This window comes from Deltaproteobacteria bacterium HGW-Deltaproteobacteria-18 (genome assembly GCA_002841885.1).
Classification (GTDB): Bacteria; Desulfobacterota; Desulfovibrionia; order Desulfovibrionales; family Desulfomicrobiaceae; genus Desulfomicrobium.
The window spans coordinates 1-57671 of the sequence record PHBE01000003.1; the positions used below are offsets into that span (position 1 = coordinate 1).

General features: G+C 61.3%; 54 protein-coding genes (1 of these 54 running past the window's edge). 27 read left to right on the forward strand and 27 right to left on the reverse strand.

The annotated features are described in order from the left end of the window. Positions 1 to 228: aldehyde ferredoxin oxidoreductase (locus tag CVU60_03365; protein PKN42843.1), on the reverse strand; the 228-nt coding region annotated here is incomplete at its 3' end. Between the two features lie 199 nt (positions 229 to 427). Here CVU60_03365 and CVU60_03370 point away from each other — a divergent pair. Both CVU60_03370 and CVU60_03375 read left to right on the forward strand, forming a co-directional pair. Then, positions 428 to 943 (forward strand): hypothetical protein, encoded by a 516-nt coding sequence (locus CVU60_03370; protein ID PKN42844.1) that lies wholly within the window; start codon positions 428 to 430, stop codon positions 941 to 943. Further along, positions 940 to 1716, forward strand: coding sequence for a septal ring lytic transglycosylase RlpA family lipoprotein (locus tag CVU60_03375; GenBank protein ID PKN42845.1), 777 nt, complete (start codon positions 940 to 942; stop codon positions 1714 to 1716). Before CVU60_03370 ends, CVU60_03375 begins: the two co-directional genes overlap by 4 nt. Here CVU60_03375 and CVU60_03380 read toward each other — a convergent pair. Continuing rightward, complete coding sequence (locus tag CVU60_03380) at positions 1703 to 1996, reverse strand: integration host factor subunit alpha (protein PKN42846.1); 294 nt, start codon at positions 1994 to 1996, stop codon at positions 1703 to 1705. The genes CVU60_03375 and CVU60_03380 overlap by 14 nt on opposite strands. Before the next feature lie 179 nt (positions 1997 to 2175). Between CVU60_03380 and CVU60_03385 the strand changes: the two genes are divergently transcribed. The 6 genes from CVU60_03385 to malQ all read left to right on the forward strand — a co-directional run bounded on the left by CVU60_03385 (position 2176) and on the right by malQ (position 11459). Next, positions 2176 to 3213 (forward strand): radical SAM protein, encoded by a 1038-nt coding sequence (locus CVU60_03385; GenBank protein PKN42847.1) that lies wholly within the window; start codon positions 2176 to 2178, stop codon positions 3211 to 3213. Further along, positions 3210 to 4535 (forward strand): 30S ribosomal protein S12 methylthiotransferase RimO, encoded by a 1326-nt coding sequence (gene rimO / locus CVU60_03390; protein PKN42848.1) that lies wholly within the window; start codon positions 3210 to 3212, stop codon positions 4533 to 4535. The genes CVU60_03385 and rimO overlap by 4 nt, the downstream gene beginning before the upstream one ends. 159 nt (positions 4536 to 4694) lie before the next feature. After that, positions 4695 to 6476, forward strand: coding sequence for a 30S ribosomal protein S1 (locus tag CVU60_03395; protein ID PKN42849.1), 1782 nt, complete (start codon positions 4695 to 4697; stop codon positions 6474 to 6476). Positions 6477 to 6565: 89 nt separating this feature from the next. Then, positions 6566 to 7648: an aminofutalosine synthase MqnE gene (locus CVU60_03400; protein ID PKN42850.1), complete on the forward strand. Its 1083-nt coding sequence runs from the start codon at positions 6566 to 6568 to the stop codon at positions 7646 to 7648. 404 nt (positions 7649 to 8052) lie between these two features. Then, positions 8053 to 9954 (forward strand): 1,4-alpha-glucan branching enzyme, encoded by a 1902-nt coding sequence (locus tag CVU60_03405; protein ID PKN42851.1) that lies wholly within the window; start codon positions 8053 to 8055, stop codon positions 9952 to 9954. Then, positions 9951 to 11459: a 4-alpha-glucanotransferase gene (malQ, locus tag CVU60_03410; GenBank protein PKN42852.1), complete on the forward strand. Its 1509-nt coding sequence runs from the start codon at positions 9951 to 9953 to the stop codon at positions 11457 to 11459. Before CVU60_03405 ends, malQ begins: the two co-directional genes overlap by 4 nt. A gap of 79 nt (positions 11460 to 11538) precedes the next feature. Here malQ and CVU60_03415 read toward each other — a convergent pair whose 3' ends face one another. The 4 genes from CVU60_03415 to CVU60_03430 form a co-directional block, all read right to left on the reverse strand. Next, positions 11539 to 11856: a sulfite reductase gene (locus CVU60_03415; protein ID PKN42853.1), complete on the reverse strand. Its 318-nt coding sequence runs from the start codon at positions 11854 to 11856 to the stop codon at positions 11539 to 11541. Between the two features lie 399 nt (positions 11857 to 12255). Then, on the reverse strand, positions 12256 to 12474 hold the full coding sequence (locus CVU60_03420) for a hypothetical protein (protein PKN42854.1): 219 nt from the start codon (positions 12472 to 12474) through the stop codon (positions 12256 to 12258). Positions 12475 to 12610: 136 nt separating this feature from the next. Then, positions 12611 to 14041, reverse strand: coding sequence for a cardiolipin synthase (locus CVU60_03425; GenBank protein ID PKN42855.1), 1431 nt, complete (start codon positions 14039 to 14041; stop codon positions 12611 to 12613). A gap of 42 nt (positions 14042 to 14083) precedes the next feature. Continuing rightward, a complete protein-coding gene (locus tag CVU60_03430; protein ID PKN42856.1) occupies positions 14084 to 15622 on the reverse strand; it encodes a histidine kinase in 1539 nt (512 codons plus the stop codon). Positions 15623 to 15831: 209 nt separating this feature from the next. On the opposite strand from CVU60_03430, the gene CVU60_03435 reads away from it, so the two are divergent. From CVU60_03435 to CVU60_03460, 6 genes are all read left to right on the forward strand, one after another. Next, positions 15832 to 16326, forward strand: coding sequence for a hypothetical protein (locus CVU60_03435; GenBank protein PKN42857.1), 495 nt, complete (start codon positions 15832 to 15834; stop codon positions 16324 to 16326). A gap of 43 nt (positions 16327 to 16369) precedes the next feature. Then, positions 16370 to 16939, forward strand: coding sequence for an NADH dehydrogenase FAD-containing subunit (locus CVU60_03440; protein PKN42858.1), 570 nt, complete (start codon positions 16370 to 16372; stop codon positions 16937 to 16939). A gap of 21 nt (positions 16940 to 16960) precedes the next feature. Then, complete coding sequence (locus CVU60_03445) at positions 16961 to 17200, forward strand: response regulator SirA (GenBank protein PKN42859.1); 240 nt, start codon at positions 16961 to 16963, stop codon at positions 17198 to 17200. A gap of 77 nt (positions 17201 to 17277) precedes the next feature. Next, a complete protein-coding gene (locus CVU60_03450; protein PKN42860.1) occupies positions 17278 to 17985 on the forward strand; it encodes a hypothetical protein in 708 nt (235 codons plus the stop codon). A 2-nt stretch (positions 17986 to 17987) separates the two neighbouring features. Next, complete coding sequence (locus tag CVU60_03455) at positions 17988 to 19256, forward strand: hypothetical protein (GenBank protein ID PKN42861.1); 1269 nt, start codon at positions 17988 to 17990, stop codon at positions 19254 to 19256. 33 nt (positions 19257 to 19289) lie between these two features. Next, positions 19290 to 20489, forward strand: a complete 1200-nt coding sequence (locus CVU60_03460) for an aromatic hydrocarbon degradation protein (protein ID PKN42862.1) — start codon at positions 19290 to 19292, stop codon at positions 20487 to 20489. 112 nt (positions 20490 to 20601) lie between these two features. On the opposite strand, the gene CVU60_03465 is transcribed toward CVU60_03460, so the two are convergent. Both CVU60_03465 and CVU60_03470 read right to left on the reverse strand, forming a co-directional pair. After that, positions 20602 to 21750 (reverse strand): rhodanese, encoded by a 1149-nt coding sequence (locus CVU60_03465; protein PKN42863.1) that lies wholly within the window; start codon positions 21748 to 21750, stop codon positions 20602 to 20604. A gap of 103 nt (positions 21751 to 21853) precedes the next feature. Next, complete coding sequence (locus CVU60_03470; protein PKN42864.1) at positions 21854 to 22366, reverse strand: lipocalin; 513 nt, start codon at positions 22364 to 22366, stop codon at positions 21854 to 21856. 266 nt (positions 22367 to 22632) lie between these two features. On the opposite strand from CVU60_03470, the gene CVU60_03475 reads away from it, so the two are divergent. From CVU60_03475 to CVU60_03490, 4 genes are read left to right on the forward strand one after another with little or no spacing between them, the layout of a single operon-like run. Next, positions 22633 to 23757 carry an efflux transporter periplasmic adaptor subunit gene (locus CVU60_03475; GenBank protein ID PKN42865.1) on the forward strand — a complete coding sequence of 375 codons (1125 nt, stop codon included), beginning with the start codon at positions 22633 to 22635 and terminating at the stop codon, positions 23755 to 23757. A gap of 40 nt (positions 23758 to 23797) precedes the next feature. After that, complete coding sequence (locus CVU60_03480; protein ID PKN42866.1) at positions 23798 to 26911, forward strand: multidrug efflux protein; 3114 nt, start codon at positions 23798 to 23800, stop codon at positions 26909 to 26911. Beyond that, positions 26908 to 27528, forward strand: coding sequence for a hypothetical protein (locus tag CVU60_03485; protein PKN42867.1), 621 nt, complete (start codon positions 26908 to 26910; stop codon positions 27526 to 27528). Before CVU60_03480 ends, CVU60_03485 begins: the two co-directional genes overlap by 4 nt. Next, entirely contained in the window at positions 27525 to 28553 is a 1029-nt protein-coding gene (locus CVU60_03490; GenBank protein ID PKN42868.1) for a hypothetical protein, read from the forward strand. Before CVU60_03485 ends, CVU60_03490 begins: the two co-directional genes overlap by 4 nt. On the opposite strand, the gene CVU60_03495 is transcribed toward CVU60_03490, so the two are convergent. The 4 genes from CVU60_03495 to CVU60_03510 form a co-directional block, all read right to left on the reverse strand. Beyond that, positions 28525 to 29622, reverse strand: a complete 1098-nt coding sequence (locus CVU60_03495; protein PKN42869.1) for a (Fe-S)-binding protein — start codon at positions 29620 to 29622, stop codon at positions 28525 to 28527. The two genes, CVU60_03490 and CVU60_03495, sit on opposite strands and share 29 nt — an antisense overlap. Before the next feature lie 4 nt (positions 29623 to 29626). Next, entirely contained in the window at positions 29627 to 30220 is a 594-nt protein-coding gene (locus tag CVU60_03500) for a hypothetical protein (protein PKN42870.1), read from the reverse strand. Positions 30221 to 30341: 121 nt separating this feature from the next. After that, on the reverse strand, positions 30342 to 31238 hold the full coding sequence (locus CVU60_03505) for an EamA/RhaT family transporter (protein ID PKN42871.1): 897 nt from the start codon (positions 31236 to 31238) through the stop codon (positions 30342 to 30344). Continuing rightward, entirely contained in the window at positions 31235 to 32374 is a 1140-nt protein-coding gene (locus CVU60_03510; GenBank protein PKN43028.1) for an MFS transporter, read from the reverse strand. Before CVU60_03510 ends, CVU60_03505 begins: the two co-directional genes overlap by 4 nt. 152 nt (positions 32375 to 32526) lie before the next feature. On the opposite strand from CVU60_03510, the gene CVU60_03515 reads away from it, so the two are divergent. Next, positions 32527 to 32937, forward strand: a complete 411-nt coding sequence (locus CVU60_03515; protein ID PKN42872.1) for a hypothetical protein — start codon at positions 32527 to 32529, stop codon at positions 32935 to 32937. Between the two features lie 17 nt (positions 32938 to 32954). On the opposite strand, the gene CVU60_03520 is transcribed toward CVU60_03515, so the two are convergent. The 5 genes from CVU60_03520 to CVU60_03540 form a co-directional block, all read right to left on the reverse strand. Beyond that, a complete protein-coding gene (locus CVU60_03520) occupies positions 32955 to 34223 on the reverse strand; it encodes a cytosine deaminase (protein ID PKN43029.1) in 1269 nt (422 codons plus the stop codon). A 128-nt stretch (positions 34224 to 34351) separates the two neighbouring features. Continuing rightward, on the reverse strand, positions 34352 to 35293 hold the full coding sequence (locus CVU60_03525; protein PKN42873.1) for an ABC transporter permease: 942 nt from the start codon (positions 35291 to 35293) through the stop codon (positions 34352 to 34354). 1 nt (position 35294) lies between these two features. After that, positions 35295 to 36344 (reverse strand): ABC transporter permease, encoded by a 1050-nt coding sequence (locus tag CVU60_03530; protein ID PKN42874.1) that lies wholly within the window; start codon positions 36342 to 36344, stop codon positions 35295 to 35297. After that, positions 36341 to 37870, reverse strand: a complete 1530-nt coding sequence (locus CVU60_03535) for a sugar ABC transporter ATP-binding protein (protein PKN42875.1) — start codon at positions 37868 to 37870, stop codon at positions 36341 to 36343. The genes CVU60_03530 and CVU60_03535 overlap by 4 nt, the downstream gene beginning before the upstream one ends. A 46-nt stretch (positions 37871 to 37916) precedes the next feature. Beyond that, complete coding sequence (locus CVU60_03540; GenBank protein ID PKN42876.1) at positions 37917 to 38900, reverse strand: BMP family ABC transporter substrate-binding protein; 984 nt, start codon at positions 38898 to 38900, stop codon at positions 37917 to 37919. A gap of 712 nt (positions 38901 to 39612) precedes the next feature. Between CVU60_03540 and CVU60_03545 the strand changes: the two genes are divergently transcribed. From CVU60_03545 to CVU60_03570, 6 genes are all read left to right on the forward strand, one after another. Further along, the gene (locus CVU60_03545; protein ID PKN42877.1) at positions 39613 to 40668 is read left to right on the forward strand and encodes a C4-dicarboxylate ABC transporter; all 1056 of its coding nucleotides are present in this window, start codon (positions 39613 to 39615) and stop codon (positions 40666 to 40668) included. Positions 40669 to 40822: 154 nt separating this feature from the next. After that, a complete protein-coding gene (locus CVU60_03550; GenBank protein PKN42878.1) occupies positions 40823 to 41359 on the forward strand; it encodes a C4-dicarboxylate ABC transporter permease in 537 nt (178 codons plus the stop codon). After that, positions 41356 to 42681: a C4-dicarboxylate ABC transporter gene (locus tag CVU60_03555; GenBank protein PKN42879.1), complete on the forward strand. Its 1326-nt coding sequence runs from the start codon at positions 41356 to 41358 to the stop codon at positions 42679 to 42681. The genes CVU60_03550 and CVU60_03555 overlap by 4 nt, the downstream gene beginning before the upstream one ends. Positions 42682 to 42854: 173 nt before the next feature. Further along, positions 42855 to 43982 carry a glycoside hydrolase family 3 gene (locus CVU60_03560; protein ID PKN42880.1) on the forward strand — a complete coding sequence of 376 codons (1128 nt, stop codon included), beginning with the start codon at positions 42855 to 42857 and terminating at the stop codon, positions 43980 to 43982. 71 nt (positions 43983 to 44053) lie between these two features. Beyond that, the gene (locus CVU60_03565; GenBank protein ID PKN42881.1) at positions 44054 to 45412 is read left to right on the forward strand and encodes an ethanolamine ammonia lyase large subunit; all 1359 of its coding nucleotides are present in this window, start codon (positions 44054 to 44056) and stop codon (positions 45410 to 45412) included. After that, a complete protein-coding gene (locus CVU60_03570; protein ID PKN42882.1) occupies positions 45409 to 46224 on the forward strand; it encodes an ethanolamine ammonia-lyase in 816 nt (271 codons plus the stop codon). The genes CVU60_03565 and CVU60_03570 overlap by 4 nt, the downstream gene beginning before the upstream one ends. A gap of 15 nt (positions 46225 to 46239) precedes the next feature. Here the strand turns inward: CVU60_03570 and higA are convergent, their stop codons facing one another. The 8 genes from higA to CVU60_03610 all read right to left on the reverse strand — a co-directional run bounded on the left by higA (position 46240) and on the right by CVU60_03610 (position 53294). Further along, positions 46240 to 46539, reverse strand: coding sequence for an addiction module antidote protein, HigA family (gene higA / locus CVU60_03575; GenBank protein ID PKN42883.1), 300 nt, complete (start codon positions 46537 to 46539; stop codon positions 46240 to 46242). 16 nt (positions 46540 to 46555) lie between these two features. Then, the gene (locus CVU60_03580) at positions 46556 to 46834 is read right to left on the reverse strand and encodes an excinuclease ABC subunit A (GenBank protein ID PKN42884.1); all 279 of its coding nucleotides are present in this window, start codon (positions 46832 to 46834) and stop codon (positions 46556 to 46558) included. Positions 46835 to 47040: 206 nt separating this feature from the next. Next, positions 47041 to 47952, reverse strand: coding sequence for a hypothetical protein (locus tag CVU60_03585; GenBank protein PKN42885.1), 912 nt, complete (start codon positions 47950 to 47952; stop codon positions 47041 to 47043). Beyond that, positions 47862 to 48845 carry an oligopeptide ABC transporter ATP-binding protein gene (locus CVU60_03590; GenBank protein PKN42886.1) on the reverse strand — a complete coding sequence of 328 codons (984 nt, stop codon included), beginning with the start codon at positions 48843 to 48845 and terminating at the stop codon, positions 47862 to 47864. Before CVU60_03590 ends, CVU60_03585 begins: the two co-directional genes overlap by 91 nt. Then, the gene (locus tag CVU60_03595) at positions 48842 to 49825 is read right to left on the reverse strand and encodes a methionine ABC transporter ATP-binding protein (GenBank protein ID PKN42887.1); all 984 of its coding nucleotides are present in this window, start codon (positions 49823 to 49825) and stop codon (positions 48842 to 48844) included. Before CVU60_03595 ends, CVU60_03590 begins: the two co-directional genes overlap by 4 nt. Then, positions 49822 to 50679: a D-ala-D-ala transporter subunit gene (locus tag CVU60_03600; GenBank protein ID PKN42888.1), complete on the reverse strand. Its 858-nt coding sequence runs from the start codon at positions 50677 to 50679 to the stop codon at positions 49822 to 49824. Before CVU60_03600 ends, CVU60_03595 begins: the two co-directional genes overlap by 4 nt. An 8-nt stretch (positions 50680 to 50687) precedes the next feature. Beyond that, a complete protein-coding gene (locus CVU60_03605) occupies positions 50688 to 51698 on the reverse strand; it encodes a peptide ABC transporter permease (protein PKN42889.1) in 1011 nt (336 codons plus the stop codon). A 54-nt stretch (positions 51699 to 51752) separates the two neighbouring features. Beyond that, positions 51753 to 53294 (reverse strand): peptide ABC transporter substrate-binding protein, encoded by a 1542-nt coding sequence (locus tag CVU60_03610; protein ID PKN42890.1) that lies wholly within the window; start codon positions 53292 to 53294, stop codon positions 51753 to 51755. 216 nt (positions 53295 to 53510) lie between these two features. On the opposite strand from CVU60_03610, the gene CVU60_03615 reads away from it, so the two are divergent. After that, a complete protein-coding gene (locus CVU60_03615) occupies positions 53511 to 53933 on the forward strand; it encodes an HIT family protein (GenBank protein PKN42891.1) in 423 nt (140 codons plus the stop codon). 81 nt (positions 53934 to 54014) lie between these two features. Beyond that, positions 54015 to 54860 carry a hypothetical protein gene (locus CVU60_03620; protein ID PKN43030.1) on the forward strand — a complete coding sequence of 282 codons (846 nt, stop codon included), beginning with the start codon at positions 54015 to 54017 and terminating at the stop codon, positions 54858 to 54860. 147 nt (positions 54861 to 55007) lie between these two features. Here the strand turns inward: CVU60_03620 and CVU60_03625 are convergent, their stop codons facing one another. Continuing rightward, a complete protein-coding gene (locus CVU60_03625) occupies positions 55008 to 56960 on the reverse strand; it encodes an alpha-amylase (GenBank protein ID PKN42892.1) in 1953 nt (650 codons plus the stop codon). Positions 56961 to 56971: 11 nt separating this feature from the next. Further along, positions 56972 to 57671 carry the 3' portion of a haloacid dehalogenase gene (locus tag CVU60_03630; GenBank protein PKN42893.1) on the reverse strand. Its footprint extends 134 nt past the window's final position, so 700 of the gene's 834 nt are visible here — the last part of the coding sequence; its start codon lies off the right edge, out of view — the gene reads right to left on this strand; it ends in the stop codon at positions 56972 to 56974.

Here is a 57671-nt window from a genome sequence, read left to right on the forward strand (position 1 = left end):
GGGCGACTTGGCACCGACGGAGATGCGGCCGGAGTTGGCAGCATTGGTCGGGGCGAGCACGCCGGCCGCGAAAATCAGCTTGTTTTCGGCGGAAAGCGGGTGACAGTTTGCCGGGACTTCCTTATTGACCACTCTTGAGGTCAGGGCGCGACCTCCCAGACCGGCCAACTCGCCGAGTTCCTCAAACTTGAAGCTCTTGGTCCTGGTATTGATGCGTAGGATTTTCATGAAGACTCCTTGAAGGTTGAGCGCATTTGCGCGTGTTGAACTTGCTTTTATAGGCATGATAGCAGACAGTCTTCATGGAAAGTCAAGAAAAAAGGGGGTTTGTGTCATGGAAGGCATAACTTGTGCTGCATCGAATCGACTGGTTCTTACAATTCCTGAAACTTCCGCCAGGATCTGGCACGGCTTGCTGAGACGAGGTGTGGGCGTATTTCTGGAACAGGCGGTCAGTGTGCGTGATTTCATGACCGAGATTCTCGGCATGGATTTGCAGTATGCGACCAACAGCGTGCCGGGGCTTTTTCTGAACAACGCGCCCGTTGATGAATGGCGCGAGGAGCTTGTCGGCGACGGTGACGAATTGGGCATGAGCGGGACCATGCCGGGCCTTTGCGGTATCGCCCTGCGCCGGTCGAGTCCCATCCGGGCCTTTCGCCCCGATCTGGTCAGCCGACATGACGATGAGAAAAGCAAGGGTGGCGTGGCCGTGGTCAAGATGTTCAATTTCGTGGCGCTGGACTGCTTCAAGCCGGTCCTGAAGCGCGGGGTTGTGGTCTCTGCCCAGTCTGTGCTCCAATACGTGGACGATCAGGAGATCGACCTTGGCGAGTGCAATTGCGAATGGAACGAATCCTCCGCCACTCCCTCCGAGGTTCGTGAAATTCTGGCCGGAGCCTGCGAAGATATTACCCTTGTCGTAAGGATGAACGCTGAATGATCCCGGGTATGTTGAGGGGACACAGTATTTGCGGATGGCTGGGCGCGTTGCTGGTCATCGCGCTATTGTGTGCAGGCCTGAGCGGATGCGGTTCGAAGTATGTCCCCGGAATCAGCATTCCCCCGGCCCCGTCAAAGAAGACCCCGCCACCCGCGTCCACGGGCAAGGGGGGAACATACAAGCCCTACACGGTGCTCGGGCAGACCTATTATCCGCTGGGATCCGCAGACGGATACTCCGAGACAGGGGTCGCCTCCTGGTACGGTTCGGATTTTCACGGCAAGAAAACCGCCAACGGCGAGCGCTACGACATGTACCAGATGACGGCCGCGCATCGTATCCTGCCCATGCATACGCGTCTGGTGGTCAGGAACCTGGACAACGGGCGCACGACCGAAGTGCGGGTAAACGACCGCGGGCCGTTCGTGGGCAACCGCATCATCGATCTGTCCTATGCGGCGGCGAGCGTGCTGGGCGTTGTCGGTCCGGGCACGGCGCGGGTCAGTTTGCAGACCATTGCCGGGCAGCGCATTCAGTACGTCGGGCCTTTTTATGTGCAGTATGGGGCGTTCGTGGTCGAGGAAAATGCGCGCAGACTCAAATCACGTCTTGTTTCCCGTGGTTATGCGGGCACCAGGGTTGCGAAAGGCGAGTTGCACGGCACTACGTTCTGGCGGGTGCAGGTCGGGGCTTTCTCCAGCCTGGGCGAAGCGGAATCGATGCGGCTGCGCTTGACCAAAGAAAGCCCGGGGTGCTTTATTATTGCGGATTAAGCTCGGCTCGCAGCTTGCGCGAAATGCGGAAGACGACAACCTTGCGCTCGGACAGGATTATGGATTCACTGGTCTGGGGGTTGCGGCCCTTGCGCGCATCTTTTTCGTAGGCTTCGAACTTGCCGAATCCGCTGATGAGAAGGGAGTGGTCTTTTTTGACCGCTTCCTTCATAATGTCGAGCATGGTTTCAACCTGCGCCTTGACCTCGGCACGGTTTCGCTCCGACTTTTCGTAAATGTTGTCGACAATTTCTGCTTTTGTCAGCGTACTGTTGCTCATCAGTCCTCCTGGTCCGGGAAACTCCCGGATGACGGTATGTCTATCTTCCTGAAATAAAAGCGTTTTTTGGAAGAATGGTCGTAAGTTGCCGCTTGAAATGATTATTCTTAAATGTGCAATATCCAACGTGGGTTTTTTTTTCAAGCCTAACAGCTTGTTTTTTTTTCTTTTTGGCCAATATGACAAAAATTTTGAGGCATCGTTTTTCCCACCCCGAACCGCTGCAAGAAAGGCTCAGGCTTCTCCCGGTTTTTCTGCCTTTTGCCGGTTGTCCCAGTCGTTGCGTTTTCTGCGATCAGCATGCCCAGACCGGACTTGAGAATATCCGCCTTGAAGATGCCCTGGGGGATTTGCGCGAGCGCCTGGCCCGGGAAGAGGGGCGCTCTTTCGGGCTGGGTTTTTTCGGAGGCACTTTCACGGGCCTTGGGCGTGTCTGGCAGGAACGTTTTCTGGGGCTCGCGGCGGATTTTACGGGACCTGGCGGTCTGGTCCATCTGCGCGTCTCCACGCGCCCCGACCGGGTGGACCCCGAATCCCTCAGATGGCTGCGAGCCAGCGGCGTGTCCATGATCGAGCTTGGCGTGCAGACGTTTTCCTCCTCAGTGCTGGAGGCGAGCGGGAGGGGCTATGACGGGGCTGTGGCCGAAAGGGCCTGCGCCATGGTCCGGGAGGCCGGCCTTGAGCTTGGCATTCAGCTCCTGCCCGGACTGCCGGGACATGACGCTCCCTTGTGGCGGGAGGATGTGCGCAAGGCCCTGGCCCTGGCTCCGGATGTGGTGCGCATCTATCCGTGCGTGGTGGTGCGGGGTACGGGCCTTGCGGACATGCTCCTTCGGGGTGAATACGCGCCCTGGCCGCTGGATGTGGCCGTGGAAGAGAGCGGCCGGGCCCTGCTGGAGTTCTGGAAGGCGGGAGTGCGGGTCATCCGCCTGGGCCTTGCCGGAGAACCTGGACTGCTCGAACGCCTCGTGGCCGGCCCCTGGCATCCGGCTTTTGGCAACATGGCACGCTCCCTGGCATTGAGGCTATTGCTGGAGGAAAGACTCGCCGGTCTGACCGGGCGGGTGACGAAGATTTTTCTGCCCTCACGCCTTGGCGGCGAGCTTTGGGGGCATGGCCGGGTCAATGCCGAGGCGCTGGCCCGGCTTGGCATCGTTAGGGAAAATGTAAATTTCTGGTCCGAGACGGACATTGCCCTGGAATTGGAGGAACAATGAAACAAGTGCATATACATACCATCAGCCTGGGCTGCCCCAAGAATCAGGTGGACACGGAGTGGATGCTGGGCGGGTTCGGCTCGTCTTTCGTCAACGCCGCCGAGCCCGAGGGCGCGGACGTGGTGCTGATCAACACCTGCGGCTTCATCGAGCCCGCTGTCAGCGAGTCCCTTCAGGTTATTCTCGACATGGCGCAGCGCCTGGCCGACCTCGATCCCCGGCCCAGCCTCGTGGTCACGGGTTGTCTGGTCTCTCGTTACGGGCAGGACCTGCGCGGCGAGTTGCCGGAAGTGGATCTTTTTTTGGAAATCGGTCGCCAAAGGGAACTTGGTCAGCGCTTGCGGGAGCTTGCGGCGCAGCGGGAGGACGTGCATCCGGGGCTTGAGTCCGCTCTTGGCGGATTCACGGCAGCGCGGCTTCTGACCACGCCCCAGAGCTTTGCCTACCTCAAGATCGCCGAAGGGTGCGACAACCGCTGTCGTTTCTGCACCATCCCCTCCATTCGTGGGCCGCTGGTCAGCCGCGACGAGGCGTTGATTCTCGACGATGCGCGGCGTTGCCTGGACCAGGGACGCAAGGAGCTGGTGCTCATCGCCCAGGACGTGACCGCCTATGGTCGGGACCGGGGGCAAAAGGCCTTGCGAGGCCTGCTTGAAAAGCTTGCGCCTCTGAAAGGGCTCGAGTGGATGCGCCTCATGTATCTTTACCCGGCCGGGCTCGACGGCGAATTGCTGCGTTTTCTTTCCGAGCTGGGCAAGCCCTTCATTCCCTATTTCGACATTCCCCTGCAGCACGCCCATCCGGACATCCTGGCTTCCATGGGGCGTCCTTTTCAGCGCGATCCCCGGGCTGTTGTGGAGCAGGTCCGCGAATTTTTCCCCGAAGCGGCGCTGCGCACGACCTTCATAGTCGGCTACCCCGGAGAAACCGAGGAACGTTTTCTGGCGCTGGAGTCGTTTGTTCGCGAGGCGCGCTTCATGCACCTGGGAGTTTTTCCCTACTACGCCGAGGATGGGTCCGAAGCGGCGCTTCTGCCGGATCAGCTGCCCGACGAGGTCAAGGAAGAGCGCCGGGACCGCATCATGCAAATGCAGGTCGAAATCAGCGAGGACCTGCTCGCCGGATTCGAGGGCCAGGAGCTTGACGTACTGGTGGACCGGGCTCATGAAGAGTGGCCGGGACTTTACGAAGGCCGGGCCTGGTTCCAGGCTCCCGAGGTGGACGGAATCACCTATGTCAGCGGCGAGATGGTTGCGCCCGGCAAGATGGTCCGGGCCGTAATTGAGGAGGTCAAGACGTATGATTTGGTGGCCCTGGCGTAAGTACCGGCAGGGGCATAAAGTGCATTTGCCGCCAAATTAATTTTTGATCTCGGTGTATTATGTGCAATAAAAGGATATTTTTCCGGAGATTATTCTGGTTGTCAAGGTAGATTCACTCTGCTAGGACTGCCCAAATTTATTTTGTTAGGGGGTAAACATATGAACAACACTCAAACCACGCCAGAGTCCATGAATGATTTCGACATGGAGATGGATTTTGAGTCTCAACTCGAGAACTATCTCAACTCCGATTTCGGTGACATCGAAGAGGGAGTGATCGTTTCGGGCGAGGTCGTGAAGATTGATGACAGCTACATTCTCGTGGATGTCAATTTCAAGTCCGAGGGTCAGATTCCACTCGATGAGTTCATGGAAAACGGCCAGGTGACGGTAAAAGTTGGCGACACAGTCGACGTATATGTTGTCCGCAAAAATGAGCGTGAAGGCTCCATCGTCCTGTCCAGGGAAAAAGCCAAGCGCATGCAGGTCCTGGACGAACTGGAAAAACTGCTCGACTCCGGCGATGTCGTGGTCGGCCGCATCGTGCGCCGCATCAAGGGCGGTTATGTTGTTGAAATCAAGGGAATCGAGGCCTTCCTGCCCGGCTCCCACGTCGATCTGCGTCCGGTTCCGGACATGGACGCGCTGGTCAACCAGGATTTCGAATTTCGCGTGCTGAAGATCAATCGCCGCCGCAGCAACGTTATTGTTTCCCGTCGTGTGCTTCTTGAGGAAGATCGTGACCGCAAGCGCGGCGAATTGCTGACCACCCTCGAAGAGGGCCAGTCCGTCAGCGGCGTGGTCAAGAACATCACCGAATACGGCGTGTTCATCGACCTCGGCGGTCTCGACGGCCTGCTGCACATCACCGACATGTCCTGGAAGCGCATCAAGCATCCCAAGGAAATGGTCCAGCTGGGCGACGAGCTGACCCTGAAGGTTCTTTCCTTCGACAAGGACGAAAAGAAGGTTTCCCTTGGTCTGAAGCAGCTGGTCATGGACCCCTGGGCCAATATCTCCGAAAAATACCCCGAGGGCTACAAGCTCGCCGGCAAGGTCACCAACCTGGTTGACTACGGTGCGTTCGTGGAGCTGGAAGCCGGCGTTGAGGGCCTTGTGCACATCTCCGAGATGTCCTGGACCCGCAAGCTGCGTCATCCCTCCCAGATGGTCCGCCCCGGCGACGAAGTGGATGTCATCATCCTCGGCGTCGACGTGGACCGCAAGCGCATCTCCCTCGGCATGAAGCAGGTCGCTCCCAATCCCTGGGATCTGGTGGCCGAGAAGTACCCCGAGGGCACCATCCTTGAAGCCAGCGTCAAGAACATCACCGAATTCGGTCTGTTCATCGGCATCGAGGACGGCATCGACGGCCTCATTCACGTGTCCGACCTGTCCTGGACCAAGAAGATCCGTCACCCCAACGAACTCTACAAGGTGGGCGACGTTGTCCGGGCCAAGGTTCTGACCGTGGACAAGGAGAACGAGAAGTTCACCCTGGGTATCAAGCAGCTGGCCGACGATCCGTGGCTGGACGTGCCCAACCGCTACCCTGTGGGCACCATGCTGACCGGAACCATCACTAACATCACGGATTTCGGTCTGTTTGTTGAGGTCGAGGAAGGCATCGAAGGTCTGGTTCACGTCAGCGAAATGAGCAAGAAGAAGATCAAGAGCCCCAAGGAAGCCTTCAACGAAGGCGACTCCATCGAGGCCAAGGTCATCCACGTCAGCGCCGACGAGCGCCGTCTGGGCCTGTCCCTCAAGGCTCAGGAGCCTGAGCGCAAGCGCACTGGCGGGGCCGGTGAATTCCGCACCACCCAGAGCGGTTCCATGACCGGCAGCAACCTCGGCGACATGATCCGTCAGAAGATGGAAGAGAATGCCGAAAACGGTGTCGAGACCGACGTCGAGACCGAAGCCGGGACCGAAGAAGAATAGCCTGACGGCAGCTTCGTGCCCGTTATCCCAGTATGACGCGAGGCTGCATCCGTAAGGGTGCGGCCTCGTTTTTTTTAAGGACCCTGAAGATGATTGAAAGCAGACTCGACAGTGCCGCCAAAAAGCGGCTGGCCACGTTGAAGGCAGGAGAGCGCATAGAGCCGGAGTTCGCCCTGGAGATTGCCCGCAATGCCTCGGTGCACGAGCTGGGCGAGGCGGCCCTGAAGCAGCGCCGGGCACGGCATGGCGACAAGGCCTATTACGTCTACAACCAGCACCTGAACTATACCAACGTGTGCCGCAATCAGTGCCGCTTCTGCGCATTTTTCAAGAAGGCCGGGGAGGAAGGGGGATACACCTACTCGCTTGAAGAGGCCAGAAAGCGCCTCACGGACCGCCTCCATGAGCCCATCCGCGAGATCCACATCACAGGCGGCCTGAATCCGGACCTGCCTTATCAGTACTACCTCGACCTTTTGGCCCTGTGCAAGGAAGTGCGGCCCCAGGCCGTGGTCAAGGCCTTCACCGCCGTGGAGGTAGCCCACTTCGCCGACACCCTGGGCACGGACGAGGTCACCGTGCTTCGCGAGATGAAGGCCGTGGGTCTGGACGCCTTGCCCGGTGGTGGAGCCGAGGTCTTTTCTCCTGCCATGCGCGAGCAGTTGTGTCCGGAAAAGGTCACCGCCGATCGCTGGCTGTACATTCACGGGCTGGCCCACGATATGGGCATGAAGACCAATTCCACCATGCTTTTCGGGCACATCGAATCATGGGAAGACCGCATCCATCACATGGAACGCCTGCGTGCCGCAGAGGACGAAAAGCCCGGTTTCATCGTCTTCATCCCCCTGGCCTATCAGCCGCAGAACAACGCTCTGAGTGCTGCTGGCCCCACGGGCGAGGAATACCTGCGCACCATTTCCGTGGCGCGTCTCTTTCTGGACAATATTCCGCACATCAAGGCCTACTGGGCGTTTTCCGGCATCAAGGCCGCACAGATGGCGCTGTGGGCCGGAGCTGATGATTTCGACGGCACCATCGTGGAAGAGAAGATCGGGCATGCGGCTGGTGCCGACTCGCCCAAGGGCATGACCATCTCCGAACTGGTCGAGACCATCGCCGCCACGGGCTTTACCCCGGTGGAGCGGGATACGTTCTTTCACGAACTATAGGGTCCTGCCCGGTTGCCGCCGCTGACTGGGCCGGGAGCGTGAGCGGCGTTTTTCCTTGACTTTTTTGGTCAAGATATGGTTGTGAAAAGTTCCACATACGAATTTCTGGGACACGTTACGAGGAGGGAGTCATGCTGGGTGAGCTTTTTGGGAACATGCTGCACAGTACGGTGCAGGGCTTCATCGGGGTCATCGGGATTTTTACGTATCTTGCGGCCATAGTCATCGCCGCGATTTACCGCATCAAGGAAGGCATGAAGGAAGGCCATCATTAGAATAGCTTCCTTGCTGGATTTTTTAAGCGCGGCTTTGACCGCGCTTTTTTTATGTCCAATCCCCATCCGCCCTTGCCAATAGACCTCTCTCTTCCCTATCGTGACATCCAGAATCATCGGAGGTTATTCATGGATGCACGGCACAGTCTCGGCGATCTCGACACATATCTCTTCAAGCAGGGGCGGCATACCCGCCTTTATGAGCATTTTGGCGCACACCCCGAATCCTTGGGCCCGAAATCGGCGGGAACACGTTTCGTGGTCTGGGCACCCAATGCCTCTTTCGTCTCGGTAATCGGGGACTTCAATGCCTGGGACCGCGCTGCTGCGCCCATGAGCATGCGCGCGGACAGCTCCGGAGTGTGGGAATGCTTCGTGCCCGAGGCGCGGCATGGTCAACGTTACAAATACTATCTTTCCTGGCCCGGCGGAGAAGGGGAGCGGGCAGATCCCTTTGCCCTTTTTTGCGAGGAACCGCCGGCCACGGGTTCCATTATCTGGGATCTGGACTACGTCTGGGAGGACGGGGACTGGATGCAGACCAGGTTTGAACGCAACGCGCTTGACAGCCCATGGAGCATTTACGAGCTGCATCTTGGCTCCTGGCGGCGCGACGAGCACGGGAATTTCATCGGCTATCGCCGCATGGCTCACGATCTGGCGGCTTACGTCAAGGATGCGGGTTTCACCCACGTGGAAATCATGCCCGTGGCGGAGCATCCCTTTTATGGCTCCTGGGGATATCAGAGCACGGGGTATTTTGCGCCCTCCAGCCGTTACGGCTGTCCGCAGGATTTTCGATACATGGTCGATGTCCTGCACCGCGAGGGGATCGGAGTCATCCTTGACTGGGTGCCTGGGCATTTCCCTACGGATGTTCACGGACTGGCCAACTTCGATGGGACGGCTCTGTTCGAGCACGCGGATCCGCGGCAGGGTTTTCACCCGGAATGGAAGAGCGCCATCTTCAACTACGGCCGCTACGAGGTGGCCGGATTTCTCATCTGCAACGCCATGTACTGGATTCGCGAATTCCACCTCGACGGATTGCGCGTCGATGGAGTGGCTTCGATGTTGTACCTGGATTATTCGCGCCCGCATGACGAATGGGTTCCCAACCGCTACGGAGGGCGCGAGAATCTGGCCGCCATCGAGCTACTGCAGGAACTCAACAAGGCCATCTACGAGGAATTCCCCGACGTGCAGACCATCGCCGAGGAATCCACCTCCTGGCCCATGGTGTCAAAGCCCGTCTATCTGGGCGGTCTGGGTTTCGGACTCAAGTGGAACATGGGCTGGATGAACGACTCGCTGACGTACATGGAGCTTGATCCGATCTTCCGCAAATTCCACCACAACCTGCTCACCTTTGCCTTGTGGTACGCCTACTCCGAAAATTTTGTCCTGCCGCTTTCCCACGACGAGGTCGTCTACGGAAAGAAGTCGCTGCTGTCGAAGATGCCGGGGGATTACTGGCAGAAGATGGCCGGGCTGCGGGCCCTGTTCGGGTACATGTATGGGTTGCCGGGCAAAAAGCTGCTCTTCATGGGGGCGGAATTCGGCCAATGGCGGGAGTGGAACCATGATCTCTCTTTGGATTGGGATCTGCTGAATTTTCCAGCCCATGACGGAATCCGCGCCTGGGTCCGGGACCTGAACCGGGTTTATCGGGAATGCGGAGCCCTGCATGAGCTTGACTTCAGCCCGGAGGGGTTCGCCTGGGAGAACTGCAATGATTCCGACCAAAGCGTGCTGAGCTTTTTCCGCAAGGACAAGGAGGGGCGGGCGGTCCTGGTGGTCTGCAACTTTACCCCGGTGCCACGCGAGAACTATGCCGTGGGTGTGGACACGGGCGGCACATGGCGCGAGCTCCTCAATTCCGACAGCAGCATCTACGGAGGCAGCGGGGCGGGCAACATGGGGCAGGTCCGGGCCGAGCCCATTCCCGTTCACGGTTTCGCCTACTCCGTGAATCTGCTCCTTCCCCCCTTGAGCGTGCTCTTTTTCCAGTCGGCGGAGGGTGGCGAATGAATCTTGCGCGAAGATGCGGGGTGTTGCTGCATGTCTCATCCCTGCCAAATCGGCACGGGGTTGGTGATTTTGGTCCCCGCGCTCATGAATTCATCGATTTCCTGGCCGACGGCGGACAGGCAGTGTGGCAGATGCTTCCCCTTGCGCCCATCAACGCCGGAGCGGGCAATTCTCCGTACAGCAGCTACTCGGCCTTTGCCGGGAACACGCTTTTCATAAGCCCCGAGCTGCTGGTGCGCCAGGGGCTTCTCCGGCCCAGGGACGTGGAATCGCCGCCCGTCTTTCCCCTGGATCGGGTGGACTACGGGGCGGCGGCAGCATGGCGGGAGAAAATCCTGGAGCAGGCCTTTGACAATGCGTTTCCCGGCTTGCGCGCGGACTCGGGCTTTGCCGCCTTCTGCCGCAAAGCGAACTTTTGGCTTGACGACTACTGCCTGTTCGCTGCTCTGAAGCGCGAGCACAGAGGGGCGCCATGGCTGAGCTGGCCGCGCGGACTGCGTCTGCGTGAGCCTGGCGCTCTGGAGCTGGCCCGCGAACGGCTGGGATACGACATCCTGCGGGAACGGTATTTTCAGTACCTGTTCAGCCTGCACTGGGAAAATCTGCGCGATTACGCCGACACGCGCGGGGTGTCCCTGCTTGGGGATGTGCCCATCTATGTCAGCCTCGACAGCAGTGACGTCTGGGCTCACCGGGAGCTGTTCGAGCTCGACCGTGAAGGCCGGCCCATCTATTGTGCCGGCGCTCCTCCGGATTATTTTTCCGAGACCGGGCAGATGTGGGGCAACCCCGTCTATGACTGGGCTTTTCAGGAAAAGGACGGTTTTTCATGGTGGGCCAACCGGCTGCGGCACGAGAATGATCGCTTCAGCATGATCCGGCTCGATCATTTCCGGGGTTTTTGCGGATTCTGGCAGGTACCGGCCTGTGAGCCCACCGCGGAAAACGGGCTCTGGATTCCCGGTCCGGGAGCCCGTTTTTTCAACGCAATGAAGGCGCGCGTGTCGGACTTGTCCATCCTGGCCGAGGACCTGGGCGTCATCACCGAAGACGTGGTTGAACTCATGAGCGAGTTCGGATTTCCGGGAATGAAGATTCTGCAATTCGCATTTTCGTCGGACATGGGGAAGAACGCCTACATTCCGCACAACATCCCCGTGCAAAGCGCGGTCTACACCGGCACTCACGACAATAGCACCATTCGGGGCTGGTTTTCAGACGAGCTCGATGATGAGGGGCGGGACCGTTTTAGCGCCTACGCGGGACGTCATGTTCATGCGGACAACGCGGCGGATGCCTTGATCCGAATGGCGCTCGGTAGCGTGGCCGCCCTCTGCATCATTCCCATGCAGGATTATCTGAATCTTGGTGCGGACGGACGGATGAACATGCCGGGAGTTGCGGGGGGCAATTGGGGATGGCGCCTGCGGCCGGATATGGTCACGAAGGGACTGGCTGAAAGAATGCAGTTTCTGGCTGGGATTTACGGGCGTACAGGAGGTTGATCCGTGCGTGTCGGACTCGCCAAGAAAAGCATAAAAAAAACCCTGCGTGAGCAGGGCTTTTTTTGGAAAAACAGCTGAATTAAACGCAGCCGGTGGGCTTGGGCAGGCCGGCCATTTTGCAGGCGCCTTTGCCGGGGCCGGAGGGGAAAAGTTCGTAGATCTGCTTCAGCTTGTAGCCGGTGGACTTGGAAAGAATACGGACCATGGGGGCAATACCGTTCTTCTTGTAGTAGTCCTGCAGGAAGTCGAGGATCTGCTGGTGAGCTTCAGTGATTTCGGAAATGCCTTCGCTCTCCTTGACGTATTCAGCCCATTCCGGACCCCAGTCTTCAAACTTCAGCAGAAAACCGTCTTCATCGATCTCGAAACTTTTACCCTTGAATTCGATCATTGCCATGCTCAATTCCTCCTTAGATGTTGTTCCTCAAAATTTTTCCTTCCGGAAAAAGAGTTTGCAAAGACTCCCCCTATGGGGAAGGACTATTTTTGTCAATCAGAGTCGGCATCCTTCCCCGTCAAGTCAACACTAGCGGCCTCTTTAGCAGATAGGGGACTACACTTCAACAGGAAAGACGAAAGTACACCCGGCTGACGACTACTTGAAATCCCGGATAATTATCTGTTCCTTGCGCATTCTGCACCACGTGGGGCGCTCGTCTTCCTCGGCGATGGGACGCTGGCTTGGAGGACCGACATTGCAGACACGTTGACCTTCCACATAGCTCAGTAACGGACAATTCGCGCATTTGGTCACGACGAAAATCATTTTTTTTCCGTGGTTTATGAAGTTTACGCCCTAGACGTCGGCGGGCAGGGGAATTTCATGACAGTACTCGTCCCACTCCGCGCAGGCCAAGCCCACCGGCTGTTCAAAACTGGCCTGACAATGGGCGCACAGTATCTTGATGTTTGCATCGTTTCCGAACGCTTCCTGCATGGCCTCTTTTGTGTGCTGCGCCTCGGTGCGATGTCCGCACTCGGGACAGGTGGCGGATACGGTGAATTCCTTGTTCACGGAGCTTCTCCTCTTGATTGTGAATCTTTATTGGGAATGGACTATCCATAAGTACTCGCGGCGTGCGCGTCAAAGTCAAATCCGGTCGCAGTCCAAAGGTCTGTCGCAAGGGGCGCGTCCACCATGCGTTGGCAGGCTAAAGATACGGGGAGAAGAGCCAGAAAAAGGCGTCCCGCAACCGCACTGGCAGTGAGCGTCCTCGGAGTTCCTGAAGGGTCACCGGACGGCTCCTGGCCATGATGGTGTCGAAATGCCGCGTCAGCTGGATGGCCAGGTGCTGGTCCAGGACCTCCAGGGTCAGCTCGAAATTGAGGCGCAGGCTGCGGCTGTCCAGGTTTGCTGAACCAAGGTGCACGTAACAGCCGTCCACGAGCATGAGCTTGGTGTGATCGAAGGGCGCGGGCTGCAAGGAGACGCTGATTCCGGCGCGCAGCAGCTCTGCGAGGATGTGGCTGCAGGCCCAGTGCACGAAGGGGATGTTGTTGCGGCCCGGCAGCAGGATTTCGACCGTGACTCCGCGATACCGGGCCGACTTCAGGGCGCTCAGGAACGTGCTCGGTGGGAGAAAGTACGGGGTCATGATCCTGATGCTCGACGTGGCCGCGGAGATGATCCCGGTGAGCAGTGTCTTCAGATAATCGTCTTCGAGATTGGGTCCGTCTACAACGGTGCGGCACAGGCAGTCGCCGGTCGGTTCGGTGAAGAGGACGGGCGGATGGATGCGTTCCTTGGTCGCGAAAAGCCAGTCATCGACAAAGGTGTCCTGCAACAGGTTGGCCACCGGCCCGTGCACGATGAAATGCAGATCCTTGACCGGCCAGGGCGGTTTTGCCTCGAGCACATGCTTCTGGCTTATGTTCATTCCGCCGGTAAACCCCAGGCTGCCGTCGATGACCAGGACCTTGCGGTGATTGCGCAGGTTGAAGTGCAGGTCGGGGGGAAAGAGGCGGGGCGGGATGAAGAGGGCGGTTGGCACGCCTTTTTTTGCGAGCAGCCGGGAGGCCAAGGGCCAGGAATACTTCTCGCCTACCCCGTCGATGAGTACCCGCACGTCCACCCCGCGATGCACGGCCCGGGCCAGGGCGTCGACGAACTTGAGGCCAAGGCTGTCGGTGTCGAGGATGTAGGTGGTCAGATAAATGCTGTGCCTGGCGTCTTCCATGGCCCGCAGCATGACCGGATAGGCTTCGTCTCCGTTGAACAGAGGCTCCACGCAGTTGCCCCCGACCAGTTCCGTACCCAGAATGTTGTGCCCGACGCGCTCCAGGCGCTGGAATGCGTGGTGCAAAACCGTTGGGTTGATGGCCGCGCTCGGGTACGACGGGACGTCCGGGGGGACGTTGTCGGACAGGGCGTCGACCTCCTTGCGCATGCGCGAGGCGCTGCGCCGGACCCGGTTCACGCCGAAGAGGATGTACAGGATGGGGCCGGCCAGGGGAAAAGTCAGGCATACGCCGATCCAGCCCAGAGCCGAGCGGGAGTCGCTTTTGCGCAGCAGCGCATGACCGGCCGCGCCCAGCGCCAGGGCGGCCAGGAGCAGCAGGCCGAGCCAGTTCAGGACGTGCATGCCCCGCTCACCAGTGGCGGCAGGGCAAGGCCGCCGCGTGCGTCATTCATGCGCATCCTCTTTTCTGGCCGGGAGTTTTGGCGCGGTGCACTCCAGCGGGTCCCCCAGGCAGGAATTGAAGATGTCCAGGATGGCCTTGTCCAGATAGGATTCCTCCTTGTAGGTCAGGAAGGCGGAGTTGAAGGCCTTGGTCACGGCCGTGATCTTGCGATAGGCAAGGTCGAGCCCTTCGCAGTAGGCGTGCAGGGAAGAGGCGGCGGCTGTCCATGTCTCCCTGGCGTTTTCGGGCAGGGCTCTTGCTGCCTCGTCCAGGCTTTCGATCTCTTCCCGGATGCCGTCCTTGGCGTTGACGATGTGCATGAGGTGCGTGTTCAGATAGTGGCACATGCCCCCGGCGGCGTTTCTGAGCACCCGGTTGCGCTGGTCTTCCATGGCCTGGGTGATGTTGTGCGCGATGCCTTCGTAGTAGAGCAGGTATCCGGATTCATCGTTCTTGGCCCGGGCAGTGATGGCCACCTCGATGGATCTTCCGTCCTTGAGGCGGAAACGGACGTGCTTGTCCGTGACGAACCCCTCTTCATTGATCTGGGCCAGCAGATCGGCGCGTTCGGACAGGTTTTCGTAAAAATTCCTGAGGTTGCTGGCCAGGGCCTCTTCGCGGCTGGAAAAGCCCAGCATCTGGATGCCGGCCTCGTTGATGTCGATGAAGGTCCCGTCCGGAGTCACGGAGTAGGCCATGTCCTTGGTGCTCTGGAAAAAGTCGCGATATTTTTCCTCGCTGCGGGTCAGGGCGTCCAGCGCCTCCTTTTGCTCGGTGATGTCACGGATGACGTGATCGAGGCGGCGGATGGACCTGGTGGTGCAGTAGACCAGATGTCCTTCATCGTGGACCCACTTGATACGCCCGTTGCTGCTGATGATGCGGTACTGCATTTCCCCGAACTCGTCGTCCACCAGGGCGCGGTAGTATTTGCTCACAGCTTCCCGGTCTTCGGGGTGGACGAAATGCATGAGCTGCATTTCACCGGCGTTGAAGGCGCGCCTGGGGATTCCGTAGAGGGCCTCTGCCGCGGGGTTGATGGCCAGGATTGAATGGTCCGTGGGGGAGATGGACACGACCACGTCGTTCAGGGCGTGCAGGATGCTCTCCAGGCGGTCCTTCAGACGCTGCAGTTCGATGCGGGTTTTGCGGCGCTCGGTTATGTCCGTGATGGCGGCGAGAATGGCCGGCGCGCCTCCGCAATCGACCACGGTAAGCTTCATCTCCAGGATGGCGTCTTCCCCGGGCCTTGAGATGGAAAATTCGATCCGGTCCGAGAGATCGGAGGTGTAGAGCTTATCGACGCAGTGCCGAACGACGCGATCCCGGTCGTCAGGAATGACGAAATCCGCAAACGGTCTGCCCAACAGTCCTTTCAGTTCGGCGCCGACGATTTCACAGAACGCCCCGTTGGTGAAGATGATGTTGCCCTCGCGCAGAATGACCACACCGTCGTTGATGTGTCTGACAATGCCCTGGTAGTCGATGCTTTCCCGACAGACATTCAGCAAATTCGCTTCTTCGAAACAAGATCCGTTCATACCCCGTGCTCCTGATGCCCGGCGGGCGTATTATTTTAGGTTGCCGCCGTTGCTGTTACAATATGCATTTTGGCCTTGGGAGGGCCAGTGATTTTTTAAGGCGTCGTCGGATAACCGTGCCCGGCAATCCGGGGTGAAACCCCCTTGTTGACACGGAAATTTTTTATGCGGTATTGACCAAAATACATGGGTGAGGTATTGTTCACAGTATGAATGAAAAAAAACAGTCCTCTCTGGGTTTGTCTATAGAGATTGATAAATTTCAGTCTATTATGGATGAATTGAATAGACGCTGCCATGAACGTTTTCGTGCGCAGTGCGAATTTTTCGGCGTTAGCGAGGCGGAGCTGCGCTGTCTGCGCAATTTCGAGAATCAGCGTTACATGACGTCCCGGGATCTGGCCGCGGCTCTGGGGGTGGTCAAAAGTCGGGTGACCAAGATCGTCGACGGCCTGGAGAAAAAAGGCTTTCTCCAGCGTACGCCCGACCCTGGGGATTCCCGGGTGATTCTCTTCAGCCTGACTCCGCTGGGAAAGGAGAAGTGGGACGCGGCCCGCGGGCATGTCCAGGCGGTCAATGCCGCAATACTGGCGAGGCTTTCCGAGAGCCAGCGGATCGAAATGCTCTCCGCCCTGGCCATGCTGAAAGTGTCCATGGACGCGGTCTCTCCCTTGGGAGCGGAGTTTTCGTCCGGCAGTGAATGAAGCGGATTGTGTACGGGTTTTTAGTTCGTCCAACAGATAAGACATGGAGGATAACCGAATGAGCGATATGCAGCAGCTGCAGGAGCAACTCGATGCTCTGCGCAAGGAATTTGCCGGGGTGAAACGCTCCGTCCAGGAAGACAAGCTTTCGATGGTCCTTTTCAGCGGCGATCTGGACAAGGCTCTGGCAGCCCTCATCATCGCCACGGGCTCGGTTGCCATGGGCATGGAGGCGGTCATTTTCCTGACCTTCTGGGGCACGCCCCTGTTCCGCAAGCCGGACAAGACCGTGACCGGCAAGGATCTGATGAGCTCCATGTTCGGCTGGATGCTCCCCAAGGGCGCTGGCAAGGCCACCCTGTCCAAGATGAACATGGGGGGTATGGGAACGACCATGCTCAAGGATCTGATGAAAAAGAAGAACGTGGCCTCCCTGCCCGAGATGATCGACATGGCCGGCCAGCTGGGCGTGAAGGTCTACATATGCGAAATGTCCATGGATCTCATGGGATTCAAGCGCGAAGAGATGATCGACTACCCGGATCTGAAATACGCCGGAGTGGCCACGTTCCTGGCTGAAGCGAAGAACAGCAAGGTGCAACTGTTTCTGTAATCATTCCAAAGGAGGATCAAGATGAGTGATATCAAGGTTGAAAAGAAGATCGACCTGAGCGGGCTGCCCTGCCCCATGCCCGTGGTGAAGATCAGCAAGGAGATCAAGACCGTCGAGGTGGGGCAGATCATCGAAGCCAAGACCACGGATCCCGGTGCCCTGTCGGATTTTCCGGCCTGGGCCCAGTCGAGCGGCAACGAGATCGTCAAGGTCGAGGAAGGCGCGGACGGCGCGACCTTCTTCGTGAAGCGTACGGCCTAGCGGAGACAAGGCCCGGGATACGCCCGGGCCTTTCGCGCATTCCGCGCGCCGGAGATCCGCGCGCAGGAGACTCTGTTATGGAAACCCTGATCTATGTCGTTCTGGTGCCCATGGTTTATGTCGCGGCATTCGTTTTCATTCTGGGCACGATCTGGCGTATCTACGAGATCGTGCGCAGGCCCGCCTTTGCCCCGAGCTTGAAGATATTCCCCGCAAGAGAGCCCGCGTGGCTGTACGCCCTGACCGACGCGTTTTTCCTGCCCATGGTCCGCAGGCACAACCCCGTGCTGTGGTTTTTCCTCATCCTCCTGCATACCTGCATCATTCTGCTCGTTCTCGGGCATCTGGAACTGTTCGCGGAGATGCCGTGGCTGCAGGTCTGGCCGCACGAGGTCTTTCTCGGTGCGGGTTTCGTAGGTGTGCTGGGTTTTCTCTGTCTGCTTTTCCTGCTGTTCAGGCGTTTTGCGCCGCCGGCCAAGGACCTGTCGGTCCCGGAGGACTATTTTCTCCTCGTCGTGCTTCTTCTGGCCGTGGTCTTCGGGTCTGAAATGCATCTGGCCAGGCGGCTATATGATTTCAGCTCCATTGGCGTGTCCGAATACCGCGAGTATCTCATGAGCCTGGTCCACTTCGAGCCGTCCGTCGACGCCGTGACGGGTTCGGGGCACAGCTTCATGCTGGCGCTGCATGTCTTTTTCGCCAATCTCTTTATTATGGTCTTTCCGTTTTCCAAAATGATGCACGCCGTGTTGAGCATCCCGGCCAACATGATGCGGCGGAGGTAGCCATGGACGAATCGACCCGCTCGAAACTGCTTGCCCTTTTCGAGGGCAAGTTGACCCGTGCCATGGAGGTCTATCTCGAGACCTGCTCCCGCTGCGGCATATGCACACCGGCCTGCCACGCCTACGCCTCCCTGCCCCTGCACAGGTATTCCCCGGCCCATCGGGCCGAGGTGGTGCGTCGCATCTACAAGAAATACTTCAAAACCCAGGGCCGCCTGTTCCCCTGGTGGGGGCAGGCCAAAGTTCTGGACGACACGGCCATCGAGGAACTCAAGGAGGCCGCATACACCTGCACGGGCTGCCGCCGCTGCATGCTCTACTGCCCTTTCGGCATCGACACGCAACAGATCGTGTCCATCGCCAAGCTGCTGCTCATCGGTGCCGGTGCCGAGCCCGAGACCCTGACCATGCTGGCGGACATGTCCGTGACCAAGGGGCAGAACGTCGAGGCCTTCAAACCGCGCTTTCTGGACGGCATCAGGCGCCTGGAGACCAAGGTGCTTGAACGCTGGAGGAGCGAGTCCGGAAGCCCCATTCCGACGGAGGTCGAAGGGGCGGACGTACTCTACGTGGCCCTGGCCGGAGCCCACTCCATCGTCCCCGCGGCGGCGGTTTTCAACGCGGCCGGGGAGAGCTGGACGCTGAGTTTCTTCGAGGCCGTCAATTTCGGCGCCTTTGTCGGCGATCCGACCAAGACAAAGCTCATCCTGGACCGCATCGTGAACGAGGCCCTGCGCCTCAAGGTCAAGGAGGTCGTCATCTGCGAGTGCGGCACGGCCTACCGCGTCATGAAGCAACTCTCGGGGGATCATCCTTTTTCCGTGTTTTCCGTGACCGAATTGCATGCCAGATACATTCGAGACGGACGCATCAAGGTTCGTGAAAAGGCCATCGCCCGCCCGGTCATGTATCACGATCCCTGCCAGATCGCGCGCAACGGCGGCGTTATGGATGAACCACGCTTCATTCTGGACCGCCTGTGCGCGGACTATCGTGAAATTTCCCCGCAGGCCAGCTACAACTGGTGCTGCGGCGGCGGTGGCGGCTTGGTTGCCATGGGTGAAGACACCCTGGATTTCAGAATGAAGTCGACGAAAATCAAGGCCGAGCAGATTGCAAAACTCGGGAAATGCGCGCCTTCAGACAACGCCATACTAGCCACTGCATGTGAAAACTGCCACACTCAGCTGGGAGATATAAACAGACACTACAAACTTGGCCTGGAGATCCAGTTTTTGTCGTCCATGGTGGCCGACGCACTGGTGAAATAGTTGAAATAACTGGAAGCGAAAGAAGGAGGGAGGATGGGAAGCAGATCTGGGTTGTTGCGGGGCGCGGTTGCGGCGGTCCTGCTGGTTCTGGCCTTGTCCGGGGTCGCCTTTGCCACTAACGGCATGCAGCTGATCGGTATTGGACCCGTACAGCGGTCCATGGGCGGAGCGGGTTCGGCCCTGCCCCTGGATTCTTTCGTCATCACCCTCAATCCGGCGGCCATGAGTGAACTGCCGGCCATGATCGATCTGGGCGTGACTCATTTTGATCCGTCTTCGGATTACGAGACGACGGATGCTTTCGTCGGAGATTCGGACAAGTCGAGCGGCTATCCGTCATCGACCATCCCCTCGCTTGGCGTTGTTTACCCGCTTTCCGATCGGCTGAGCCTGGGCCTTGCAGCCTTTGGGTCGGCCGGGATGGGGGTCGATTACGGAGCGGGGCTGTATGGGTCGAAGGTCTACACCAGTTTCGAGATGATGAAAGTGGTGCCGGCCCTGTCCTACAAGATCAGCGACGGTTTCTCCGTGGGCGTGGCTCTCAATCTCGACCGGGCGGTGATGGGTTACGAGGCGGGAGGTGGTCAGGAGCACGATCATGACGTCAGCTTCGGGTACGGGTTCCAGATCGGGGCGTACCTGCGTCCCTCGCAGCAGTGGTCCCTGTCGCTGGCCTACATCAGCCAGGAATGGTTCGAGGACTTCGAGTTTGAGACGGCCCTGGGCGAGGACAAGCTGGATCTGGGGCTGCCCCAGCAGGTTGTGTTCGGCCTTGGCTACCGCCCCACGGACCGCCTGCGTCTGGCCCTGGATCTGAAATGGATCAACTGGGCCCAGACCATGGGCGAGAACAAGCCGCGCATGCCCAAGCACGAGGCCACGCCGGACTACCAGCTCTTCAACATGAACTGGGATGACCAAGTGGTCTTCGCCATCGGCGCGGAGTACGACCTCGTCCCCGAGCGGTGGAAGATCCGCGTCGGCTACAATTACGGCAAGGCACCCCTGAACGAGGAGCAGGCCTTCGAGAACGTAGCCTTCCCGGCGCTGGTCGAACATCACTTCACGGCCGGCGTGGGCTGGTCGCCCATGGAGAAGCTGTGGCTCAACCTGGGCGGCATGTACGCGCCCGAGGTGACCATGTCCGGCTCGAATACGGGCCAGGCCATCACCGACTACGAGACGACGCTGTCGGAATACGCCATCGACTTCGGCATTTCCTACCGCTTCTAGCCTTTTCCCCTTTGCCGGCAAATCGAAAGGGAGGACGGATCACCCCGTCCTCCCTTTATTCATCCCCAAAAAGGCGAGCAGGGGCCGCGCCCCTCCTCGCCGGAGGCAATTCCTACGATGCCGCGGCCCTGGCGCTGGCGGCGCATTCGTTCTTGCCCAGGTCCAGGACCTCCTGCTGTTCGGGCGTCTCCTCGCGCAGGCCCGCGTTGATCTCGCGGATGATGGCGTATTCGGGCGGTTGCGGGCGCATGTTGTCTTTGATGAACCCGTAGAAGTCCGCCGCGTTGTCCATGGCGAAGATGTCGAGGTTGCGCTTCATGACCCCGTCCAGGGAGGCGGCAAAGGCCAGGTCGGGTCTCGCCTCGCTCCAGTCCATCCAGTGGGCCGGCAGGATCTGCGTGGTGGGAGGGAGCTTTTTGATGACGTCATTCAAGGTGCGGAACAGGAATCTGGACCAGGCTTCGGCCTGGCCGCCCAGGTCGGGCCGGCCGATGGACTCGATGAAGACCGTGTCGCCGGAGACGAGGTATTTGCCGTCTATCAGGTAACAGGTGCTCCCGGGCGTATGGCCGGGGGTGTGCAGGGCCTTGATTTCGGGTCCCCCGCCGGTCAGGTGGAAAACGTCGCCGTCTTTGACCGGGGTGAAAGGGAAGGCTGCACCGCCGAAATCAGCCTCGTTGCCCAGCATCTCAATCCCGTGCTCCCTGGCCAGGGCGGGGCCGCCGGAGATGTAGTCGGCCTGCTTGTGAGTCTCGAAGGACTTGACGATGCGCGCGCCGTGGTCCGCCGCGAATTTCGTGTAGAACTCGAGGTTGCGGGACGGGTCGAAGACCGCCATCTCCCCATTGAAGATCAGCCCGTAGCTGCAGGAGGCCTTGCCGGGGCGGCGGAACTGGTAGAACTCGTACCCGTTGCCGTGGATCAGGACCGGGGTCAGCAGGTTGCCCCAGGCCTTGATGCCGCCCAGGAGGTGGCCAAGGTCCTCGTATCCCCGGGCTTCGAGAATCTCGGTCACGAATTTGGACGAGCCTTCCTTGGCGCATACGGCGCGGATGGGCTTGCCTTTAGGCACTTTGGCGACGGATTCGTCTTCGTGTTCGATGAAATCCATGTACGGGACATTGATCATGTCTATGGGACTGGGCCCCTCGATCTTGAACCGTGCGAACTCGGCGGGGTTACGGACGTCCAGGAGCAGGAAGTCCCGGGCGTGGGTGACAAGATCGAAAAGTTCCTCAGCGGTGAATCCGTGAACGCTCATATGCGCACCTCGCGATTTGGGGATAGTGTGGGTGTTGCTGATTCGTTTCTGTAGAACAGGCCGGGGCCATGGTAAAGTCGGACGTGTTCCTCCGGGACAGGGCTCATGGGTGTTCGACGAAGATCAGCCCGTCCGTGTCGAAGCCCCGTTTCGCCGCGCGGTCCACGAGGTCTGCCTTCAGACTCTCGTCCATGAAAGGTTCGCGGGCCAGGATCCACAGATACGAGGTGTCCGGACCGCTGACCACGGCGTAGCGGTATCCCTCGTGGTCGAGTTCGAAGATGACGTAGGAGCCGTAGAACGGGCCAAAAAAGGAAACCTTGAGGTAGCCGGTCTGCGGATCCTGGACGAAGTAGCCCTTTCCCCGGGCCTGCTTCCACGCCCCCTTTTCGGCGGAATAGCCGCGATTGATGACTTGAACCCCGCCATCCTCACGCAGGCTGTATTCGGCGCTCACCCGGCTGAGGCCCCGCTCGAAGGGGTGGTCCAGGCGCGCGATTTCATACCATGTGCCAAGATAGCGCTCCAGTTGGAAATTGTCGACAGGTCTTACCGTGTCCGGCATGCCTACGCATCCTCCAAGCAGCAGCGCGAGAACCGCAACGAATGTCTTCATGTCGCCTCCGGAAGTCCGTTTTTGTATGCGAAATGGCGAAAGTCCTTTTGTCAACGTGGAGTACTTCCCCCGGCGTTGGGGTGATGTCAATTGTGACTTGCGTTTTGGATACGCATCGATCCGTATTTTTTTAAAACAAATTACGTTTAATCTGTACGAAGATTGCGATGCAGTTTGGGCGGGTTCTTTACGATGAGGGGGATTGAATGTAAGTGCCCTTATCAGCCGCACTGGGCGGGTCGCTTCAACTCAAGCCCCGGAATGTCATGATCAAAAAAGTATTTTTCGCCATCTTGCTTGTGGCCGTCGTGGCCGGTGTCCTTGCCGGGATCAAGGCCATGCAGATCAGGGCCATGATCGCGCAGGGGGAGTCATTCTCCATGCCGCCGGCCGTGGTCTCCACCGTGGACGCCGATTCCGCCCTGTGGGATACGGTTTTCAGCGCCGTGGGTTCCGTCACCGCCGTGCAGGGCGTGACCATGACCGCCGAGACTCCGGGCAAGGTCGTACGCATCGACTTCGACTCCGGGGACCGGGTCAAGGCCGGGGATGTGCTTGTGCAGCTCGACATCTCCGAGGAAGCCGCCCGGCTCAGGGCCCTGGAGGCCACGGAGAATCTGGCCCGCCTCAACCTGCGGCGCATCGAATCCCTGGTGGCCCAGCGCTCCACGGCCAAGTCCGAATATGACGCGGCCCTGGCCGAACACCGTCAGATTCTGGCCCAGATGGATGCGCTTAAGGCCGTCATCGCCAAAAAGACCATCCGAGCGCCTTTTCAGGGAGTTCTCGGCATCCGTCATATCAACCTGGGGCAGAATCTCGGGGACTCGGACGTCATAGTTTCCCTGCAGCGCCTGGACCGGGTGAATATCGAATTTTCCCTGCCGCAGCAGCAGGTTGCAGCGGTTCTGCCCGGGGCCACGGTGCGTGTGACCACCGACGCGCTTCCGGGACAAACTCTCGACGGGCGGCTTTCGGTCGTGGAGCCGCTGGCCGACAGCGCCACCCGCACTGTGCGCATGCAAGCCGAACTGGCCAACCCGGCAGAAGTCCTGCGGCCGGGCATGTTCGTCAATGTGGAGGTGGTCCTGCCGGAGAAGCGGGAACTGGTCCTGATTCCAGCCACTGCGGTGCTCTATGCCGCCTACAGCGATTCGGTCTTCATCGTCGAGCCGGCGCAGGGGAACGGCACGGAAGGCCTCGCGCTGCGGCAGCAGTTCGTGACCCTGGGCGAGCGGCGGGGAGATTTCGTGGCCGTGACCCGGGGACTTTCGACGGGTCAGACCGTGGTCAGCACCGGCGTCTTCAAGTACCGCAACGGTCAGTCCGTGGTCGTGGACAATACGCTGTCCCCGGAATTCAACATCTCCCCCACACCGGAAAATTCCTGATGCGGGCCGCCGGGAAAGAGCTCCGATACGGAACGTCCTCATGAAATTCACCGACATATTCATACACCGTCCGGTCCTGGCCATTGTCGTCAGCCTGCTCATCATCATCGCCGGGCTGCAGGCGGTCTTCACCCTGACCGTCCGCCAGTACCCCCGCAGCGACAACGCCATGGTCACCGTGAGCACGACCTATGTCGGGGCCAGCGCCGAACTGATCCGCGGGTTCATCACCACCCCCCTGGAGCGGGCCATCGCCGCCGCCGACGGCATCGAATACATCCAGTCCGAGAGCGCTCAGAACCTCTCGACCATCAATGTGCGCCTCAAGCTCAATTACGATCCCATCAAGGCCCTGTCCGAGATCAGCGCCAAGGTCGACCAGGTCCGCGGCGACCTGCCGCCCGAGGCCGAGGTGCCCATCATCAACGTGGAATCGGCCGACAGCCAGTTCGCCTCGGCCTATCTGAGCTTCACCTCGCCCGACCTGGACCAGAACCAGATCACGGACTACCTGACCCGCGTGGTCCAGCCACGCCTCTCGGCCCTGGACGGGGTGCAGCGGGCCGACATCCTGGGCGCGCGCACCTTTGCCATGCGCATCTGGCTCAAGCCCGACCGCATGGCCGCAATGAATGTCAGCCCCGCCGCCGTGCGCCAGGCCTTGGCCGCAAACAACTACCTTTCGGCCCTGGGGCAGACCAAGGGCCAGCTCATCCAGATCAACCTGACCGCCGATACGGACCTGCGCTCCGCCGAGGAGTTCCGGCAACTCGCCATCCGTTCCCAGAACGGCGCGGTGGTCCGGCTTGGAGACATTGCCGATGTTATCCTGGGCGCCGAGGACTACGGGGCCGAGGTGCGCTTCACCGGGCAGACGGCCGTGTTCATCGGCGTCTGGCTCTTGCCCAACGCCAACTCCATCGAGGTACTGGAGCTGGTGCTGGCCGAGATGAAAGAGATCCAGAAGTCCCTGCCGACCGGCATGGAGGGCCGGGTCGGGTACGACGCCACGGAGTACATCAACAACGCATTGAAGGAGGTGCGCACCACGCTGGTCGAGACACTGGCCATCGTCGTGGTCATCATCTTCCTGTTCCTTGGTTCCGTGCGCTCCGTGCTCATCCCCATCGTGGCCATTCCCATCTCCCTGGTCGGGGGAGTGTTTCTGATGCAGGTCTTCGGGTTTACCATCAACCTTTTGACCTTGCTCGCTTTCGTTCTCTCCGTGGGCGTGCTTGTGGATGACGTCATCGTCATCGTCGAGAACGTCTCCAGACACCTGAGCGAGGGCAAGACGCCGCTGGAGGCGTCACTCATCGGCGCCCGCGAGCTGGTGCGGCCCATCATCGCCATGAACGTGGTGCTCATCGCCGTATACGCGCCCATCGGGCTGCAGGGGGGGCTGACGGGGTCGCTCTTCCGGGAGTTCGCCTTCACCCTGGCCGGCACCGTGGCCATGTCCGGGGTGGTGGCCTTGACGCTCTCGCCGTTCATGGCCTCGCGCATCCTTGTCGCGGGCATTGAGGAGCGGGGTCTGGCCGGGCGCATCTCCCGCGGTTTCAATCGGCTCAAGAATTTCTACGGCCGCCTCCTGTCCGGGACGCTCAGATCCCGGCCGGCGGTCTATCTGGTCTGGGTCCTCATCGGCGTGCTGACCGTGCCCATGTTCATGATGTCCTCCAAGGAACTCGCTCCGTCCGAGGACCAGGGCGTCATCTTCGGCATCCTCGATGCCTCGGCCGATGCTTCCCTCGACCAGACGAGACAGTTCGCAGCGGCGGCCAACGATGTCTTCATGAGCACGCCCGAGGCCGAGTTTACATTCCAGATCACCTTTCCATCCAGCGGATTCGGCGGCCTGGTGGTCAAGCCCTGGGAGCAGCGTGAGCGGACCGTGGCGCAGATTCTGCCCGAGGTGCAGGCCGGCCTGGCCGCCATTCCGGGCATCCGGATGTTCCCGGTCACCCCGGCGGCCCTGCCGGGCGGCGGTGATTTCCCCGTGGAGTTCATCATCGCCTCCACGGCCGATCCGGAGCAGATCCTGGCCTTTGCCGAACAGATCCAGCGCAAGGCCGCGCAGAGCGGCATGTTCGCCTTTCCGCCGCTCATCGACGTGAAGATAGACAAGCCCCAGGCCGAACTGGTCATCGACCGCGACAAGGTCGCCGCCATGGGCCTGAGCCTGGCTTCCGTGGGCGGGGACGTGTCGGCCATGCTTGGCGGGGCCTATGTCAACCGCTTCAATATCGATGGGCGCAGCTACAAGGTCATCCCCCAGGTCCAGCGCGTGGACCGCCTGAACCCCGAGCAGCTCGGGAATATCCATGTGACCGGCCCAAATGGCGAACTCGTACCCCTGTCGTCCATGGCGACTATCAAGAACACCACCGTGGCCCGCTCCCTGAACCGCTTCCAGCAGCTCAACGCCGTGAAGATCAGCGGTGTGGCGGTGCGTCCCCTGGACGAGGCCCTGCGCTTTCTTGAGGACGAGGCCGTGAAGATTCTGCCCCAGGGGTACGTTCTCGACTACACGGGCGACTCGCGTCAGCTACGTACCGAGGGCAACACCTTTCTCGTCTCCTTCGGCCTGGCCGTGGTGCTCATCTTTCTGACGCTCGCGGCACAGTTCAACAGCTTCCGCGATCCCTTCATCATCCTGGCCGGGTCCGTGCCCCTGGGCATGTTCGGAGCCCTTATCTTCACCTTCCTGAAGATGCCCGACCCCAATGTCGCCTTCTGGACCGAGGGCTGGACCACAACCCTGAACATCTACTCCCAGGTCGGGCTGGTCACACTGGTCGGGCTGGTGGCCAAGAACGGCATCCTCATCGTCGAGTTCGCCAATCAGCTGCAGCTCTCGGGCCTGCCCAAACTGCAGGCCGTGCACGAGGCGTCCATGACCCGTTTGCGCCCCATCCTCATGACCGCCGGTTCGACCATCGCCGGTTTCTTCCCGCTGGTGCTCATCTCCGGCGCCGGGGCCGCAGCGCGTAACTCCATCGGCCTTGTCCTGGTGGGCGGCATGACCACCGGCACGCTCTTCACGCTTTTTGTCATCCCGTCCATCTATGTGCTGGTGGCCCGCGACCACTCCGTGGACAGGAAAAACGACGAGGTCTCCGTGCGCCTGCAGGACGGGGGACAGGCGGGGTGACGCCGCTTGTCCTCCTCGCCCTGGGCTGGGCAGTGTGGGGGAGCCTGCACAGCCTGTTCATCAGTCAGTCCTGGATGCGGCTGGTCTCAAACCGCTTTCCCCGGCTTTGCCCGTGGTATCGGCTGGGCTACAACGTGCTGGCGGTCCTGACCATTCTTCCCCTCATGTATTTCAAGGGCGCGTTGGCCGGCGAGGCGATCCTGAGCTGGGGCGGCGCCCTGGTCTTGCCCCGATTTGTGCTGCTGGGCGCGGCCTTGTGGCTCTTCTGGGCCGGGGCCCGGGAATACGACCTGAGCGTGGTCGGCGGTCTGGCGCAGCTGCGCTCAAGCTGCTCCTTCGCAGGCAGCCCGTATGCATCGGAACTGCACACCTCGGGCATCCTCGGGCGGGTGCGTCACCCCTGGTATGGAGGGGCGCTTCTTTTGCTCTGGACCCGCACCGGAACCTTCGATGCGGCGGAGCTGGTCACGAGCCTGGTCCTGACCGGATACGTGCTTGTCGGCACCTGGCTCGAGGAGCGCAAACTTGTCCACGTTCATGGCGACGCCTACCGGAACTATCAGCACCGCACTCCCAAGTTCTTTCCCTGGCCGGGTCGCGGGGAGCGCGCGCGATGAAGCGCGTCTGGTGGTACCTCTCGGACTACATCAGCCATCGCCGGGCCGGTGAGGCCTACAGGCGTTGCCTGGCTATGGCCGGATTCGAGGCCGTGGACCGGCCCGAGGACGCGGATCTGGCCGTGCTGCATGAAGATCCCGTTTTCTGGCCACGAATATTCACGGAATATCCCGTGCTGCGCGAGAGACAGGTGGTCGGTTACGCGGTATGGGAAGGAAGCACCCTGCCAGAGATATACAGGCCCGGACTTGGGCTTGTGCATGCTGTGTGGACGGCCTCTTCGTTTTCTGCGCAGGTTCTGGGCCAGGGGCATCCGGTGGTGCAGGTGCTGCCTCATATTGTCGAGACAGTTGTCCCGACAGCTGAAGACTTTGTTTGGGCGAGAGAATGGTTGGGGGGGGGGCGTTATTTTTTTTCCATTGTTGACGCAGTCAACCCGCGCAAGAATCTTGAAGCACTGCTGCGGGTTTTTGTTCGCGTCAGGGCCACGGCCGGTGCGGATGTCCGTCTGGTCGTCAAGCAATATCGCACGGACGTGCCCCTTTCTGGATTGGCAGGCGTGCTCAGCCTGGCCTCGGACTTGACCGAGGGACGCATGGCCGCCCTGCACGCCGGAGCGCTGGCCTACGTCAGCCCCCACCGGGGCGAAGCCTGGGGGCTGGGACTTGGCGAGGCCATGAGCCATGGGGTGCCTGTGCTGGCTACGGGTTGGTCCGGAAACATGGAGTTCATGGACGAACGCAACTCCGTGCCCTTGCGTTTCGAACTGGAGCCGGTGGGGGAGCGCATGTCGAGGATGCTGCCCCATTTTCGGGCCGAGATGCTGTGGGCCAGGGTCGATGAGGAGCACATGCTGCGGGAGATGCTGCGCCTGGTACGGCGTGGTCAGGATCCGGGGATGTGCGAACGGGCCCGTGCCGTGACCGAGCGCTTTTCGCCTCGGCGCGTGTCCAGGATTCTGGCCGGACTTATCCGCGACTTTGCAGCCCAGGCAGTTACCGCTTCGACCAGACCTTCCATTTGAAAAGCAGCCGTTGCAGATAGCCGGCGAGACCCCGGGGCCTGGGCAGGGTTCCGTGCAGCGCCGCCTGGGGGAAAAAGACCAGATCCAGCAGGTGGATGGTACGGGTGCGATCCGATAGGGTTTGGACACACCCTGCGCAGGAGGTCAGCACGATTCGTCCCTGCGCCCGCGCCTTTACGTCTTCGGTCCAAGTGTCCGCGAAATCCGGACGTAATGCGGTGACGGCCCCGCCTGCTCCGCAGCACGGCGCAAGAGCTCCATCCTGTCTTGTCTTCTCAACGTCGAGGCCCGATTCGAGGGCAAGCCCCAGAACGCTGTCCTGCACCTTTTTTTCAAACCGCAAAGGGCACGGCGTGTGCACCACGGCCGTGCCGCGCAGCCGCGGCCGGTCGGCAGGGGGATTTTCGGCCAGCGTTTCGAGCACGCTGCGCACGGCAAGTCCATCTCCATATTGGTCGAATATCTTGAAACAGTTGGGGCAGGCCGTGAGCACCGTGCGCACTCCGCGCTCAAGGAGGTTTGCGCGCAGCGCCCCAAAGCGCCGTTCAAAGAATTCCTCGCGTCCCAGGTCGTGCGAGGGCTTGAAGCAGCATCCCAGAACCAGACCAAGGGCCGGATTGTTTGTACGCAGGTGGCGATACAGGGCCAAGGCTGTCTCGGGGTGGGCGCCGGGAAAGGCACAGCCGGGAAAAAAGACGGTGTGCGCCCCTTGCGGCAGCTTGAAAAGGCGGAACAGGGCGGATGCACCCACCGCTTCGTAGCTCAGTACCGATCGGTATGGAGTCAGGCTGGCCAGTCCACTCTTGAGCGCGGCCTGGCGCATGGCCAGAAAGAAATCCGGCAGGGGCAGACTAAGGGGGCAGGTGGCCTGGCACAGTCCGCACATGCTGCATTCAAAGGCGCGAGCCAGGCCGGCGCCGCTTGCGAGCAGTCGTTTGGCCAGTGTCCCTGGTGTGTCGTGCTCCCTGAGAAAAGCGCAGCGTATCTGGCAGATCCGGCACTGCGTGCATTCGGTGGAAATGCTTCGGGCCAGCGTGATCAGTTCCGAGGGCCGCTTTGGGATCTTCATGGACCTAGTGCAGGAAGTTCCTGATCCCGGTGAATACGATCTGCGCGGCCATGGCCGAGAGAACAAGACCCGTGATCTTGGTCATGACCGACAGGCCCACGGAGCCGAGCAGCCTTTTCAGGGGCCGCGCCGAACGTAGCAGCACTCCCACGGCCAGACAGGAGCAGATCAGTGCCCCCGCGCCCACGGCCCGCTCCGTGGCTCCGCCGAGTTCCGCGCCGAGGATGAGCAGCGTGCCGATGGTGGCCGGTCCCACGGTGATGGGGATGGCCAGGGGCACCACGGCGAAATCCACGTCCGGAGCCGCCTCCTGGCTTGAGCGCTTGCCCGAGACCAGGGACACGGCCGAGAGGAAAAGCAGGCTCCCCGCACCGATGCGGAAACCGTCCAGGGTGATGCCCAGGGTGGAGAAGATGGGGTTGCCCGCGAAATAGAGGATGAGGCTTATGATCATGACGGCCATGGTGGTGCGGATGGCAACCTGGCGTTGCTCGGCCTTGGTCATGTGCTCAGTCATGGACAGGAACACGGTCAGTACGAAGAAGGGTGTGAGCAGGAAGAAGAGTTTCATGCTCAGGCTGATGAAAAGGGTGATCATTTCGATTTCCACGCGGGCAATACGTCCCGTTGCTTGATGTCGGGGCCGGCCGGATGCCGGTCCGAGCCGTCTTTAGGGCCGGCGTCGGGGAAAGGCAAGAGGTGGCGTGACCGTAAGGCCTTTATCCCCGCGTGGCCAGCAGAATCCCGCCGAGGATGCAGCCAGCGCTCGTCAGATGGATGAGTCCCATGGGTTCCCCAAGCAGGACAAAGGCCGAAAATCCGCTGAAAAGCGGCAGACTGTAATAGATGAGCCCGGCCAGGGACGGGCCGATGGTGGTCATGGCGTTGTTCCACATTGCGTAGGCGGCCAGGGACGCGCCAAGGCCGATGTAGAGGATGGCGCCTGCCGTGCCGGGAGTGATTGCCGGAAGCCCGCGAGTGAACACCTCCCACCCGGCCCAGGGGATCAGAAAGACGATGCCCGTAGCGAAAAGCGTAAGCAGGAACACGGATTGACTCAGACCGCCCTTAAATCGGCGCACCAGAATGCTGTAGGCCGCAAAAATCACGGCGGCGAAGCTCATCCAGAGATCCCCGATGGAAAATTCCAAACTGGCCAGGCGGCCTGGATCACCGCCGGTAATGAGCAGCAGCACCCCTGCGAGGGCAACGGACAGACCGGTCATTTTTCGGACGGTCAGTCTTTCGTGCAGGAAGATGCGGGCCAGGATAATGATGAACACCGGCGTTGAAGTTGCGATGAGTGACAGATTCAGGGCCGAGGTGGTGTGAGCCGCCTTGTAGAGCATGGCGTTGAAGGTCGTGACGCCGAGCAGCGCCATGGGGATCATGGCAGGCATGCTCTTTTTGATGGCCTCGCGCTGCAGCCATGCCGCGCGTCCGGCAAAAGGCAGCAGGCCCAGAAAGGCAGTGGCCCAGCGCAAAAGTGAGAGGGTGGCGGGTTCGATGCTCTGGTTCAAGCTGCGGGCCACGATGAAGTTGCCGGACCAGATGACGGTCGCGCCGAGGGCGAAGAGGATTCCCTGCAGGGATTTCGGGGATGTCTGGTTTTTCATGCGTCTTGTGTTGGGCGGATGCACTGTACAAAGGCCAGGGACACGAGGCTCAGCACCGCGCCGCTTACGAAGGGGATGCGGTAATCCACCATCCAGAGCAGGCCGCCCGCGATGGGGATGATCACGGCCGCGATGTGATTGATGGTGAAGCCCACGGCCATGCTCGGGGCGATGTCGCGCGGGTCTGCGATCTTCTGGAAAAAGGAGCGGATGGCCATGGCGAAATTGTAGAAGATGTGGTCCAGAATGTAGAGGACGGCCACCAGGAGCTTGCTGTCGGTCAAGGCGTAGCCGAGAAAGACGAAGAACAGGGCAGAGTACTCAAGGGACAGCACCTTGCGTTCACCGAAGCGGTTTACGGCCCGGCCGATCATGGGACTCAGGAAATAATTCACGGCGTTGTTGAGCATGAACAGCAGCGTGATTTCGGTGACCGTATAGCCGAACTTCGAGACCATCAGGAACACGGCGAAAGCCACGAAAATCTGCCGCCGGGAGCCGGACAGAAAAGTCAGCACGTAAAAAAGCCAGTAGCGGCGGCGCATGACCATGTTCTTGCGCTGCAGCGGCAGGTCCTTTCGTGTTGGCTTGGCCAGCAGGAAGAAGCTGGCCGCCCCCACGATGAAGATGCCGAGCAGTACATACAGGGTCTGGTAGGTGGCGTGGTTCACGGCCACCAGAAAGATAAGCCCGATGACGAGATTGCCTGCCGAGCCCATTGCGCGCAGCCGGCCCATGACCACCGGACTCTGGGTGACGCTGAAGTACTGCAGGGTCAGGGATTGGCTCAAGGTCTCGTAGTAGTGGAACCCGAAGGACATAATCAGGGTGGTCAGGACAAGACCGCCGAAGCTTGGCATCATTCCTGTCAGCATCACCCCCATCCCCATGACCATCAGTGAAAGCACGGCCAGGCGATGCTCGCGCACGAAGATGAGCAGGTAGACCACCAGCAGCGCCAGAAAACCCGGCACTTCGCGCAGTCCCTGGATGACGCCCATCTGCTGGCCGGTCACTTGTGCGATTTCCACCGCGTAGTTGTTGAAAAGCGTGCGCCAGCCTTGAAAACCCAGGGCGCTCAATATGGCGAGGCCGATGAGGAAGAGATACATGGGCCGGTTCTGCGGAGTATTCATGGGTGATTCCCGATGCGCCGTCAGGCGCTTGTGTATGGCTGAGAAAGACGACGGCAGGGCGAACGGCCGACGAAAGGGCATGAGACGGTTGGCGGCGGGTGTCAAGTTCAGGTTGGGAGGAATTTTCTCGCCGGTTTGCCTTTGTCCCATTCATGCGCCACAATACCAAGTCTAGTTGGCACGCAAGCCAACCGGGAAAACAACGGAGATTCATGATGCAGGACGGGCTGTACTGGCTGCGCCTCATGGCTTACGACAAGGCTGAAGAAGGCGTGGCGGTAGTCAGGCAGGGACTGGTGAACGGAGGCGGGCCGAATTATGTCTGGCAGGGCCGTCTGGCCGCGGAGGACGGGGCCGTGCGTGGAAATCTGCTGGTTCGAAAATGGAATACGCAGACGCCGCCGGACCTTGGCATGTTCAAGACGGCCAACCTGGGCATTGAAGGCATCCTCGATGATTCGGCTCGTTCTCTTGAAATCGAGGGCCACGCGCACGGGCACCATGTGGTGCATCTGCACATCAGCGGGCATTGGCTCGGGGAATTGGCGGACGACGGCCAGTAACGGACGCCAAGCCCCCGTTACGTGAAATCCACCAGCTCCTCGCCCTTGCCAAGATCCACGCTCGATATCACTTCCGGAGTGCGGCTTACGACCTTGCCCCGGCGGATGACCCACAGCCGCGCCGGGCGCAGGCGCAGGGCTTCGAGCTCGTTGGCGGCCTGCAGGATGACCATGTCCGCGTTACAGCCGGGTTCAAGTCCGTAACCGCTCAGGCCCAGAGTCCTGGCGCCGTTTGTGGTCACTGCCGCGAACATTTTTCCGAGCCCGTCCGTTCCCGTCATGTGCAGGGCGTGGGCGCCCATGTGCGCCACTTCGAGCATGTCGTGGCTGCCCATGGGATACCAAGGGTCCATGACGTCATCGTGGCCGAAGGACACGTTGATGCCCATGTTCATCAGTTCCGGCACGCGCATCAGCCCCCTTCTCTTGGGATATGTGTCGTGGCGGCCCTGCAGGTTCATGTTCACCAGCGGATTGCACACGCAGTGCAGCCCCGCCTCGGCCATGAGCGGCAACAGCTTCGAGACATAATAATTGTCCATGGAATGCATGCTGGTCAGGTGCGACCCCGTGACCCGGCCCTGCAGGCCGAGCCGCTGCGTTTCATAAGCCAGACTCTCCACATGCCTTGAGAGCGGATCGTCGGACTCGTCGCAGTGCATGTCGACCATGAGTCCGCGTTTTTCGGCTATTTCACACAGCACGCGAACCGACTCCCGGCCCTGATCCATCGTACGCTCGAAATGCGGGATGCCGCCGACCACATCCACGCCCTTGTCCAGCGCCCGCTCCAGCAGTTCCACCCCGCCCGGCGAACGCAGCACTCCGTCCTGGGGAAAGGCCACAAGCTGGATGTCCACAAAATCCTTCATCTCCTCGCGCACTTCGAGCAGCACTTCCACAGCCATCAGACTCGGGTCCGTGGTGTCCACATGAGTACGGATGGCCAGGTTTCCCTTGGCCACCGACCAGTGCAGCAGCTTCATGGCCCGATCTTTTATCGCTTCGGCCGTAAGGTCGGGCCTCAGTTCGCCCCAGATGCGGATGCCTTCCAGCAGCGTGCCGGTCTCGTTCCTGCGCGGCAGCCCCGCGGACAAGGTCGCATCCATGTGAAAATGGCTGTCCACGAAGGGCGCGGTGACCAGATATCCCTTGGCGTCTATGACCTTGGCAGCCTCGGTCTTGATACTCGGTTCGACCGCGACAATCCGGCCATCCTTGCAGCCGATCTCGGTCAGTGAATCCTGCCCGGGCAGGGCGGCGTTGATGATAAGCAGATCCAGCATGTCGATCACCTCGTATTAAGAATGCCTCCGGCGGGCAGGGGATGATCCCCTGCACCCCATAATCGGGTCAAGGGACTCGTCCCTTGCGGGGTGTGGGGCGGAGCCCCGCGTCTCTTCTCCTCCCCTCTCTACCTCTCGCCCTTGCGGAAGGGAATAAGCAACGCCTTGGGGTAGGCGGCTTTTCGGGACATGGTGATGAGGGCGAGGATGGAGCAGAGGTAGGGCAGCATCAGGTAGAACTGGTATGGGATGGCGGAGATGGATTGCTGTTGCACGCGCATCTGGATGGCGTCGAAGGCGGCGAAGAGGAGCGCGCCGAGGAGCGCCTTGCCCGGTTTCCAGGAGGAGAAGACGACAAGGGCGATGCAGATCCAGCCGCGTCCGTTGACCATGCCGATGTAGTAGGCGTCGAAGGCGGCCAGCGTCAGAAAGGCTCCGCCCACGGCCATGAAGGCCGAGCCGACCATGACCGCGCCGGTGCGAAGGCCAAGGACCGAGAGGCCCTGGGCTTCGGCGGCCAGCGGGTTTTCGCCGACCATGCGCAGTGCCAGGCCGAGGGGGGTGCGCAGCAGCACGTAGGCTGTGACGCCGACCAGGATGAAGGCCAGGAGCGTCAGCGCGGTCTGGCTGAAGAGAACCGGGCCGATGAAGGGCAGTGTGGAGAGCACGGGGATGTCGAGCGGAGCGAAGGGGATGATCTTGGGCGGGGTGGTGACCTGAGGCAGGACCATGCGGAAGACGAAGGAGCTGAGGCTTGCGCCGAGCATGGTGATGCCGAGGCCCGTGACGTGCTGGGAGAGGCCCAGATGCACGGTGAAGGCGGCGTGCAGGAGGCCCAGGGCCGCGCCGACGCAGGCGGCGAAAAGCACGCCGCCCCAGAGGGTGCCGCCGAGGAAAACCCAGGTCCAGCCGGACATGCAGCCTGCGGCCATGATGCCTTCGATGCCCAGATTCAGGACTCCGGCCCGTTCGCAGATCAGTTCGCCCATGGTGCCGAATATGAGCGGGGTGGCCATGCGTACGGTGGCCAGCCAGAATCCGGTTTCGAGAAAAAGGGAGAGGATATCCATTTTACTTCCAGCGGATGCGGTAGCGGGTCAGGAACATGGCCAGGAGCACCATGAGCAGGCTCACCGCCGTGGTCACGTCCGCGATGTAGTTTGAAATGTTGATGGCGCGGCTCATGGAATCGGCCCCGATGTAGATGACGGCGATGAAAACAGCCGAGAGCACCACTCCGAGGGGATGCAGGGCGGCCAGCATGGCCACGACGATGCCAGAATAGCCGAATCCCGGGGACAGATCGAGGGTCAGGTAGCCCTTCACGCCGCACAGTTCGCTGACTCCGGCCATGGCCGCCAGTCCGCCGCTCAAGAGCGCGGTGCGTACGATGGTGGCCTGGACAGGCATGCCGGCGAAGGTGCTGGCTTTCAGGCTCGCGCCGACCGCCCGGATCTCGAAGCCCCAGATGGTGAAACGCATCATCCACCAGACGGCCAAAGCGCAGGCCAGGGCCAGGATGAACCCGAGATGCAGGCTAGATTTGGGGACAAGGATGGGCAGCATGGCCTGGTCGATGACGGGGGCGGCCTGGGGCCAGCCCATGGCCATTGGGTCTTTCCAGGGGCCGAAGACCAGCCAGTTGACGACCAGCAGGACCACGAAATTGAGCAACAGGGTGGTGACCACCTCGTCGGCCTTGAGGTGTGTCTTGAGCCAGGTCGGGATGAGCAGGAACAGGCCGCCTGCCAGGGCGCCGGACAGGAACAGAAAGGGGATCATGAGCCAGGCGGGCAGGGTGATCATGCCCGTGCCGAGCCAGGTGGCCATGCAGGCCCCGACGTAAAACTGCCCTTCGGCGCCGATGTTCCAGAGCTTGGCCTTGAAGGCCACGGCCGCGGCCAGTCCGGTGAAGATGAGCGGGGTGGCGCGGGTCAGGGTCTCGGTCAGGGCGAAGGTTGAGCCCATGGCTCCCTTGAGGAGGAGTCGCCAGGCGTTCAAGGGCTCCGCTCCGGCCCAGATGATGAGCCCGGAGCAGAGCAGCATGGACCCAAGCACGGCCAGGAGCGGTGCGCCGATATGCCAGCCGAGGGACACTGATTCGCGGGGTTCCAGTCTCATGCGGCGCCCCGGTTTTCAAAGGTCTGTCCGCTCATCATGAGCCCCAGTCTGGCACGGTTCACGGTGGCCGTGTTTTCCGGGGCGGACAGCCTGCCCTGGTACATGACCTGGATGCGGTCCGTGAGTTGGAAGAGTTCGTCCAGGTCTTCGGAGATGAGGACCACTCCGGCTCCGCGTCGGGCGGCGTCAAGCAGGTGCTGATGCACGGCGGCGGTGGCCCCGACATCAAGGCCCCAGGTCGGCTGGTTGGCCAGGATGAGGTGCGGGCCCTGCGACAGGACCCGGGCCAGGATGAGTTTCTGCATGTTTCCGCCGGAAAGTTTGCGTACTGGGGCGTCCTTGCCCGTGCAGCGGATGTCGAAGACGTCCATGAGCTGCGCGGCCCGTGACGACAGGGCCTTGAAATTGAGCATGCCGCGTCTGGAAAAACCGGGCAGGCGGTAGATCTCCGTGGACAGGTTCTCCATGACCGTCATGTCCGCCACCAGGCCCGTCCCGGTGCGGTCGTCGGGCACTCGGCCAACGCCTGCGCGGATCATGGCCCCGGGGGTGGGGCGGCTCACGGTCTGTCCGCGAAGCACCACGCTGCCTTCGGTCGGGGCGACAAGGCCGGACAGGAGGTCCGCGAGCAATGCCTGCCCGTTGCCGGAGACGCCGGCGATGCCGAGGACTTCGTGGGACCGCACGGAAAGGCACAGTTCGCTCAGGTTTGGTCCGCGATCCGGGGCGCTTGCATGGACACGGTCCAGAAAGAGGACCTCGTCTCCGGGCGTGAGCGTGGTGCGTGTGGCCTGGGGGATGTTGGCTCCGACCATGGCCTTGGCCAGCTCCTCGGCGCAGGTTTGTCTGGTGGAGGTCTCAAGCACCACGCGGCCATGGCGCAGCACCACGCAGCGGTCGCTGGCGGCCATGACCTCGCGTAGTTTGTGGGTGATGAAGATGACGCTCAGCCCTTGCGCAACGAGGCCGCGCAGGGTGGTGAAGAGATGGTCGCTTTCCTGCGGAGTGAGCACGGCAGTTGGTTCGTCGAGGATGAGGATGCGTGCATCCCGGTACATGACCTTCAGGATTTCGACCCGCTGCCGTTCGCCCACGGACAGGCTGCGCACCATGGCGTGCGGGTTCACGTGCAGCCGGAAGCGGTCCATGAGCCAGCCCAGCTTGGCCAGGGCGCGGGCCGAGCCCCGGCGGAATCCCCACAGAGATTCGGTGCCGAGCATGATGTTTTCGAGCACGGTCATGTTGCCGGCCAGGGTGAAGTGCTGATGGACCATGCCCACGCCCGCTTCGAGCGCGGCCCTGGGGGAACCGGGAGGCAGGGGTTTGCCGAGCACTTCCACGCTGCCGGTGTCGGCCACGTAGTGCCCGAAGAGAATGGACATGAGGGTGGTCTTGCCTGCGCCGTTTTCTCCAAGCAGGGCCAGCATCTCTCCTTCGGCCAGGGTCAGGGAGATGTCGTCGTTGGCTTTCAGCGGCCCGAAATTTTTGGTGATGCCGGAAAGTCGCAGCAAAGGTGTGATGGACATGGTTGACCGAAAAAAGGGGGCCGGGTGGTTTCGGCCCCCTTTGGGATCAGAAGGTGGATTTGGGTTCGTCGTCGTTGATTTCGATGACCAGGGTTCCGGCCTTGATGGCGGCTTCGGTCTCGGCAACCTTGGCTTTCACGTCGGCGGGGATTTTGTCCTCGAACTCGTAGAAGGGGGACAGGGAGGCGCCGCCTTTGGCCATCATGGTCCATTCACGGTAGTCCTCGGCGGCGAAGGTGCCGGCCTTGACCCGCTCGATGGCGTGGTTCAGGGCCGCTTCCATGTGCCACAGGGCCGAGGCCACGACCACGTTCTCGCCGTTCTCTTCCTTGTTCATGTCGTTGACGTTGCCGAAGGCGATGATGCCCTTTTCGCGGGCGGCATCGACCACTCCGGAGCGTTCGGCATAGAGTACGTCAACGCCGGCCTCGACCTGGGCGTAGGCGAATTCCTTGGCCTTGGGCGGATCATACCAGGAACCGATGAAGGAGACCTTGAATTCCACCGCCGGATTGACGGACTTGGCGCCGGCCATGAAGGCGTTAAAGAGGCGGTTGACTTCGCCGATGGGGTAGCCGCCGACCATGCCTATCTTGTTCGTTTTGGTCATGGAACCGGCGACCATGCCCATGAGATAGCAGGGCTCGTGGATGTAGTTGTCGAAAACGGACAGGTTGTCGCCGTCAGGGCCGAAGGTGTCGCCCATGAGATAGGCCACGTTCGGGTAATCCTTGGCCACCTTGCGCACGTCGCGGGAGATGCCGAAGGCTTCGCCGACGATGAGCTGTACGCCGGCTTCGGAGTATTCGCGCAGCACGCGTATGTAATCTGTGTTCGAAACTTTTTCGCTCCAGACATATTCGATTTCGCCCGCCGCCTCGGCCTTCAAAAGGGCCTTGTGCAGTGTAGCGTCCCATTTCTGCTGAATGGGCTGGGTGTAGATGCCTGCGACCTTGATTTTTTCGGCCATGGCCGTGGTGCCCATGAACAATGCCAGGCTGAGCGCGACCAGGAACAGCGTACGTTTCATTTGTGTCCTCGTGTTTCAAAGTTGTGTGGAGAAGGGCCAGACCGGCATAAGCACTATGCATGCCAGAGGGCTCAGGCAGGCATGCCGCGGTTTGCATTCGACCCGCACCCGGTCCGCAAGGCTGAAAGACCGGACTTTGTGTCATACGGCTGATGCCCAATGGCGCAACTTTTGTCCATGAAAAAAGGCTGGAGGTTGCGCGAGCCAGATCGATGTGGAGGGTTTCGGGCATGACCGTGGCGCAGCCTTGGGTGACGACTTGTTACAAAAATGGATAATATTTGAGCGTAAACGAAAATAATGCGCATTTTCGAAAGAAAAAAGTTCTTAAAGTCAACAGTGGGTGTTTTTGCGCCTACTTTCAACCCACATCAAGCCAGCCATGGGCTTTTCATGTTTGAGCTGAGGGGAGTGTATGACAGTTTTGTTCAATATTGTAAAATAGCCATTAAAAATGTGACTCATTTGCGCAAATAAAGAGGTCTTGCTCCTGAAAATTCGATTTTTTAACAGTCCTAATATATCTTATATTTTGAAATAGTTCATTAAATTCAAAATTGGAAAGTGTTGGCCGGGTTATTGCTTTTTGTGGTTTGTCGGCAAGTTTGTTTGCTGACGCACGCGTCATGAGAATGGAACGCCATTCATGGAGCACCAAAAAAGCGATAATTTTTTGGTTTTATACAGAAACGGTCAACACGGAGCTGGACTCATGAAAAGAAGAGAATTCGTCAAAATGGCAGGACTTGGGGCCACGGCCGCAGCGGCATCGACCGTGGTCAACGCGCCTTTTGTGCACGCTTCCAAAAAAACGCCCATCCGCTGGCGTCTGCAGACATACGCAGGGCCTGCCCTGGCCGAGCATGTCATCAAACCGCAGATCGATGCCTTCAACAAGATCGCAAGCGGTGACATGGTCATCGAGCTTTATAACGCGGATCAGCTCGTGCCCACTCCCGAACTGTTTCGCGCCATGCAGCGCGGAACCATCGACGCCGTGCAGAGTGATGACGACTCCATCGCCGCCCCTGTCGACGTGGCCGTCTTCGCCGCCTACTTTCCCTTCGCCACGCGTTACTCCCTTGATGTGCCGACCCTCTTCAACCATTACGGGCTGAACGAAATCTGGCAGGAGGCTTACAGTGAAATCAAGGGCGTGACCTGGCTTGGCGCGGGCGCATGGGATCCGTGCAATTTTGCCACCAAGGAGCCCATCCGTTCTCTTGCCGACCTGAAAGGCAAGCGCGTCTTCACTTTTCCCACTGGCGGCAAGTTCATGCAGCGTTTTGGCGTGGTGCCCGTGACCCTGCCCTGGGAAGACGTCGAGGTGGCCCTGCAGACCGGAGAGCTGGACGGCATCGCCTGGTCGGGCATCACCGAGGATTACACCGTGGGCTGGGCCGATGTGACGAAATACTATCTGACCAACAACATAAGCGGTGCCTGGGTAGGCTCCTACTTTGCCAATTCCGATAAATGGGAACAGGTTCCCGAGCATCTGAAGACTCTCTTCAAGGTCACCATGGACAGCTCCAACTACTATCGCCAGCACTGGTACTGGTGGGGGGAGGCGCACTACCGCACCAAGGGCGGAAAGCTTGAACTGACCACCATTCCCGAGGAGGAATGGGCCCAGGTTGAGGCGGAAGCGGTCAAGTACTGGGACGAGATCGGGGCCACCAGCCCCCGGTGCGCCAAGGTTGTCCAGATTTTGAAAGACTACAGCGAGACCATGAAGAAGGCAGGCAAGCCTTACCGTTACGCCTAGCGCGAACAGCAAACCATCTGATTTGAAAATGAACCCGCCCGGCTCCCGATGGAGCCGGGCCTTTCCCGCTCCCCGGAATCGGGGAGCGATTCCCCCGGTGCGCCCGAAAAGGCGGCCATTCAGGGATCAGCCATAATTTTTTGCGAGGTGCCCTGTGTTCAAAGCATTGGTGACATATACGAAATACGTGGACGCCTTGAACCGGCTGGTCGGCAAGTTCGCCATGTATCTGATGTTCTTGATGATGTTTATTCTGCTATATGCCTCTGTTTCACGAAGCCTGCTCAATTCCCCCGTGGTCTGGGCCGTGGAGATGGCGCAGTTCACCATGGCTGCCTACTATCTTCTCGGCGGCGGATATTCGGTCATCCTGCGCGGACATGTGCGCATGGACGTGCTCTACAGCACCTGGACCCCGAGAACCCGGGCCATCATCGATGCGCTGACGTCCTTCTTCCTGCTCTTTTATCTCGGCATGCTTCTCTACGGGGGCATATCGAGCACCGCCTATTCCCTTGAGTACGGGCAGAAGAACTACTCCGCCTGGGCTCCGCCGCTCTCGCCGATCAAGATCATCATGGTCGTCGGCATCGTGCTCATGGTGTTGCAGTGCGTGTCCCGCCTGATCAAGGATATCTCGAAAGCCATGGGCGTGGACATGCTCAAAACCTACGGAGACGTGATGCCATGAGTTACGAAATGATCGCTCTTTTGATGTGCACGACCCTCATGGTGCTGCTTTTGACCGGCCAGAGGGTTTTCGGTGCGGTGGGTTTCGTCGGTGCGGCCGCTTCGCTTCTGCTCTGGGGCGACGGCGGTTCGGAAATGCCTTTCAACGCGAGCATGGTGCTGCTGAACTGGTTTCCGCTCCTGACCCTGCCGCTTTTCATTTTCATGGGCTACATGCTCAGCGAATCGGGCATCGCCAATGACCTCTACAAGATGTTCCATGTCTGGATGGGGCCCCTGAACGGCGGCCTGGCCATCGGCACGGTTGTGCTCATGGTCGCCATCTCGGCCATGAACGGACTCTCCGTTGCGGGCATGGCCATCGGCACGAGCATCGCCCTGCCGGAGATGCTCAAGCGCGGCTACGACAAGAAGATGATCACCGGCGTGATCCAGGCCGGAAGTTCCCTTGGCATCATGGTTCCGCCAAGCATCGTGTTGGTTCTCTACGGCATGATCGCCCGTCAGCCGGTCAGTCAGCTCTGGCTGGCCGGGGTGTTCCCAGGGCTTTTGCTGGCGCTGCTGTTCGTGGGCTACATCGTGGTCCGCTGCAAGCTCAACCCGGCGCTGGGGCCGTCGCTTTCGTTCGAGGAACGGTCCAGCATTTCCAGCCGGGAGAAGATCGCACTTTTGCGTGCGGGCATTGTCCCCATCGCCATCGTCTTCATGGTCACGGGCCTTTTCATGCTGGGCGTGACCAGCCTGGTCGAAAGCTCCGCCGTGGGCGCGGCCGCAGCCATGATCGCGGCAATGGCCAAGGGACGGCTGAACCGCTCGGTGCTCGATACGTCGTTGCACAAGACCCTGTCCGTGAGCTGCATGTTCATGTGGATCATTCTGGCTGCCCTTTGTTACGGCGCGGTGTTCGACGGACTCGGCGCGGTGCACGCCATCGAGATCCTGTTTCTCGAGAAGTGGGGCCTGTCCCCGTGGGGCGTGCTGATCATGATGCAGGTCTCCTACATCATCATGGGCATGTTTCTGGACGACACGGCCATGCTGGTCATCGTCGCTCCACTTTACATCCCGCTCATCATCGCTCTTGGCTTCAACCCCATCTGGTACGGAGTGCTCTACACCGTGACCTGCCAGATCGCGTACATGACACCACCCTTCGGCTACAACCTCTTCCTGATGAAGGCCATGGCGCCCAAAGAGGTCACCCTGGTCGACATCTATGGATCCATCGTGCCCTTCGTGGCCCTGATGGTGCTCGGCCTCGGCCTGATCATCACCTTTCCGCAGATCGCCCTCTACTTGCCGGAGCTGTACTTTCCCAAGTAACACCTGCGTGAACACGGCCGGGAGGCTTCCTCCCGGCCATCAGCACAAAGGGGAACGACATGACGCGAGGGATGATTGGGATGTTGGGGAGGTCCGTGGCAGCAGGGCTTGTCGCTGGAGCGCGGCAGACAACGCTTGACGGTGTTTTTCATGACGGGAAATTGTCCGGCGGGATGCTTTTATTCCTGGCAGCGATCATGTGCCTGATTCCGGTCGCGCCAGGGCATGCCATGGATACGGACTCACTGCGAGCCATGGCCGGGCAGATGCTGCTGGTGGGTTTTCGCGGGACTGCGGTGAATAACGAGTCTCCCATCCTGCGCGACATCCGTGAACATAATCTGGGAGGCGTGATCCTCTTTGATCGTGACGTGCAACTGCAAAGCCCGGAACGCAACATTCAGAGCCCCGGGCAGGTTCAGGCCTTGACCGCGACCCTGCAGGCAAATGCCGGAACCCCGCTCTTTGTCGCTGTGGATCAGGAAGGCGGACGGGTGCGGCGCTTCCGCGAGGACCGGGGCTTTGCTCCGAGTCCCTCGGCGAAGGCAATGGGGCAGGGCAGCCCGGAGCAGACCAGACTTGAAGGCGAGCGGACCGGAAGGCTGCTGGCGGGCCTTGGCGTGAACCTGAACTTCGCGCCAGTGGCGGACGTGGACGTCAATCCGCAGAGTCCGGCCATCGGAGCCCTGGAACGAAGTTTTTCCGCAGATCCGGATCTGGTTGCGCTCCATGCCCATTCGTTCAGCCGGGGCCTCATGGCGCAGGGCGTCCTGCCCTGTCTCAAGCATTTTCCCGGACATGGCAGCGCAACGGCGGATTCGCATCTTGGACTGACCGACATCAGCAAAACCTGGACCCCGACGGAGCTGCGGCCCTATGAGTTGCTGATTCCGCTGAAGGCCAGCCCCCTGATCATGACGGGGCATCTCTTTTTGCGCCAGTTCGACGATGCACACCCGTGCACCCTCTCAAAGACAGTGCTGACGGGACTTTTGAGGCAGCGCCTGGGATTTGATGGCGTGATTGTCTCCGATGACATGCAGATGCGGGCCATTGCCGGACATTATGGTCTGGACGAAGCGATCCTTCTGGCTGTCGAAGCCGGAGTGGATATTCTGGTTTTCGGCAACAACCTGGACTACGATCCGGACATCGTGCCCAGAGCCATTGATATTCTGGTCAAGGCCGTAGAGGAGGGACGCCTCTCCGCAGAACGGATCGCGGCCTCGCATCGGCGCATTCAGGCCGTCAAGCAGCAGCTGCGCATCAGCCTTGCCTTGGGCCCGCAGGAAAGGCCATGAATTCGTGCCGCGATTTGCGGTGGCGAAAAAAACAATGGCGAAAATCTTCACCATGCCAGGCAGGACATGAGATGAAACGAACTTTGAAGGAATTGCTGGCCAAGGCCTCGCCGCTACGTTCGGGCGATGTCCTGGCGGGCGTGGCCGCGGTCACGGAGGAGGAACGGGTCCTGGCCCAGATGGAGCTGGCCGGTGTGCCGCTGACCCGCTTTCTGGAGGAGCACGTCATTCCCTACGAGGAAGACGAGGTCACACGGCTGATTATCGACACGCACGACCAGGAGGCCTTCGCGCTCATCCGTGGCTTCACCGTGGGCGAGTTCCGCGACTGGCTCCTGACCGACGAGGCCGACAGCGCGGTCCTGGCCCGTCTGGCTCCGGGGGTGACCCCGGAAATGGCCGCGGCCGTGTCCAAGCTCATGCGTCTGCAGGACCTGGTTCTGGTCGGCTCCAAGTGCCGGGTCACGACCCGCTTCCGCAACACCATCGGCCTGCCGGGGACGTTTTCGGTCCGCCTGCAGCCCAACCATCCCACCGATGACTTGAAGGGCATCGCGGCCTCGACCCTGGACGGTCTGTGTTACGGCTGCGGGGACGCGGTCATCGGCGTCAACCCGGCCACGGACAGTCTGGACAACATCTGCCGCATCTCGGACATGCTCGGCGGGCTGGTCTCGCGCTACGCCATCCCGACCCAGACCTGCGTGCTGACCCACGTGACCACGACCATGGAGGCCATCGAACGCGGCGCGTCCGTGGACCTGTGCTTCCAGTCCATCGCCGGGACCGAGGCCGCCAACGCGAGCTTCGGCGTGACGCTCTCCCTGCTGCAGGAGGCGCTGGAGGCCACGCGGTCCCTTGCGCGCGGTACCGTGGGCGACAATGTCATGTATTTCGAGACCGGTCAGGGCAGCGCCCTCTCGGCCGGAGCTCATCACGGCGTGGACCAGCAGACCGTGGAATGCCGCGCCTACGCCGTGGCCCGCCGGTTCGAGCCGCTGCTGGTCAACACGGTGGTCGGGTTCATCGGGCCCGAGTACCTGCTGAACGGCAAACAGATCATCCGCGCCGGGCTCGAAGACCATTTCTGCGGCAAGCTCCTGGGCCTGCCCATGGGCGTGGACGTCTGCTACACCAACCACGCTGAGGCCGACCAGGATGACATGGACGCCCTCTTGACCCTGCTGGGCGCGGCGGGCTGCACCTTTGTCATGGGCGTGCCCGGGGCCGACGACATCATGCTCAACTACCAGTCCACGTCCTTCCACGACGCGGCCTACCTGCGAAAGCTACTGGACCGCAAACCAGCGCCGGAGTTCGCGGCCTGGCTGGAGTCTTCGGGCGTGATGGACAGGGACGGGCGGCTCGTGCCCATTGAAAAAGGCAACCGCCTGCTGGGCCTGCCGGGCGCCATACGGGAGGAATCATGAGCGATCGGATCACGGCGGCCGTTACGGTCAGCGAAGACCCCTGGGCGGAACTCAGGCGATTTACAGCGGCCCGCATCGCCGTCGGACGGAGCGGGTCGAGCCTGCCCCTGGCCGAGAGCCTGTCCTTCAGGCTCGATCACGCCCGGGCCCGCGATGCCGTGCACACGCCGTTCCGTCGGATGGAACTGGCTGAGAGCCTGCGCACGGCGGGCATCGCCTGCGTCGAGCTTGAGTCGGGAGTGGGCGGACGGGAAGAATATCTGACCCGGCCCGACAAGGGCAGGCGTTTGAGCGAACGATCGGTTGCGGTCCTGCAGGGGCTGGACAAGGGCTTCGACATCAGCCTGGCGGTGGGCGACGGCCTCTCGTCCCGGGCCATCCACGAGAATGCCCCGGACTTCGTGCCGGCCTGCGTACGCATGTTCGGGCAGGCCGGCTTAAGCGTGGCCCCGGTCTGCCTGGTGGAAAACGCGCGAGTGGCCGTGGCCGACGAGATCGGGGAAATCCTTCAGGCCCGCCTGTCCGTCATCCTCATCGGCGAACGCCCGGGCCTGTCCTCGCCCAACTCCATGGGCGTCTACCTGACCATGGCACCCCGCGTTGGCACCACGGACGAGGCCCGCAACTGCATCTCCAACGTGCGCGAGGGTGGTTTGAGCCTGGCGGAGGGCGTGCGCAAGCTGGGGTATCTTGTGGAGCAGGCGCTGATGCTCGGGCTGAGCGGCGTTGGGCTCAAGGACAGGATGGCCGCCGGCTACCTGCCCTTCGGCCTTCCGGAGTCGGCAATTACGGGCGGGATGCCGAACGGCTGAGTGGAGAGGGCTGGGTCAGGCTGCGGCCCCTGACCAGGGTTTGATTCTCCGCAGTTCGGTTTCAAGCGTGCGTTCGGCGACCTCCGTGTCGTGGGCGGCCTGGGCGCGGAGCCAGTAGCCTTTGGACAGGCCGAAGAAGCGGCACAGCCGAAGGTCCGTGTCCGCGGTGACGGCACGCCGCCCGGCCACGATCTCACTGATGCGCTGCGCGGGCACGTTGATTTCCTTGGCCAGCCTGTACTGGCTGATGCCCATGGGCTTCAGGAACTCTTCCAGAAGAATTTCGCCGGGTGTGATTGGTGCGAGTTCGGTCATATTTCCTCCCTTCCCCCTAATGGTAATCGACAATCTCCACATCTTCGGCCCCGGCTTCGGTCCAGCGAAAACAGACACGAAATTGGTCGTTGATGCGGATGCTGTGCTGTCCGGCCCGGTCTCCCTTGAGTGCTTCGAGCCTGTTGCCGGGCGGGATGCGAAGATCATCCAGCCTGCCGGCGATCTCCAACTGCCGGAGCTTGCGGCGGGCGACTGCGGCGATGTTGGCGTAGCGCCGGCAATTGGCCCCTTTGGAAAGCCGTTCCGTGAGTTCGCACTTGAAGGAGATGATCACGGCCGCATAATGACGCGATGCGTGATTAACGTCAAGCGTGATGGGAGGGCGGTTTCGTATCCCGTGCGATGGGGGCGATTCATCAGAGGCTGAACCTCAAATAAGACTGCCCGTTATTTTACGTTCTCGGGTTATCGTAAAATAACGGGCAAAAAGGGTGGGCGAGATCTCATGACATCATTGCCGTCCCTGATCGGAAGAGTTCCTCAGATGAACGGCACCAGCTCCACCAGGCAGCTCATGGTGTTGAAGGCCTGGAAGGCCTCGACCACGTCGGAGCCCGTGTAGCTGACCGTGAGGTCGTCCAGGCGCTTCGTGCGCGGGATCATGCCCGCGCGGTCGGCGCCCGAGGCCGTGGTGCAGCGCACGGTCAGCTCCACATCGCCGTCGAACACGAAGGGTTTCACCTTGGGCGGGTTTTGCAGGGCCTCCTTGGCCGCGGCTTCGATGGCCCGGCAGGTTCTGGCCGGGTGTTCGCAGATGGCGGCGTAGGCGCCGACGGCCTCCTTGACGGCCAGGGTGCGCACGCCCGGCAGCAGCGCCTCGGCCTCACGGCAGGCGGCCAGGTCGCCGGCCACGAAGGTCACGGGTACGCCGAAGTGTCCGGCCAGGGCGGCGTTCAGCCCGATCTCCCCGACCTTGATCCCGTTCAGACGCACTTCCTGCAGGCGGCCCGTGAAGGTGTGCACGATGCTCGCGTTCATGGTCCCGCCCATGGCGTGGTAGCCCACGAACATGGCTGCTGCGAAGGATTCGTCGATGCCGTGCATCATGGACAGGGGGCGCGGCGAGCCCATGACCAGGCGGGCGCGCTCGTCGAGTTCCTCGGGCAGGAGGTTCAGGCCCACGTTGTGGGAGTCGGACACGGTCACGCCCAAAGCGCCGGCTTCGAAGACGCCGCGGATGGCGGCGTTGACCTCGTTCGTCATGAGACGCCGGGCCAGGGGGTATTCACGGCCGTCCACGCGGGAGTGCTCGTGGCGGGCCACGCCGCCCACGCCTTCGATGTCTGCGCTGATATAGATCTTCATGGTGTGTTCCTCTGGTTGTGGAGATGACAGACGGCCACGTGCCCGGGCGAGAGCTCGACGCTTGGCGGCTCGACGCTTGCGCAGCATGGCATGGCCTCGGGGCAGCGCGGGTGGAAGCGGCAGCCCGGCGGCAGGTCCACGGGGCTCGGCACGTCGCCGGTCAGGCGGGCCAGGTTGCGGCGCTGCGCCGGGTCGGGCACGGGGACCGAGGCCAGCAGGGCCCGCGTGTAAGGGTGTCCCGGGGTCTCGAAAAGTTTTTCCGTGGGCGCGGTCTCGACGATGGCGCCCAGGTACATGACCGCGATGCGCCGGCTGACGTGCCGGACCACGGTCAGGTCGTGGGAGATGAACAGGTAGGCGTGGCCGCGTCTGGCCTGCAGGTCGCCCATGAGGTTCAGGATCTGGGCCTGCACCGAGACGTCGAGGGCGCTGGTGGGCTCGTCCATGACCACGAAGGCCGGGTCGGCCACCAGGGCGCGGGCCAGGCCGATGCGCTGGCGCTGGCCGCCGGAGAATTCGTGGGGGTAGCGGTCCAGGCACTCGGGCCCCAGGCCGACTTCGGCCAGGCTGGCGGCGGCGCGTTCGCGCAGTTCGCCCCCCTTGGCCAGCCCGAGGATTTTGAGCGGCAGGGAGACGATGTTGCCCACGGTCATGCGCGGGTCCAGGGAACTCTGCGGATCCTGGAAGACGACCTGCATTCGGGCTCTGGCCCGGGTCAGCTCCGCGCCCGAGAGCCGTGTCACGTCCACCCCTTCGAAGCGCACGGAGCCGCTGTCGGCGTCCAGCAGGCGCAGGATGAGGTTGCCGACGGTGCTCTTGCCGCTGCCCGACTCGCCCACCAGGCCCAGGGTTTCGCCTTTTTCCAGGTGCAGGGAAACCCGGTCCACGGCCTTGAGCCAGCGTTTTTTCCCCTCCAGAAAGCCGCCGCCGAGGGGGAAGGCCTTGCACAGGTTCTCCACGCGAAGCAGTTCGTCGCTCATGACAGGCCGTCCTGGTTGAAAAGATGGCAGGCCACGCTGTGATCCGGGGCGACCCTGATCATCTCCGGGGCGATTCCGCCGCACTCGCTGCTCGCGGCGTGGGGGCAGCGGGGGCGGAAGCGGCAGCCCGGCGGCGGATCGATGGGGCTCGGGACGCTGCCGGGAATGGCGTAGAGCTCCCCGCCCGAGGACCGCCCCGGGATGGAGGCGATGAGGCCACGGGTGTACGGGTGCGCCGGCCGGGCGAAGATGCTCTGCACGTCGGCCACCTCGACCACCTGGCCGGCGTACATGACGGCCACGCGGTTGCAGAGCTGGGCGACCACCCCCATGTCGTGGGTCACGAAGAGGATGGACAGCCCCTGGCGCTCGGCCAGTTCGGCCAGGATGGCCAGGATCTGGCCCTGCACGGTCACGTCCAGGGCCGTGGTCGGCTCGTCGGCCAGGAGCAGGGACGGGTTGCAGATCAGCGCCATGGCGATCATGACCCGCTGGCGCATGCCGCCCGAAAGTTCGTGAGGGTAGGCCCGGAGCACGGATGCGGGCTCCGGCAGGCGCACGGCCGCGAGCATCTCCAGACACGCGTCCGTGGCCTCGGCCCGGCTCGCGCTGCGGTGGGCGCGGACCACCTCGCGCATCTGGTTGCCCACGGTGAAGACGGGATTGAGGCTGTTCATGGGTTCCTGGAAGATCATGGAGATGCGTTCGCCGCGCAGCCTGCGCATGTCCGTGCGCGGCAGCTTCAGCAGGTCCCGTCCCTCGAAGAGGATTTCGCCGGCGTCGATGCTGCCGGGCGGGGAGGGGATGATGCGCAGCACGGCGCGCGAGAGCACGGACTTGCCGCAGCCCGTCTCGCCCACCAGGCCCATGACCTCGCCCTGGTTCACGGTCAGGGACGCTCTGTCCAGCACGTGCGCCCGGCCCTGGTAGGTGCCGAAGCTGATCGAGAGGCCGCGGATGTCGAGCAGGGGGGCGCTCATCGCCTGATCCTCGGATCCAGGACGTCGCGCAGGGCGTCGCCGAAGATGTTGAAGCCGATGACCGTGAAAAGAATGAACAGGCCCGGGAAGGTCGCGTACCACCACTGGTCCATGAGGAATTTGCGTCCCGAGGCGATCATGGCCCCCCATTCCGGGGTCGGCGGTTGGGCGCCCAGGCCGATGAAGGACAGGGACGCGGCGATGAGGATGGCGTCGCCGAGCGTCAGGGTGGCCAGGACGATGGCGGAATTGAGGCAGTTGGGCAGGATGTGGCGGCGGATGATGAAGCCGTGCCCGGCCCCGGCCACCCGGCTGGCGGCCACGTAAGGCATCTCGCGCACTACCAGGGCCTCGCCGCGCACGAGTCGCGCGAATTTCGGGATCATGACGAAGGCTGTGGCCAGGATGGCGTTCACCAGGCTCGGCCCCATGGCTGCGGCCAGGGCCAGGGCCAGGATCAGCGACGGAAAGGACAGGATGACGTCCATGAGGCGCATGATGACGTTGTCGATTTTCCCGCCGAAATACCCGGACGTCGCCCCGATGAGGGCGCCCGTCACACCGGCCACGGTGATGACCAGCAGGCCGATGGAGAGGGAGATGCGCGCGCCGTAGAGCACGCGTGAAAAGATGTCGCGGCCGAGTTCGTCGGTACCGAAGTAGTGGGCCGCGCCGGGCGGCATGAGTCGGTCGGCGAGGGACAGCTTCACCGGGTCGAAGGGCGCCAGGAGCGGCGCGCCGATGGCCAGCAGGACCATGACGGCGATGACCACGCCGCCGATGACGGCTGAGGGGTTGCGCGAGAGGATGCGCAGGGTGAGCTTCAGTTCGCGGAAGATCGGGTGTGCGGCCACGTCGTCCCCTAGTAGCGGATGCGCGGGTTGAGGAAGGCGTAGAGCACGTCCACCGCGAGGTTGATGACCACGTAGGCCGTGCTGGCCAGCAGGGTGAAGCCCATGATGGCCGGAAAATCGAGCGAGTTGATGGAGTCCACCACGTACTTGCCCATGCCCGGCCAGGCGAAGATGGTTTCCGTCAGGATGGCCCCGCCGAGGAGTTCACCCAGGGACAGGCCGGCGATGGTCACGGTGGGGATGAGCGAGTTCTTGAAGGCGTGCTTGAAAATGACCCGGGCCGTGGACAGGCCGTTGGCCTTGGCCGTGGTGATGTAGTCCTGCCCCAGGACCGCGATCATGGACGAGCGCACGATGCGCGTGATGACCGCCAGGTAAACGTACGACAGGCAGAAGGCCGGCAGGATGAGGTGGCTCAGCACTTCTTTGAGCAGGGCCCAGTCCCGGGCCAGGATGGCGTCGATGACGTAGAGGCCCGTCACGGCCGCCGGCGGCGAGCTGGTGATGTCCAGGCGCCCCGAGCCCGGGAGCCAGCCGAGGTTGCGGTAGAAGAGCAGGAGCAGCATGAGCCCCAGCCAGAAGACCGGGGTGGACACGCCGATGACCGAGAAGACCCGGGCGACGTGGTCGGCCAGGCGGTTGCGCCGCACGGCGGCCAGGATGCCGAGCGGGATGCCCACGGTCAGGCAGAGGACGAGGCTGGCCATGGTCAGTTCGAGCGTGGCCGGGAAGAAGTCGGCCAGGTCCTTGGTCACGGGTCGGTGGTTGCGGATGGACTGGCCCAGGTCGCCCTGCACGAGGCCCTTCATGTAGCGCACGTACTGCACGGGCAGGGGCCTGTCCAAGCCATGCTCCCTGCGGATGGACTCCACGGCCTCCTTGCTGGCCTTGGGCCCGACGATGATGCGGGCCGGGTCGCCGGGGATGGCGTGGGAGATGATGAACGTCAGGATGCTCACCCCGATGAGCACCGGGATGGCGGCCAGGACGCGCTTGATGATGTAGGCGAGTATCCGCATTCGGTCCAAGGGGTCCCGGCCGGAAGGTGTTTCCGGCCGGGACGCGATGTCGGGTTATTTCTTCGAGATGGACTCGAAATTGTACATGGATTCGAGCATGGGGTTGAACACGTAGCCCTCAACGTTGGCCCGCAGGGGCACGATGGTCTGGATCTGGTACAGGAAGATGTAGGGGGCGTCCTGCATGATGATGTCCTGGGCCTCGCTGTAGAGCTTCTTGCGTTCTTCCACGTCGGAGAGGGTTTCGGCCTTGCGGACGAGTTCGTCAACCTTTTCGTTCTTGTAGAAGCTGCGGTTGCCGGGCAGGCCCTGCTTGGCCGAGTCGAACCAGAAGTTCATGAACATGTAGGGGTCGGCGAAGTCCGGGCTCCAGGCGCCCAGGCACAGCTCGAAGTCGCCCTTGTCGATCTTGTCGCGCAGGGTCGGGTTGGCCATGAGTTCCAGGTTCAGCTTCACGCCGATGTCGGCCAGGTTGGCCTGCATGACGAGTGCGATCTGCTCCCAGGTGGCGCGGCGTTCGGAGTAGATGAGGGTCAGCTCCAGGTTCTCGGCGCCGGCGGACTTGAGCAGCTCCTTGGCCTTGGCGACATCGAGCTTGTACTGGAAGACATCCCCCCGGTGTCCCCACATGCCGTCGGGGATGGGCCCGCGCATCTGCACGCCGTTGCCCTGCAGGACGTGGTCGATGATGCCTTTGTAATCCACGGCGTAGGACAGAGCCTGGCGCACGGCGGGGTTCTTGAGCTTCTCGTTCTGGCAGTTGACGTAGACGTACTCGACCATCTGCGAGGGGAAGCGGTTGACCACGATGTCCTTGTTCTTCTCCAGGGCCGGGATCTGGTCGATGAGGATGTTTTCGGCGATGTCCACGTCGCCCTGCTCAAGCGCCATGCGGCGGTCGGCGGACTCGGACATGAAGCGGATGATGACCTTCTTGAGTTTCGGCTTGTCGCCCCAGTAGTTTTCCTTGGCCTCGAGCACGCAGCGCTGCCCGCGGGTCCACTCGGCGATGCGGAAGGGGCCGCTGCCGTCCACGTTTTCGGCCAGGAAGGCCTGGGCCTTGTCGTCGCCGACGGCCTTGGCCGCGACCTTGGGATTGACGATGGACGCGCCGTCGGTGGCCAGGGTCTGCAGGAACGGGCCGTAGGGGTTTTTCAGCGTGATTTCGAGGGTGTATTCGTCAAGGGCGGTCATGGAGGCGATGGCGCTGATGTTGTCGGCCGGCCCTTTGCCGATGGCTATGGTGCGGTCCAGGGAGAAGCGCACTGCTTCGGCGTTGAGCGGCGTGCCGTCGTCGAAGGCGATGCCCTTGCGGATCTTGAAGGTCCATTTCAGGCCGTCGTCGGACACGGTCCAGGACTCGGCGACCATGGGCTCCACCTCGGTCAGGCCGACGCCGTTCTCGACCTTGTACTTCACCAGGCGGTCGTAGCAGGGGTAGATCTGCCGCCAGTCGTAGTTGTCGCTCGACACGCCCGGATCCAGGCTATGGATGTCCGAGGAAACGGCGACGACAAGGGTGTCCTTGTCCGCGGCAAAGGCCGCGGGGGCCATGGAACCGATCAAGAGGAGAAGACAAAGTGTCCAGATGCGCATGCTCCCTTACCTCCGTAAGTGATTGGAGAAAATATGACGCCACGGACTGCGACTAGCACCTGAGGACATTGGCTGTAAAGGGTTCTTCTTTTTATGCTTATTGGGAATCAAAAGTTACAGACACATTTGTATAGTTCTTCAGCTGCCGCTACAGTCTGCTCCGCCCGTGGCACGGCGGAACTTGCCGTGCCTGGCCGACTTCCGTAGCGTGAAAGCATGAAACACTTCAAGCTCCACCCCACCCTGGCCGCGGATTGCCACGATCTTGGAGTCTGGCGCGATCTGCGCCTTCTCCTGCACAGGGACGCCCATGTGCCCTGGATCATCCTCGTTCCCGAGACATCGATCACCGAGTGGCACGAGCTGCCCGGCGACCTGCACCGGCAGCTTCTGGCCGCATCCACGCTCCTGGCCCGCATGCTCAAGACGGACTTTGCCTGCGACAAGGTCAATGTCGCGGCCATCGGCAATATGGTGCCGCAGTTCCACTACCATGTCATCGGCCGCTGGAGGACGGATCCCTACTGGCCCGGCGTGGTCTGGGGCCGCGTTGAACCGGGGCGCGTCTACGGCGAGAGCGAGGTCAAGGACATGCGCATCCGTTCTCAGGCCTGCATGGCCGACTCCGGGGAGAGCTGAATGCCGAAGCCTGCCGCTCCGACACCTGGCCACGGGCCCGCCTGGCGGGCGTGGGTGCAGGCCGCGCGTCTGCCGTCGCAGATGTACATATTCTGGCCCCTGCTCCTGGGCCAGTCCCTGGCCATGGGCGAAGGCTTCTCCAGGGAGGTTGTCCTGGCCTGCCATTTCTACGGCCTGGTCAGCCAGTTCTACATCGTCTTTGCCAACGATGTGGCCGACATGGCCACGGACCGCAGAAATCTTACGTTCACGCTGTTCTCGGGAGGGTCCAGGGTCCTTGCGGATGGGCTACTGACAAGGCGGCAACTGGGCAAGGCGGCCGTGCTGTGCGCCGGACTCTCGGCATTGACAGGGGTATTTCTGGGAGTCCGTCACGGCGTCTGGCTGCCCCTGCCGCTCATCCTGTTCGGGCTGGCGCTGCTGTGGGCGTACAGCTATCCTCCCTTGCGCCTGTCCTACCGCGGCGGCGGGGAGTACCTACAGATGGTCGGGGTCGGGCTCGTGCTGCCCATGATCGGTTTCAGCGCTCACGCCGGAACTCTGGCCGGGCTGCCCTGGACGGTCATGCCGCTCATGCTCGCCCTGTCACTGTCCTGCGCCCTGGCCACGGCCCTGCCCGATGAGCCGTCCGACCGGGCCGACGGCAAGCGAACGCATGCCGTGAGGTTCGGCATTGCGGCCACCCAGCGCTCCATCCTGCGGCTGAACGCTCTGGCCCTGGCCTGGTTCCTGCTCGTTCCGCTTCAGGGGGCGTCGCTGGCCGCGAGAATCCTGCTGGTTCTGCCGTGTCTGGCGCTCTGGCTGGTCTGCCGGCGACTGACCGACGTGCGCCCCGGGGAGCGGGGCATGCTCCTCTTCGTCACCGCGCAGGTGGTCTTTACCCTGACGCCCATGATCGGCCTGGCCATTCTGTTCCTGGTTTCCTGATTCTTGCCTGCATCCATGGGGCCCCGGCACTTGATCGCGTCAGCAGTGACATACGGGGGCCCCCGGCGATCACGCTTCGTCTACTACGGCATCATCGTGTCCGGCGTGACGCTCTTCAATGGGAAGCTTTGAGGCTTTCTTCGGCCTTCAATCCTTGAGCCAGTAAAAAGAAAGAGGCGGAATCAGGAGCTGTCCATCCTCGACGGGTACGCGTTCGCCGGAGCACAGGTCCGTCATGCTCTGGTTTGTGAAGAACCCGTGCGGAGCCAGTGTTTCCACGGGAAGCGGCTGCGCTTCGACGTTGAAGTTGTTTATGACGAGCACCCGGCTGCGGCAGTTTTCCGGATCCGTACGGTAGAAAACCAGCAGGTTCGGGTTCTCGACCAGCAGCAGGTGACGATTGTCGAAATCCGCAAAGGCCGGAAGTTCCTTGCGCAAGGCGATCATTTTTTTGAGCGAGGAGAAGATGCGCTGTTCGACCGTGCCGCTTTGATGGCGTTTTTCGGCCTTGTCCCAGTCGAAGCGGGATCGGTGCACCCAGCGCGAGTCGTGCTGGGTGGCCGGATCGGACAGGAATTCCAGATTATTCAGGGTTCCGATGGCGTCGCCGTAATACATGAGCGGCAGGCCGCCGAAGGAGAGAATGACGCTGTGCAGCAGCGTGATGCTCTTGATGGCGGCGCTTATGGCACCTTCGTCCTTGGATTCCAGCGCCGACTCCAGGCCGACCAGCGAGGCCAGCGAGCCGGAGATGCGGGCGTCGCCGGTCTTCAGATTCGTGCCGAACGGCATGCCTCTGGCCGGTGATTCCGGGAACCTGCCCGTGAAATAGTCGACCAGAAAGGACCGGTGCAGGGTCGGGTCGTATCCTGCCTGCACCACATCGCTGTCATCGAAGCCAAGTCCGATGTCGTCGTGGCAGCGCACGTAGTTGAGCCAGGTCGCCCGCTCCAGTTTATTCGGCAGGTTTTTCACGCCCAGGTTGAGCAGATTTGCGTTTTTGGTGGCTACGGCGTCCCAGAGCAGGGCCATGAGCGAGGCGTTGTACGCGATTTCGCATTCCTTGGAATAGATGGCGTCCTCGCCGAAATATTTGGAGATTTCACCGGGCGCGACAATGGCCTCGGCGATGAACAGCACGCCGGGCGCCGTTACCTGACAGCAGTCCTTCATGAGCCGCAGCAGCAGATGGGCTTCGCGTTCGTTCTGGCAGGTGCTGCCGATCTTCTTCCAAAGAAAGGCCACGGCATCGAGGCGCAGGATATCGGCGCCCTTGTTGGCCCAGAAAAGGATAATGTCGAGCATTTCAATGAGCACCGCCGGATTGCGGTAGTTCAAATCCCACTGATAATTGTTGAAAACCGTCATGACCCATTTGTCCATGGTTTCGTCCCAGGTGAAGTTTCCGGGAGCTGTGGCCGGAAAGATTTCGGGCATGCCTTCCTCGTAGGCGTCGGGTGTTTCGCGGTCGTCGAAGACATAGTAGTAGTCCTGATATTTTTTTTCGCCCTGGCGTGCCCGCGTCGCCCATTCGTGCTCGTCGGAGGTGTGGTTGACCACGACATCGAGGACCAGGAGGATTTCACGGCTCTTGAGCGTAGCCGCCAGCGCCTCGACATCCTCGAGATTGCCGTAGCGTGCGTCGATCTTGCGGAAATCGCGCACCGCATAGCCGCCGTCATTGTTTTCCGGCGGGCAGTCCAGGATGGGCATGACGTGCAGCATGTTGACCCCCAACTCCTGGAAATAGGGGAGCCTTTCGCGCAGGCCTTGCAGATTGTCCGCGAAGCGGTCGCAGTACAGGGTCATGGCCACCCACTTCTGGCTCAGAAACCAGTTGTAGTGCACTTCGCGCGCCAGATCGGATTTGCGCAGTGCGGGGGTGCGTTCCATGTAGCGCAGGGCAAGAGTCTCGACCAAACGGACCATCTGTTGCTTGAAGTCGGGCCGGTCGCCGTAGAGCAGCTTGAAGAGGGAATATATGGCGTAAAAATTCGCGCCCAGGCGGGTATAGAAATGGCGCAGCCGGAATTTGCCGATTTCGGGCCGAAGTCCGGCCAGGATTTCATTCAGCAGGGCATGGGAAGCTTGTTCGTACATGTACTCATCCTTTATGATTCAGTTTCTTGCAGCCACGCCGCGGCTTCGGGCCAGAAATGCGCCACGCCTTCCAGAATTCCGGCGCTGTAGTTCCCGTTCATGCCGAGGTATTCGCCTGTGGCGATGTACAGCGCTTCGGGTCCTGTTGCCGCCACCCTCGATTTTATTTCGGGGTCGGCATTGGCCACCAGTACCGCCGGGATGTCGCTCAGGAGCACATCCAGGTCGTTGCCGCTATCGCCCGCAAAGAGCGTGTTCTGCAGGGAAAAGTGTTGCCGTTCCATCATGAAGCGGATGGCGTGCAGTTTTCCGGCGCTTTCGGGCAGGACATCGAGCAGCCCGATATGCGCCAGTTCGTCGATACTCCAGATCAGGTTGGCGCGGATACCCTCGTGTTGCAGATGCTCCTGCATCCGGGCGATGAGCGTGCGGAAGTCCACATCCAGGGCGACATAATAGCTCAGTTTGAAGGGGGCCTGTTTTTCGTGTTCCTGCGCCTGCAATTCTGCGAAGCCGCGCAGCAGGCCGGCAAGATCGGCGGCGCGCATGCCGCGCCAATCCGGGGCGATGTGTCGCTCCCACTGATTCCAGGGCTGCCAGTCGTCCGTGCCGACCTGGTAGATGCTCGCGCCGACGTCGGCAATGGCAAAATCGGGAGTCGGCAGATTGAATTCCGAGATGGCGTCTTCGATCAGGGCGCGGTGGCGTCCG

Coding starts and splice junctions, on each gene's coding strand:
- CVU60_03515 (PKN42872.1), top strand. CDS start 32,527: ATGCGCCACAATACCAAGTCTAGTTGGCACGCAAGCCAACCGGGAAAA.
- CVU60_03480 (PKN42866.1), top strand. CDS start 23,798: ATGAAATTCACCGACATATTCATACACCGTCCGGTCCTGGCCATTGTC.
- CVU60_03440 (PKN42858.1), top strand. CDS start 16,370: ATGGAGGATAACCGAATGAGCGATATGCAGCAGCTGCAGGAGCAACTC.
- CVU60_03460 (PKN42862.1), top strand. CDS start 19,290: ATGGGAAGCAGATCTGGGTTGTTGCGGGGCGCGGTTGCGGCGGTCCTG.
- CVU60_03615 (PKN42891.1), top strand. CDS start 53,511: ATGAAACACTTCAAGCTCCACCCCACCCTGGCCGCGGATTGCCACGAT.
- CVU60_03560 (PKN42880.1), top strand. CDS start 42,855: ATGCTTTTATTCCTGGCAGCGATCATGTGCCTGATTCCGGTCGCGCCA.
- higA (PKN42883.1), bottom strand. CDS start 46,539: ATGACCGAACTCGCACCAATCACACCCGGCGAAATTCTTCTGGAAGAG.
- CVU60_03495 (PKN42869.1), bottom strand. CDS start 29,622: ATGAAGATCCCAAAGCGGCCCTCGGAACTGATCACGCTGGCCCGAAGC.
- CVU60_03530 (PKN42874.1), bottom strand. CDS start 36,344: ATGAGACTGGAACCCCGCGAATCAGTGTCCCTCGGCTGGCATATCGGC.
- CVU60_03605 (PKN42889.1), bottom strand. CDS start 51,698: ATGCGGATACTCGCCTACATCATCAAGCGCGTCCTGGCCGCCATCCCG.
- CVU60_03375 (PKN42845.1), top strand. CDS start 940: ATGATCCCGGGTATGTTGAGGGGACACAGTATTTGCGGATGGCTGGGC.
- CVU60_03400 (PKN42850.1), top strand. CDS start 6,566: ATGATTGAAAGCAGACTCGACAGTGCCGCCAAAAAGCGGCTGGCCACG.
- CVU60_03545 (PKN42877.1), top strand. CDS start 39,613: ATGAAAAGAAGAGAATTCGTCAAAATGGCAGGACTTGGGGCCACGGCC.
- CVU60_03570 (PKN42882.1), top strand. CDS start 45,409: ATGAGCGATCGGATCACGGCGGCCGTTACGGTCAGCGAAGACCCCTGG.
- CVU60_03590 (PKN42886.1), bottom strand. CDS start 48,845: ATGAGCGACGAACTGCTTCGCGTGGAGAACCTGTGCAAGGCCTTCCCC.
- CVU60_03525 (PKN42873.1), bottom strand. CDS start 35,293: ATGGATATCCTCTCCCTTTTTCTCGAAACCGGATTCTGGCTGGCCACC.
- CVU60_03465 (PKN42863.1), bottom strand. CDS start 21,750: ATGAGCGTTCACGGATTCACCGCTGAGGAACTTTTCGATCTTGTCACC.
- CVU60_03380 (PKN42846.1), bottom strand. CDS start 1,996: ATGAGCAACAGTACGCTGACAAAAGCAGAAATTGTCGACAACATTTAC.
- rimO (PKN42848.1), top strand. CDS start 3,210: ATGAAACAAGTGCATATACATACCATCAGCCTGGGCTGCCCCAAGAAT.
- CVU60_03445 (PKN42859.1), top strand. CDS start 16,961: ATGAGTGATATCAAGGTTGAAAAGAAGATCGACCTGAGCGGGCTGCCC.
- CVU60_03520 (PKN43029.1), bottom strand. CDS start 34,223: ATGCTGGATCTGCTTATCATCAACGCCGCCCTGCCCGGGCAGGATTCA.
- CVU60_03425 (PKN42855.1), bottom strand. CDS start 14,041: ATGCACGTCCTGAACTGGCTCGGCCTGCTGCTCCTGGCCGCCCTGGCG.
- CVU60_03450 (PKN42860.1), top strand. CDS start 17,278: ATGGAAACCCTGATCTATGTCGTTCTGGTGCCCATGGTTTATGTCGCG.
- CVU60_03510 (PKN43028.1), bottom strand. CDS start 32,374: ATGAATACTCCGCAGAACCGGCCCATGTATCTCTTCCTCATCGGCCTC.
- CVU60_03540 (PKN42876.1), bottom strand. CDS start 38,900: ATGAAACGTACGCTGTTCCTGGTCGCGCTCAGCCTGGCATTGTTCATG.
- CVU60_03405 (PKN42851.1), top strand. CDS start 8,053: ATGGATGCACGGCACAGTCTCGGCGATCTCGACACATATCTCTTCAAG.
- CVU60_03625 (PKN42892.1), bottom strand. CDS start 56,960: ATGTACGAACAAGCTTCCCATGCCCTGCTGAATGAAATCCTGGCCGGA.
- CVU60_03535 (PKN42875.1), bottom strand. CDS start 37,870: ATGTCCATCACACCTTTGCTGCGACTTTCCGGCATCACCAAAAATTTC.
- malQ (PKN42852.1), top strand. CDS start 9,951: ATGAATCTTGCGCGAAGATGCGGGGTGTTGCTGCATGTCTCATCCCTG.
- CVU60_03565 (PKN42881.1), top strand. CDS start 44,054: ATGAAACGAACTTTGAAGGAATTGCTGGCCAAGGCCTCGCCGCTACGT.
- CVU60_03395 (PKN42849.1), top strand. CDS start 4,695: ATGAACAACACTCAAACCACGCCAGAGTCCATGAATGATTTCGACATG.
- CVU60_03415 (PKN42853.1), bottom strand. CDS start 11,856: ATGGCAATGATCGAATTCAAGGGTAAAAGTTTCGAGATCGATGAAGAC.
- CVU60_03435 (PKN42857.1), top strand. CDS start 15,832: ATGAATGAAAAAAAACAGTCCTCTCTGGGTTTGTCTATAGAGATTGAT.
- CVU60_03475 (PKN42865.1), top strand. CDS start 22,633: ATGATCAAAAAAGTATTTTTCGCCATCTTGCTTGTGGCCGTCGTGGCC.
- CVU60_03500 (PKN42870.1), bottom strand. CDS start 30,220: ATGATCACCCTTTTCATCAGCCTGAGCATGAAACTCTTCTTCCTGCTC.
- CVU60_03555 (PKN42879.1), top strand. CDS start 41,356: ATGAGTTACGAAATGATCGCTCTTTTGATGTGCACGACCCTCATGGTG.
- CVU60_03490 (PKN42868.1), top strand. CDS start 27,525: ATGAAGCGCGTCTGGTGGTACCTCTCGGACTACATCAGCCATCGCCGG.
- CVU60_03595 (PKN42887.1), bottom strand. CDS start 49,825: ATGAGCGCCCCCCTGCTCGACATCCGCGGCCTCTCGATCAGCTTCGGC.
- CVU60_03505 (PKN42871.1), bottom strand. CDS start 31,238: ATGAAAAACCAGACATCCCCGAAATCCCTGCAGGGAATCCTCTTCGCC.
- CVU60_03585 (PKN42885.1), bottom strand. CDS start 47,952: ATGCTGCGCAAGCGTCGAGCCGCCAAGCGTCGAGCTCTCGCCCGGGCA.
- CVU60_03430 (PKN42856.1), bottom strand. CDS start 15,622: ATGAACGGATCTTGTTTCGAAGAAGCGAATTTGCTGAATGTCTGTCGG.
- CVU60_03620 (PKN43030.1), top strand. CDS start 54,015: ATGTACATATTCTGGCCCCTGCTCCTGGGCCAGTCCCTGGCCATGGGC.
- CVU60_03455 (PKN42861.1), top strand. CDS start 17,988: ATGGACGAATCGACCCGCTCGAAACTGCTTGCCCTTTTCGAGGGCAAG.
- CVU60_03385 (PKN42847.1), top strand. CDS start 2,176: ATGACAAAAATTTTGAGGCATCGTTTTTCCCACCCCGAACCGCTGCAA.
- CVU60_03610 (PKN42890.1), bottom strand. CDS start 53,294: ATGCGCATCTGGACACTTTGTCTTCTCCTCTTGATCGGTTCCATGGCC.
- CVU60_03470 (PKN42864.1), bottom strand. CDS start 22,366: ATGAAGACATTCGTTGCGGTTCTCGCGCTGCTGCTTGGAGGATGCGTA.